Below are 57671 nucleotides of genomic sequence, written 5' to 3'. Positions count from 1 at the left end.
GAAATGATAGGAGTGGAACGAGGTAAACCCCACGAGCGAGAAACCCAAATAATGGTAGGGGAATCTTTTCCAAGGAAATGAACGATGGGAAAGGACAGGTTTTATAACCTGTAGATAGATGATTGCCACCGGAGTACGAGGCGTGGGCCGTTTGTAGTACAAAGGAACAGAACATGGCTTACAGAACGTTATGAACCAACTATGAAATAACTCAGCTCTCCTTTGTTAGAGGAGGGCTTTTTATTTGTATGAAGTTATAAAGTATGAGTTAAAATGGTTAATGAGAAAATTTTTCGTAAAATGTAATGATTAATAGGACCAATTGCTATTAATTATTGTTTGAATATACATAAGAGGTGAATGCAAATGGGAAAAGTTACTTTAATTGCAACAGCGGCAATGGGTATTGAAGCGTTAGTTGCCCGAGAAGTTCGCGATCTTGGTTATGAATGTCAAGTAGAAAACAGCAAAGTAACATTTGAAGCAGATGAAAAGGCGATTTGTCGCACGAATTTATGGTTACGTACTGCGGACCGTGTAAAAATTAAAGTTGGCGAATTTAAAGCAACAACATTTGATGAGCTATTTGAAAAAACGAAAGCATTAAACTGGGGAGATTATATTCCAGAGAATGGCGAATTCCCTGTTATCGGTAAATCTTTAAAATCTGAATTATTCAGTGTTTCGGATTGCCAACGTATCGTTAAAAAAGCTGTCGTTGAAAAATTAAAAACAACATATAAACGTACAACTTGGTTTGAAGAAGATGGTCCATTATTCCGTATCGAGATTGCAATGCTCAAGGATATTGCAACATTAACAATTGATGCGAGTGGTGTTGGACTTCATAAACGTGGATACCGTATGGATCAAGGGGAAGCTCCGTTAAAAGAAACATTAGCTGCGTCTTTAATTAAATTAACAAACTGGAAGCCAGATCGTCCATTTGTTGATCCATTCTGTGGATCAGGTACAATTCCGATTGAAGCAGCATTAATTGGACAAAACATTGCGCCAGGATTTAACCGTGGTTTCGCATCTGACGAGTGGGGCTGGGTAGGTAAACAAAACTGGCGTGAAGCTCGTCAAGAAGCTGAAGATTTAGCGAACTATGATCAACGATTACAAATCATTGGATCAGATATTGATCATCGTATGATTCGAGTTGCTCAAGATAACGCAGAAGAAGTAGGCTTAGGCGATTTAATTACATTTAAACAAATGCAAGTAAAAGATTTCACAACAAAAGAGGATTATGGCTACGTTGTAACGAATCCTCCATACGGAGAACGTTTAAGTGAAAAAGCACTTGTTGAACAATTGTACAAAGAAATGGGACAAGTATTCCGTCCGTTAGATACATGGTCAGCATATGTATTAACAAGTTACGAAGCATTTGAGAAGTGTTACGGAAAAGATGCATCGAAGAAACGTAAACTATTTAACGGATTTATCCGTACAGATTACTACCAATACTTCGGAAAACGTCCACCGCGTAATTCATAGTATAAAACTCCTCTAGCACGCATATACTGGCTATTATGTAATGCGTAAAGGAGGAACTAATATGGATAGTTTCCAATTATCAATGATTCAAAAAGCTATTCACCGTACGTATGATGAGCTCGGAAAAGAAGTGGATAGCCAAGGTGTGATTGTAGATGAAATACAAAAAGCACAAGAAGAATATTTGTCAGCTCTTTCACATGAAACAGCGATTGATAAACGGTATTTAAAGTCATTAATATAGAAGAAAATTTTCCTTTTTCGAAAGGAAAATTTTTTTTCGTGCATTTCTATGTATTGTAACAGGGGAAAGTGACTGCATACAAATGAGTAGCGGTTGCTATATCTTTTTATAGAAAAACTTTTTGGTTGGAGGCTAAGGATGTTTACTGAGAAGAGATTACCATTTGAAGTAGGAAAACAAGATAATTTTTATGATAAGTTGAATGAGTGGATTGGAGATGTGTTTTACGACATCCTTCCAGAAAAAGGATTTGAAGAGCGTGATGAACAAATTTTTATGGCGTTTCAATTAGAGCGTGCTTTCCAAGAAAAGAAAGTAATGTTCGCAGAAGCGGGTGTAGGAACAGGGAAAACAATTGTATATCTTCTATATGCAATTTGTTATGCGCGTTATACTGGGAAACCAGCTATTATTGCTTGTGCAGATGAAACGTTAATTGAGCAGCTTGTGAAAGAAGAAGGGGACATTGCTAAGTTATCTGAAGCATTAGGGCTATCTGTTGATGTAAGGCTTGCAAAATCAATGGATAATTATTTATGCTTACGTAAACTTGAAGATGTTATGAGTGGACGAGCTCCAGAAGTAATTGAAGACGTATATTACGAGTTACCACAGTTTGTATTCGATCATGGTACGATGCAAAACTTTACGCACTATGGTGACAGAAAAGAATTTCCACTTTTAAATGACGAAGAATGGTCAAAAGTAAATTGGGATTACTTCCAAGATTGCTTTACTTGTGATTCTCGTCATCGTTGTGGACAAACTCTTTCTCGTGAACATTATCGTAAAGCAGCAGATTTAATTATTTGTTCTCAAGATTTCTATATGGATCATATTTGGACGTACGATGCTCGTAAGCGTGAAGGGCAAATTCCGTTATTACCAGAAAGTAGCTGCGTTGTATTCGATGAAGGACATCTTGTAGAATATGCAGCTCAAAAAGCTTTAACATACCGTTTAAAGCAAACGATGATGGAGCAACTATTAACGAGATTATTACAAAATGATATTCGTGAAGAGTTTGCACATTTAGTAGAAGAAACAATTTGGCAAACAGAGCGATTCTTTGATGTGTTACAAGAAAATAAAAAGGAAATTGCCGGTTCGGATCGTTTAGAAATTACTGTGACAGAAAAAGTAACAGCTGAAGCAAAACGACTTTATGCGAAAATTGGTGAAGTCGGTGATGCATTAGTATTTGAAAGTGAAATGCATACAGTAAATACGTATGATTTAAATATCGTTGATGAACATTTAGATGTGTTAGAACATTCACTTCGTCTGTTCATGCACGAGAAAAATGTAATTACATGGGGCGAAGAAGGTGATGGAGCCTTCACGTTAGTCATTATGCCACGTGCAGTTGAAGAAGTGTTACAAGAGAAAGTATTCTCGAAGAAAATCCCGTATATCTTCTCGTCTGCTACATTATCTAATAACGATTCATTCGCGTTTACAGCAAATAGCTTAGGGGTAAAAGATTACTTATCATTCTCAGTTGCCTCACCGTTTGATTATGAGGAGCAAATGGCAGTAAACTTACTATCGCATACGAAAGAAAATGAATGGGAAAGAAAGTGTCAATATACACTTGAAAATATACAAAAAACAAATGGACGTACACTTGTATTATTCCGTACAACGCAAGAGCTTGCAGCGTTTAAAGAATATGTAAGTAAAGAACAAATGTCAGTTCCGTTCCTATATGAAGGGGATCAAGAAATTAGTCAGCTCGTTTCTCGCTTCCAAAATGAAGAAGAGACTGTACTTTGTGCCGTTCATTTATGGGAAGGTTTAGACATTCCTGGTTCATCATTATCACATGTTATCATTTGGTCATTACCATTCCCTCCAAACGATCCGGTGTTTGAAGCGAAGCGTAAACATGTTAATGATCCGTTCTGGGATGTAGATGTGCCATATATGATTTTACGTCTTCGTCAAGGCATCGGTCGTTTAATTCGTACGAGTGACGATAAAGGTGCTATTTCAATCTTCTTATCTGATACAGAAGATGAGAAAGTGATAGAAGCGGTGAAAAACGTACTACCGGTAGAAGGTAAAGAATTATAAGGAGAAAGCTTGGCGCTTGCCAAGCTTTTTTTCTATTATAAAAGGAATTTAGATTTTCATGTCGAATTAAGTTTGAGGTAGAAAAGGGAGGTTTTTATACGATGACAGTAGCTACATATGAAGTAGAAAAACAATTTTTAACATATGTGAAGAAGATACAAAATTACGGAGAAGCATTAAGCTTAATGTTTTGGGACTTAAGAACAGGTGCGCCTAAAAAAGGTGTGGACCAGCGTTCAGAAGTAATTGGTATGCTTTCATCAGAAGTGTTTGCTATGTCGACTTCAGATGAGATGGGAAATTATTTAACAGAGCTTGAAGCTTTAATAAGTGAAGACAAACTTTCTGAAACGACGAAGAAAATGGTTGAAGAGTGTCGTAAAGAATATGATAGAAATAAAAAAATTCCACAAGCTGAATATGAAGCGTATGTGAAATTAGAAGCGAAAGCGGAAAGTGTGTGGGAAGAAGCCCGCGAAAAATCTGATTTCGAAATGTTCCGTCCGTATTTAGAACAAATAGTTGAATTTAAAAAGAAATTTATTACATATTGGGGTTACGAAACATACAAATATAATACATTATTAGATATGTATGAGCCGGGTATTACAGTAGAAGTGTTAGATCACGTATTTGGTCAACTTCGTGAGCGTATCGTTCCGCTTGTAAAAGAAATATCGGAGTCACAAAAGAGATTAAAGACAAGTGCTTTATCAGAACATTTTTCAAAAGAAAAACAAAAGAACTTTACATTAGAGCTATTAAAGCAGTTGAATTATGACTTTGAAGCAGGTCGTCTTGATGAAACGGTGCATCCTTTCGAGATTACATTAAATAGAGGGGATGTTCGTATTACGACACGCTATGACGAAAAGGATTTCCGTATGGCTGTGTTTGGAACAATTCATGAATGTGGTCATGCTGTATATGAACAAAATATTGCAGAAAAATTTGAAGGTACACCGCTATGTAGTGGAACATCTATGGGTATTCATGAGTCACAATCGTTATTCTTTGAGAACTTTATCGGTCGTAATAAATCATTCTGGAAGAAAAATTATGATTTATTAAAAGAGTATAGCAATGGTCAATTCAATGATATATCAGTAGATGAGTTTTATGATGCGATTAACGAATCGAAGCCATCGTTCATTCGTATAGAAGCAGATGAGCTCACATATCCGCTTCACGTTATGGTTCGTTATGAGCTTGAGAAAGAATTATTTGATGGTACATTACAAGTGAAAGATTTGCCAGCGGCTTGGAATGATAAGATGGAAGCATATTTAGGAATTCGTCCGGAAAACAATGCACAAGGTGTATTGCAAGATGTTCACTGGGCTGGTGGTTCATTTGGATACTTCCCATCTTATGCGCTTGGTTATATGTACGCAGCGCAGTTTAAGCAAAGAATGTTAAAAGATATTCCGAACTTTGATGCATTATTAGAAGAAGGAAACGTAACGCCAATTCGTGAATGGCTAACTGAACATATTCACCAATATGGTAAAACGAAAAAGCCACTTGAAATTTTAGAAGATGTAACAGGCGAAGGGTTAAATGCAAATTACTTAGCAGATTATTTAGAAGCGAAGTATAAAGAAATTTATGAGTTGTAAAAAAAGAGCTGCTTACTTGCAGCTTTTTTTTATAGGGGGATAGAAGATGGTTTATACATATACAGTAATGACGCAAGAAGAGGCGGAAGAGATTGCATATAACTGGCATTATAAAGGGGAATATTCCTTTTACGATATAGAGGCAGATGAAGAAGATTTAGCTGGATTTTTACATGATGAGAGTAGAGGGAATCATACATTTTCAGTGAAGGAAAATGGCATTCTCGTTGGTTTTTTTACTATTTGTAAAATAAATAATGGAACGGTTGATATAGGTCTTGGAATGAAACCTGATATAACTGGAAATGGATTTGGTTTACAGTTCGTAAATGCTGGACTAGCTTTTATTAAAGAAAAATACGGATGCAATTATATAACGTTATCAGTAGCGACATTTAATAAAAGAGCTATTAAAGTATATAAAAGGGCAGGATTTGAAGCAGTTGGAACGTTTATACAGAAGACGAATGGTAGTTGTTTTGAGTTTTTGAAAATGAATTATATATGTGAAAAATAACAAAAAACAGAAGAGGGTTCTTCTGTTTTTTGCAACTTCATTAACTTTCAGTTGATAGCATGTGTACAGCTATTTCATGCATGTCTTTCAAACCTGACACTTGAGCGTATTCAGCAACAGTAATACTACTCGTTGTTAGAAGTTCGATAATATGTTCATCCATTCTTGACCAAGTTTTACCGCCAGCGTTATCATAAGAGTGAATTAACTTTGTTAGTCCATCCTTTCCAAAGAGTAGATAATGCGATGTGAAATCTATAGATACATCACCTATCCCTACTTCTGTCCAATCGATTAAGCCAGTTACCTTATTTTTATTATCAATCAGGATATGACCTGGATGGATATCCCCATGCTTTACTCCTACGTGAGATGGCCAAAAAGAGTCTTCAGCTAGCCATGCTTGCCAACGATCCCATAAGTTTTGATTGATGTGGTATTGTTCCTTCACTCGATTCATCCTTTGTTTCATAGAAGTTCTTAATTCATTAGCAGTAAGAATTTCAACACCTATACTATTAAATTTTTGCTGAGGTAATGAGTGTAAATTCGCTAAAACTTTTCCTAAGGAAATATAGTATTCAGTTGGTACATCCTTTTCGTTAAAGGTCCATATATAACCTTGTTGTTCTATATCGATAGTAGCGGCAGGAACGCCACTTAGTTGTTTATAAGCAATTAGTTCCTCAGAAAATATAGACCAATCAGGAACTTGGAATTCTGCATGTTTTTTCATGATTTCTAATGCTTCTTTTTCACGTAGAGCATGTCTCATAGATTCTCGTCTATGAGGAATTCGTAGTATCCATTTATCCCCGTTTTGTTCTTTGACGTGTGCTACTTGAAAGTCAACGCCAGATTCATTGATTTCTATTGAATCTTCTAATATATTTAGTCCTTCCTTATTTGCTAATTGTTTCACTTTAAGTGTATTCATTTTGATTTCCTCCAAATGTTTATTTAGATTTCAATGTTTTCATACGTTTTCTGTTACGAATTGTTTCTAACTACATCCATATGATTGAAGTAGCAAGATATAAGAAAATGTAATCATAAAAAAACCACAGACGGGCTTCTGTCTGTGGTTAAGAGTAAACGAGGATATAATGAAAAAACGTCTCTTTTTGTATCAAAAAAATATACGAAAAAAAGACAGATGTATATCTGCCTTTCTTCATATGGAAAGTGTATTCTTCCGTTGAAGATTATTAAAAATGTGCAGACTAATCCCGTTTACTCTGCTTTATGAAAACAGAGCCTTTGAACATATTAAGTTACTTATTGTTCAAAGTTTGCTGACGTAGTCTTCCTGCATGCATCATCTTTAACAATCCTCCTTTTAATAGTATAGTGTTACTATACTTTGTTTATAAGTAAACATCAACAAAAAATACTAGATGTAATATGTAAAAACGAATTAAATAAAAATTTACATTCGGAAAATAGAAGAAATGATGTTAGCTTTTATAATTGGAAGTTTTGGAAGAGGATTTGTATTAGTAGCAAATAGTAAGTTTAGCAAGGAAGGTAGAGGTAAGCATGGTTACAATTAAAACGAAAAATGAAATAGATTTGATGCACGAATCCGGGAAGTTACTTGCTTCATGTCATAGGGAAATTGCAAAAATGATGAAACCAGGTATTACGACAAAAGAAATTAATACGTTTGTTGAAGCATATTTAGAAAAGCATGGTGCAATATCTCAGCAGAAAGGATATAACGGGTATCCATATGCGATATGTGCATCTATAAACGATGAAATGTGCCATGGGTTTCCGGTGGATGTACCTTTAACTGAGGGCGATATTGTAACAATTGACACGGTAGTAAACTTAAATGGTGGTCTTTCAGATTCTGCTTGGACGTATAGAGTTGGAAATGTTTCTGATGAAGCAGAAAAGTTGTTGTTAGTAGCTGAGAATGCTTTGTATAAAGGGATTGATCAGGCGGTAATTGGTAATCATGTAGGAGACATTGGCTATGCAATTGAAAATTATGTAACAAATGAAGGTTTTTCTGTCGCAAGAGACTTTACGGGACATGGAATCGGTAAAGAGATTCATGAAGAACCAGCAATTTTTCATTTTGGGAAACAAGGACAAGGGCCTGAGCTGCAAGAAGGAATGGTAATTACAATTGAGCCAATTGTAAATGTAGGTATGCGATATTCGAAAGTAGATTTAAATGGATGGGCTGCAAGAACGATGGACGGGAAATTATCAGCGCAATATGAGCATACAATTGCGATTACAAAAGATGGGCCAATCGTTTTAACGGCGCTTTGAAATAATATGTAAGAGTTTACAAAACTCGAACGAAAATGATATTTTGATAAAATTTGTACGTGTTTTGTTAATAAATACTTTTCAAAGTATAAAAAGTGCGTTATAATCCATCTATAAAATAAATAGTTAGCTACACTCATATAATCGCGGGGATATGGCCTGCAAGTTTCTACCGAAGTACCGTAAATACTTTGACTATGAGTGAGGACGAATATATTTGCTTGTTTAGCATTCTTTTTTGCGAAACTCCAAAAGCGCGTCTCTCACTTGTAACGAGTGGTGGCGGCTTTTGGAGTTTTTTTATTGCATAAGAGGGGGAACAAACATGAAAGTATTACAAGAAAAGATTTTGAACGAAGGAAAGGTTTTATCTGGTGACGTATTAAAGGTAGATGCTTTTTTAAACCATCAAATTGACCCAGTACTTATGCAAGAAATCGGAAAAGAATTTGCTAAACGTTTTAAAGAAGAGAACATTACAAAGATCGTGACGATTGAATCTTCAGGCATTGCACCAGCTGTTATGGCTGCATTAGAGCTTGGTGTAAAAGTAATTTTTGCAAGAAAACGTAAATCGTTAACGTTACAAGATAATATGTACGTTGCAAACGTATATTCATTTACGAAACAAGAAACGAATGAAATTTCATTATCTCGAAATCATATTGATGAAAGTGATCGCGTTTTAATTATCGATGACTTTTTAGCAAACGGTCAGGCTGCTTTAGGGTTAATGAGTTTAGTAGAGCAAGCAGGAGCCAGTATTGCAGGAATTGGGATTGTTATTGAAAAAGCATTTCAAGATGGAGGAAAGAAGCTTCGTGAACAAGGAGTTCGTGTTGAATCACTAGCAGAAATTGCATCATTTGATAACGGCACAGTTACATTTGTACAGCAAGAAACTGCGGAGGTGAAATAAACGATGAAGCAGCATCCATTTAAAATTGCATCGCTTGGTATGCAGCATATGCTTGCAATGTATGCTGGAGCAATTATCGTTCCGCTTATTGTGGGCGGCGGACTTGGTTTAAATCAAAAAGAGTTAACATATTTAGTCTCAATTGATTTATTAATGTGCGGCGTTGCGACAATTTTACAAGCATTATCAAATCGCTTTTTTGGTATAGGACTTCCCGTTGTACTTGGTTGTACATTTACAGCGGTTGGACCGATGATTGCGATTGGAAAACAATACGGTGTGTCTTCAATTTATGGAGCAATTATTGCTGCTGGGTTATTTGTTGTTATTTTTGCGAAATTATTTGGAAAACTTGTAAAACTGTTTCCACCTGTTGTAACAGGATCTGTAGTTACAGTAATTGGAGTTACACTTGTTCCAGCTGCTATTAATGATATGGCTGGTGGAGTAGGAAGCAAAGATTTCGGAAGTCTTGAAAACTTAGCGTTAGCATTTGGAGTGTTATTATTCATCATCGTTATGTATCGTTTCTTTGATGGATTTATCCGTTCCATTTCTATTCTATTAGGTTTGTTGTTCGGTACTATCGTTGCAGCGTTTATGGGGAAAGTAAGTTTGCAAGCGGTTGGAGAGGCTGATTGGTTCCACGGTATTCAACCATTTTACTTTGGTACACCAACCTTTGAATTAACACCAATTATTACGATGATTCTTGTTGCTTGTGTAGGGATTGTAGAAGCAACGGGTGTATACTTTGCATTATCTGATATTTGCAATAAAAAAATCGGTGAAAAAGAATTAACAAAAGGCTATCGTGCAGAAGGATTAGCGATGGTGTTAGGTGGCATTTTCAACGCATTCCCATATACAACATACTCTCAAAACGTAGGACTTGTTCAATTAACTGGAGTAAGAAATCGCGTTATTATTTACACGTGTGGTGGTATGTTAATCGTTCTTGGTTTCATTCCTAAAATCGCAGCTATTACAACAATTATTCCGAAATCAGTACTGGGTGGTGCGATGTTAGCGATGTTCGGTATGGTTATGGCATATGGTATTAAAATGTTAAGTAGCGTTGATTTTGGTAAACAAGAAAACTTATTAATCGTTGCATGTTCTGTTGGAATTGGGCTTGGCGTAACAGTCGTTCCTACATTATTTTCACAACTTCCAGAAAGCATTCGTATTTTAACAGATAACGGAATTGTACTTGGAAGTGCGTCAGCAGTACTTTTAAATATCGTATTTAATATGGTGCCGCAGCGCAAAGTGAAAGTAGAAGAAGAGCCAGTATCTATGCAAAATGCAGTAAGAGAAGCGTAAAAAAGCAAGGTCTCGTTATGAGACCTTGCTTTTCTTTTTAAGTGGCATCATTTTCCCGTAAGTACCAAGACGCCAAATGTACTCAAGTGGCCCGTATTGGTAATATGAAAGCCACCAGCGGCTAATAAAGATTTGTAACGTGTAGAAACTAATGCAGAATATTGGTCCAACCCATAATGGAGAAGGATAATCATTTTTAAATAATAGCCCGAATACAAGCAATATAACAATTGTATGCGAGATGTAATTTGTTAATGCCATTCGTCCAACGTATTGGAATGGACGTAATACTGTTTGCCATTTTTCTTTTTGTAATAAACGCATTAACGTGACAATGTAGAAGATGAACAATGTCTTTCCGCTAAACATTGTAAAGACCTGCATATAAATTGGTTCATAAAATGGTTTTGATAAGAAGTAACGGACCATGAAGAACCACATTGGTAATGTTAAAATGAACATAATAATTTGCCATTTTTTAAGCTTTGGATCTAACTCTTTCGCGCGGCGGAAAATATCCTTTTTGCCGGCGTATAAACCAAGTAAAAACAGCCCAACTGTTTCTGGGAGCATGAATACGTTGAGTCCAATTCCATCAGCATAAAATGCATGGAAACGATTTTGGATTTGTGACACCCAGTCTTCAAGTGGCATGATAGGTAAGGAGAATCCTAATTCTGCCTTTGGAACGAATGCAATCATAATACCTACGATTAGCATGAAAAACTGAAAAATACTCAATAAAACGATAGCCCATATTAAAATAGTACGAGGTTCTCTCTTATAAAATAAAAATAAGAAAAATCCAGCAATCGCATAAGTATGTAAAATGTCTCCGTCCCATAAAAGAACGTAATGTAAGAAACCGAATAATAATAAAATAAGTAAGCGGCGAACAAATAAAATTTTCGGATGATCTGTTTTCGCTTCAGCACGACTCATAAAAATATAAAAACCTAATCCGAATAAAAACGAAAAAATTGTATAAAATTTCGTTTGAATAAACATATCGTAAAATAGGCGAATGTAGCTGTCTATCCCTTCGTAAATTCCTGAAAGATCACGTGAGTCAACCCCGGCGATAACAGGCCAATTCACAAGAAAAATACCTAGTACAGCTATTCCTCTAATAATATCAATGGAGTGTATCCTCTCGCCTTGTGTGAGATTTTGTGTCATTTTTTTCCTCCTTGTTAAGTAATTCCCTTTTATTATACAAAATGTAAGATGGAGGGGATAGGGGATATTTCCATTTTTTTAAACTGTTAAGTTATGTAGGATGAGATATAATAAGATTGCACAACAAGTTTTAACCTTCTTCAAAACAGGCGGTAAAGCTCCTTCTTATAAGGAGCTTTCTTTATGAAAAGTGTTGATAATGATTCTCTTTAATGATACACTGTATTCAAAAGTGATAATCATTATCAAAAAAGGTTGGTGCGTAAGTATGGTATATGCATTAGTAGCAGGTACAGTCGCTGTATATGCAGTTATTGCGAAGTATGTTTTAAATGGAGTAGGAACAGCAAAATGAGTGATATGACATAAAATCCCTTTCATTTGTAAAAAGAATGAAAGGGATTTTTTATTTTTAATGAGAATATGCTGAAAATTTAGTATGATAGTAAAGTGAAACTGTAATCATTGGGTAGGTGTAACTCTCACTGGTTATGAGCTCGCAAATAGCGGGGAAAAGTATATACATCTTGGATAAAGGGGAACAAGGGGATGACAAACATAGTACAGACAAACGGTATGAAAAAACTTGTTTGTTTTTATGAAGAGTGGCAAAAACACGGCGATGCAGAGAATAGTTTAAAGTTGTTTGAGGTAATTCAAAAATATAAACAAGAACAGCTTATGATAGCGTTCTGCGGTCACTTCTCTGCAGGGAAATCAACGATGATGAATCATCTATATAAAGCGCAGTTGTTACCGACAAGTCCAATTCCGACAAGCGCTAACGTTGTCAAAATTGAAAAAGGAATGGATCGTGTTGTTGTAACGGTTAAATCTGGAGAGCAGTACGAATATGACGGTGCATATTCAGCAGAAGAATTAAAACAAATTTGTAAAGACGGCGATGAAGTAATTGGTGTTCATATTTATCGAAACGACGCGCCAATTCCTGAAGGGGTTATGTTAGTTGATACACCAGGGATCGATTCAACAGATGATGCCCATCAATTAGCGACAGAATCGACACTTCATCTGGCAGATGTCATTTTTTATATGATGGATTATAATCACGTCCAATCGGAAGTGAATTTACAATTTGTTAAAGAATTGAAACAACGTAATAAAACGGTTTATCTCGTTGTAAATCAAATAGATAAACATAAAGAAAATGAATTATCGTTTGAGAATTATAAAGATAGTGTAAAACAATCATTCTCTAACTGGGATATTGAAGTAGATGGTGTTTATTATACGTCATTACGAATGATGAACCATCCACATAATGAAATTAGAAGCTTAGAAGCGTTAATTACTTCTATTATGAAGGAAAAAGAGCAGTGTGTAAGGACTGGAATGGAGCGAGAAACAGAATATTTAATGGGGGAACATTTCTCGTTTATTGTTTCTGAAAATGAAAAAGCTCTTTTGAAATATGAGGAAGAGTTAGCATCACCACTTTCTATTTCAGAGGTAGTTGAAAAGAAGGAAGAGCTAACGGAAGCGAAAAATCGTGAGGCAAGTAAAGAATCTCATGTGAGAAACGAATTTATAAAAGGTTTACAAGCTATATTAGATAATGCTTATTTAATGCCATTTGAAATGAGAGAATTGGCAAATGCATATTTAGAAACGAAATTAACAAAATTTAAGGTCGGTTTGCTATTTTCGAAAGGAAAGACGGAGCAAGAAAAACAAAGACGTGTAGAGGCGTTTTATTCTGCCCTTCAAAAAACTGTTGAAACGCAACTTGATTTTCATGTGAAGGAATTTATTGTAGCCTTCTTAAAAGAAGAAGGATTGTTCACGGAGGAAATTGGGAAAGACATATATGGGTTAGAAATTGCTTTCGGACCAGAAATGTTGGCCGAAGTAATTAAACAAGGTGCAGGTTTCACAGGTGATTACTTACTTCTTTATACAGCGGATGTAGCGAATGAACTGAAGAAACGTTATTTTATAAAAGCACAGCAAATTTTTGATAAAAGTGCGGTCGTTTTGAAGCAAAAGGTGAGGGAAGCAGTTGCTCGTATTGAAGAAGAGATTGAAACATATACGATGTTGCAAACGGCGAAAGAAACACAATTACAATACAGTAACAATTTGGAGGCATATGAAGACTATTTACGAAATGTTTGGCACGATCATGTTGCTACGCCTGAAGGGTTGCAAATAGATGAGATATTGCAAAGGGAGACACAAATTGTTAGTGAGAAATTTACACTACAAGAACAGGAAATCGTAAACGATAACGTAGCGGTTCATGAGGAAGAGCTAAAAGGAACGGCAGCTTTAAATATTCAACGTATATTAGAGAAAGTGAAAAAAGCCGAAACGATATTAGAGCCATTACCAGCGTTGAAACATGTACAGCAAGAGGTAATAGAGAAAAGAAGACGTGTGGAAACAAAACAATTTACAGTAGCGTTATTCGGGGCATTTAGTGCTGGGAAATCATCATTTGCCAATGCCTTACTCGGTGACAAAGTACTTCCTGTATCACCAAACCCGACGACGGCAACGATTAATCAAATTTTGCCGGTTACAGAGGAAAAATCACATGGAACAGTAATTGTTCAGTTTAAATCAAAGCAAGCGTTATTAGAAGATATGAAAGCTGTTTATAAGCTGTTTCATTATGAGATTGCTACGTTAGATGAAGCGTTAGCACAAATTGATAAAGTTATGAAATATCCTTCACCAACTGGGAAGCAAAAAACAACATTTAGCTTTTTACGAGCGGTACAAAAAGGGTATGATGCAGTTTCTACTTATTTAGGAGAACAAGTACAAGTTACATTAGAAGAGTTCTCTGATTATGTAGCGAATGAAGAGAAATCATGCTTCGTTGAGTATATGGAACTTTATTATGATTGTGCTTTAACAAGGCAGGGAGTAGCGCTTGTAGACACACCTGGAGCGGATTCTATTAATGCTCGCCATACGGATGTTGCATTCCAGTATATTAAAAACGCAGATGCTATTTTATTTGTTACATATTATAACCATGTATTCTCTCGTGCTGACCGTGAATTTTTAATTCAACTTGGTCGTGTAAAGGATACTTTTGCCCTTGATAAAATGTTCTTCTTAATTAATGCGGCGGATTTAGCAGAGTCTGAAGAAGAACTTGAAATGGTAAAAGGTTATATCGCAGATCAGCTACTGCAATACGGTATTAGAAATCCGCGTTTATTTGCAATTTCAAGTTTATGTGCGCTTGAAGAGAAACAAGGAAAGAATGTTGAAAAAGAGAAGTATGGTATTTTACAAAACTCTGGGATTACTAAGTTTGAGGAATCATTTACGTCCTTTATGATGAGAGATTTAATGCTTGTTTCTGTGCATGCTCTATACGGTGCTTTGCAAGGGGCAGATCAGCTTTTAGTAAACATGATAAAGGGTGCAAAGCAGGGGAATGAAGAGAAAGAGAAGCAAACGAAAAAATATGAAGCAGAGCGTGATCAACTACTTCATATCATTTCATCATATAGTGTACTTGCTGAAGAACAGGCGATGCAAAATGAAGTGAAAGAGTTGCTTTATTACGTGCAACAGCGCCTATTCCTACGCTATAACGATGTGTTTACTGAATTTATTAATCCGGCTTCACTTCGAACGGATGGAAATGTGAAAACACAATTGCAACAGTGTGTTATGGAATTAGTAGCATTTATTCAGCATGATTTATTGCAAGAAATGCGTGCGACATCATTACGCCTTGAAAAATGGATAGACGAAGCGATGAAGCGTGCAAAGGACGAAATTGTAGTGAACTGTAAAGTGGAAAATGAATCAATTTCTATGAATGGAACAGTGGAGTATGAATATAAAGATATTACACATAAAGAACCGTTCCCTTCAGTTGAAATAAAAGATTTCAAAAAAGCACTGGCACATTTTAAAAATGAGAAAAGCTTTTTTGAAAAGAATGACAAAGCTTTTATGCAAGAAGACGCTAAATCTGTATTAGAACCGCTCGTATCAAACTATGTAGCTGATGAAAAAGATTTATTTGTTCATCATTATAAGCAAGAGTGGGATATGAAGTGGAACTTATTCCAAAAAGTGATGCAGCAAGATGTGATGAACTATTATGAAAGTATATTGTTTGCATTGGCTGAAACGATCGATGTATCTCTATATGAACAAAGTAAAGAACAATTGCAAAAGCAGTTAGTAGAGATTGAAAAAGAAATTTATGTTATATAGTCGTTATGAGAAAAAGATTCGTTCAATTTTCTTTTGCAGTACAGTATCTAAAGATTTTACAAATCCAGCAAATTCATCGGTAGAAATCATATGAGTAAGAACGAGTCGTCTGCCATCTGGTGTTTCACCGCATAAGACGAATGAAGAAAATTCATATGTTTTGTTTTCAACTACTAATTTTGGATAGGAATACGTGTCGCTTTTCTTCTTCTTTCCATCAATAGAGATGACGTTGCATTTTTTCTCATTGTTGTCCATGGTGAATCCCTCCTTTCTATTACTTATGGTAGACAAGGAGGGTTTAGAACAATAGAGAAGGGGGAATTTTTTATGTCTGTTGTAATAGAACGTATTCCAAAAGAGGCTATACCGAAGTCTTTATTGCTACTTGCTGATCCAAGTGAACGGCAAATAGCTACATATGTACAAAGAGGATTAACATATGTAGCTAAGCAGGGGGGGAGCGTTATCGGTGTATATGTTCTTTTGGAAACAAGGCCAAAGACGATGGAAATCATGAATATTGCGGTTGCAGAGCATTTACAAGGAAAAGGGATTGGGAAGAAGCTATTAAGGCATGCTGTAGAAACTGCTAAAGGATATGGTATGTCAAAACTTGAAGTTGGTACAGGCAATTCTAGTGTTTCACAACTTGCTTTATATCAAAAATGTGGATTTCGTATTTTTTCTATTGATTTTGATTACTTTTCGAAGCATTATGAAGAAGAGATTATTGAAAATGGGATTGTATGTCGTGATATGATCCGGCTTGCAATGGAATTGAATAAAAACGTATAACTATTTAGGGGGAAGAGAAGATGGAAGTACATAAAGCAATTACAGCACATTCTCGTAAACAAAATGAAAGTGTAAAAGCATGTTTACAATTAGATGCACAGCGTGAAGCAGCTATTGAAGCTGCTGTATCTCTTGCGTCAAATGGGAAAGAATTTTCGGTTGATGTCATTAATGTTGTAACGAAGCAAATTAATGATCTTGCAAAAAATGGTGTTACACTAGAGCGTAAATATGTTACAGAAGAAATGGTTATGGAGTATGTAAGTCGTTTGAAAGAGAAAGAAGGTCGTTAAAGATGATAGTTACAGTCGAATGGTTACGTGAGCATATAGAAGATGAGAATGTCCGTATAATCGATTGTCGTTTTGATTTAGCGAATCCTAATTGGGGTAGAGAAGAGTATGAAGAAGGACATATTCCTCATGCTTTATATTTTGATTTGAATTTAGATTTATCAAGTCCTATAGCAGAACATGGTGGCCGCCATCCTTTACCAAATATTGAGGAGTTTGCAGACAAGCTTTCGGAGGCTGGTATTGATGAACATACGACAGTAATTGCGTATGATAGTCAAGCCGGTGCAAATGCTGCTCGTTTATGGTGGTTATGTAACTATGTAGGACATGAGAAAGTATATATATTAGATGGTGGTTTCCCGGCTTGGAAAGAGAATGGACTACCGACAACAACGGAAATTCCTGTTGTTATACGAAGAACATTCAAAACAAACATACAAGATCATATGCTTGTATCGATGGAAACAGTAAGAGAGAATATCCAGGCAGGTGCAGATGTTACATTAATTGATTCAAGAGAGCCAAAACGTTATGCTGGTGTAGAGGAACTTGTCGATCATAAAGCAGGTCATATTCCGACAGCAGCAAACTATTTTTGGAAAGATGGAATGTTGCAATCAGGACAATTTAAGAATGAAGCTGAGCAACAAGAACGATTCCAAAATCTGTCGAAAGATAAGGAAACCATTGTATATTGTGGTTCTGGTGTTACGGCATGTCCAAATATCATTGCGTTAAAATTGGCTGGATTCCAAAATGTTAAATTGTATGTAGGTAGCTGGAGTGATTGGATTTCTTATCCAGAAAATCAAATTGCAAAAGAAGAAGATTAATCACTTGCATGCAAAAATAATTTGTATTAAAATAAGGTCACAAGCAAGAGATTGCTCGAAAAAATTTGTATTTTACACATTAGAAACAATGTGATAATATAACGACAAGTAAATAATACATCCTGCGGTGTGCGTAACTTATTTATGTCTAAAACCGATGTTAGTTATACGGAAGCTCAATATTTAGCGACCATCATCAAGCCTTCCTTGTGGAGGAAGATGTACGGTAACTGTGAGGGCATCCACCTGCGAGTAGCGGGTTTTTGGACATTTACGAGGAGCGGCACGTGCGGGGGTCTTATTTCAACTAACCTTATATCTAATTCCTACGGTGTACGTAGCTTATGCATGTCTTAAACCAATAAGTTTAATATGGAAGTTCAATATTTAAATGTAGCTAACATGCCATCTTTTTAAGAAGGAAGTTACAAACATTTGTGAGAGCATCCACCTGTGAGAGCAGGTTTATGGACATCTAGAGAGAACGGCATATGTGGGGCTATATAAAAACCTTACGTTTTATACGTAAGGTTTTTTTGTTGTATAGATATATCAATATTATCTTGATTCACCTGTGAAGTTTCCGTAATAAATGTAGCACTTTCTGTCTTCATCAATCTCTCTAGAATCCAAGGAGAATTCCATAGACATGCCGTCTCGTTGAATATATATAATATCTGAATGAAGAGATGGTAAAATTTCTTCATATTTCCATACATCTTGACTATCTACTATGTTTGAACTCGTTTCACTTAGTTCTCTAATTTCAAATCCGATGTGGGAGTATGTAGGGTCTGAAGGGTCATTTGCGAAAACTTCTTTTTGAATATAAATAACTGCTGTTCCGTCTGGATCAACCGAAGTTGCAGTAACAACATAAGTATTTTTCTCTTTAATAAAATATTCACAAGTCATGCGTGCGATAATTTCAGAATTAGAAATATTGGCGTAGTTCCATAAAGCAGGATACCCTTTCGTTTCATCATTAAGTCGATATTCTAAGCGCATTTTATCCCTCTTCTTCCTTTTTCTTCTACTTTATCATGCTATCCTATATAATAGGAATAGAAATTAAAAAGGGGAGTGCGAAAGTGACAAAAACGAAATGGCTAGTAGGTGGTGTCGTAACGTCTTTAATGACTGGCACTTTATTTGGTTGCGCACAAGATCTTCCCCCAAAACCGAATGATAATAGTTGTTCTGATTGGGATTGGGATGATGAACTTGGGGTATGGCAGTGTGATGATAGTAGTTCAGGTTATCGTGGGCATTATTTCTATGGTGGGCGATACTATCAAAATAAATCCTCTTTTAAAAATTCATCGGCGTTTAAATCGTATCAATCGTCTGCTGAATTTAAAGGTGGAATTGGAAGCGGTTCAAAGGGAGGATTTGGGGGCTAAAATATGTCGCAATACATAAGGGATCGAAAAGAGTTTTATTTGAAATATCCAAATTTTTGGTCGGATTTATATGAATGTGAGTATAGTTTGTTTCATGTTTTTTCTATAACAAATCAGACTTTGGAACAATTACGATTGGCGACTGAACGAATGGGAAAAATATTTTTTAAGACTGCTAGACTTTTGCGTAATTTAAGTGACGAACAGCTTCTTGAGCTTGGTTTTCCTCCTGTGAGCTTATCTTTCATTAGAATGAAAGGGCTTTATCCTGAATCTGTAATTTCGCGATTTGATTTTGCTGTAACAGAGGATAACCAAATCAAAATGCTTGAGTTTAATAGTGATACACCAACTTTTATTGTGGAATGTTTTCAAATGAATGGGAAAGTATGTGAAAATCTAGGTTATGATGATCCAAACTCGGATCAAGAACGATTACTATCTTCTGGTGTTACGAAAGCTGTAATGGAAGCGACAAAGGGATTAGACAATCCAAATGTTGTTTTTACAGCACATCATGAACATATTGAGGATTGGAATACGACTATGTATTTGAGTCAGTTATGCCATGTTGAAAATAAAGTAGTGCCAATGTCAGAACTTAGAATTACAAAAGATGCTCTAATCGATAAAGATGGGGCGAAGATTGACGTTTTATATCGCCAAACATATCCGATAGAAGATTTAATTGAGGATCAAGATTCTGAAACAGGAGATTTGGTAGGTGTGGAACTGCTGCAACTTGTAAAAGCCGGAAAGCTTTTTATAATAAATCCTTTGTCAGCATTTTTACTTCAGCCAAAATCAATTCAGTGTCTTATTTGGGGGTTAGCAGAAGAAGAGGCCTTTTATACAAACGAGGAACAACAGTGGATTAAAGAATATATGTTACCTACATATTTAGAACCAGATTTATTTTTAGGAAAAGGTTCTTTCGTTCAAAAACCTTCATTTGGTAGAGAAGGAGATACAATTACGATTCGCGATAAGGATGAAAATATTATGCTTCAAAATGCACATCAAACATATAAAACGTCACTGCCAATATTTCAAAAGTATACAGAACTTCCAGTCGTATTCTTGGAAACAGAAAAAGGGATGGAGAAACTGTCGTATGTGTTTGGTTCTTTTTTAATTGCTGGAAAAGCGAGTAGTATCGGTATTCGCGCGGGAGAAAAGATTACAGGAAATGAATCGTACTATTTACCGGTAGGTATAAAAAGGAGGAGGAAAAATGATTAATTTTTTATTATATTTAGCAGTAACACTCGGACTTTTATGTATTGGTCTGTTCTTGATGGAAGTGACAACGAAAGTTAAGGAATTTAAGTTAATGGCTCAAGGGAATAAGGCGGTAAGCTATGTGCTTGGAGGACGATTACTTGGGTTAGCTATTGTTTTATATTCGACAGCAGCTAATTCAATTTCACTTCTTGATATGATTTCGTGGGGGGCAATTGGGATTTTGGCTCAAATTATTGTCTTTTATTTAGCTGAGTGGCTTACACCACGCTTTAATATAAACAAAAGTCTCGAAGAAGATAATCAAGCAGTCGGTCTTTTTCTTATGTTTTTATCGCTTTCAATTGGGATTGTAATTGCTGGTTGTATAACTTATTAAAAACTTTACGTTTAAACGTAAAGTTTTTTATTTTATCCCGCTATTTACAGGACAGCCCGATTGGTGAGGGCTAATAAACAGTGGGGATAAACACCCCCCCACTGATTAAAGTTTCACTTTATATATGTTAGTTTGCCATACCTTTTGAAAAAATTGTAGGCTACGGTTGACATCTATTTTAAATAAGAGTAACATTTTCAATGTAATGAAAATAAGTCTCTGTTAGGTGAGGCTCCTGTATAGAGAAATGCTACTGCCCAAAAATGTCGAGAGACGCCAATGGGTCAACAGGAATGATCGAATTAAGGTTTTTCTTAACGTAGCTGGTAATGTACCTATGCTATACAGTGCTAAAACTCGGTGAGGGAGAGGTCCGTAGATTTCTAATCATATTAGAAATCGTTTATTTGTGTATGTAATGGCCGCTACTCTCTTAAGGGTAGGGGTCTTTTTTGTTACCAAGCTATGAGTAATTTCATAGTATAAACTATAAAATTAAACGAGGAGGTGAGGAGCATGTCAAATTCTGACTCGGTTCCGTTACCCATATACTTCAAATCAAAAATATATGATGTAGGCAGGAAACGATTTGTTCCTCCCTCTATATTTATCACGATGTAGCGTTTATAAAGCGCGAGACACTTTCACAGTAAAGTGGATAAATTGAGAAACAAAGCGTTTCTTCCTATGTTGTAAAGGAGGAGACGATAATATGTTATATGCAAACAAAACTGTGGGTAACACGTCATATAAACTAAGTAAAAAATCAATAAAAGAACAAACAATGCTCCAAAAAAATAAAGATTTATTAATTGAAATTGCAACAAGAGATGTCAAATCTGTATTTGCATATTTTAAAACAACAAGAGACGGACTATCAATGAAAGAGGCACAAAAACGTATTCAAGTATATGGCCGAAATGAACTAACTTCCAAAAGAGCACTTCTTACAGAAGTCATGATGAAGCTTGGTGGCATGATTCCAGGTTTTTCAAAACAACGTGTGTGTGATGAATTACAACGTGAAACGATTACTGTATCTAGAGTAGAATGTTCTAGTAGTACAGGGCTAAATAGTGAACTGAAAATGATGGAGATACCAGTGCGAGAACTTGTACCTGGAGATATGATTTTTCTTTCGGCTGGAGATGCTGTGCCAGCTGATGTACGTATTATTTATGCAGATGACTTATTAGTGAATGAGTCTGTGTTAACGGGAAACGAAGCGAATATAGAGAAGTTTGAGAGCTGCTATCACCTTGAACGTAAACGATTTATTCCATTAAAACGGATGAAAGATTATAATCCACTTGAGCTTGAAAATGTATGTTTTAAAGGTTCGTATATCGTTAGTGGAAATGCAAAAGCTGTCGTTGTTTCTACTGGGAAAAATACGTATTCAGGCATATTGCATACTTGTTGTAGTAGAACGTCTTAATGTGTTAATGATGCTAAATATACAAAAACAATGTATAATAGACAAAGTTGAGCAAAAACGTAGAATGGTAATCTATTTATATAACCTTACGTGATAACGTAAGGTTATTATTTTTTTAATAGGAGAGGAATTATGAAAAAAGTATTATTAGTTGATGGTATGGCACTATTATTTCGTGCTTTTTACGCAACAAGTGTCTACGGACAATTTATGAAACGACAAGATGGAACCCCTACCAACGGAATTCATGGTTATATGAAACACTTATTAACAGCTACGCAAGCGATCGAACCAACACATATCGTTACATGCTGGGATATGGGAAGTACGACATTTAGAACAGAATCGTTCTCGAATTATAAAGCAAATCGTGCAGCGCCACCAGAAGAATTAATTCCTCAATTCGATTTAGTGCAAGAAATGACTGCGAAATTATCCATTCCAGTTATCGGTATGAAAGGCTACGAAGCGGATGATTGTATCGGTACGCTTGCAAAACAATACTGCAATGAAGCTGAAGTTTATATTTTAACAGGTGATACAGATTTACTTCAACTTGTTGATAAGAACGTTACAGTTATGCTTCTGCGTAAAGGAATTGGAAATTACGAATATTACACACCGGAGAAAATCATGGAAGAAAAAGGTGTAGAGCCGTGGCAAATCGTCCATGCAAAAGCTTTCATGGGAGATACAAGTGATAATTATCCAGGTGTAAAAGGTATCGGTGAAAAAACAGCGTATAAGCTTATTCAAGAGCACGGAACAGTATCCGCTGTACTAGAAAATGTAGAATCATTAACAAAAGCGCAGCGTACGAAGATTGAAAGTGATTTAGAGAACTTAAATATTTCGTTACAATTAGCCCAAATTCACTGTGAAGTTCCAATTTCATGTTCACTAGAAGAAGGATTACACACAATGGATGCAGAAAAAATTAGATTTGTTTGTGAAGAAATGAATTGGGGAAGACCTGAAATATTAATAAATATGCTATAAATAGCTTGGAAAGAGGGATGTTGCATAAGTCGAACTTTGACTTGGTAACACCTTCTTTTTGTTTTTGTAAACAGTATTATAGTAAATAAAATTATGTCGAACTCAATTTTAAATATATAAATGTTTCGACAAAATATAATGAAGTAAATTAATTTCAATATAGTTTTAGATAGTCTCTTTTTGCGTGTTCACAAAGTTGTCAGAAAATAAATAGAATTTTCATATGAAGTTCAAATAGAATTCACAACAATCAATTATTATAAGAACACACAGATAATTCTTTATCTTTTATATAAACCATCCCCCAAGGAGGACAATGAAAATGAGAAAAAAAGTGAGAAAATCTTTTAAACAATTATTAATTGAAAATAAACAATCACTATTAAATAATAAAGAAAATATGAAAGAAATTGAAGAGAGAATTGAGAAACGACATGTAGCATATAGTGGTGCCAGTAATTAAATAAAATAAAAAAGATAGCCTATGTAGGCTATCTTTTTTATTTTATATTGAAAAAACGCTATTCGGCTCTTTAATTTTGTAAATATGCAAGATATTTTTATAGTGTTTTTCTATCAATATTACTCATTTTTCGAGGTTGAAATTGGTATATACCAATTTTTAGGATTCGCTATTCATAATATTACAAAAAATGTTACAATACACTCAAATTTATACTATAAAATCATTTTAATATGAAAAATTGGAATGAAAAGAAAGGAGAGGAATATGAATAAAGATGTCGCTTTGAAATGATTATTATCATTTCATTAGGAGTTGATGTAAAAAGATGAAGAGATACGAGGAATTGGATTCTATAAGAGGGATTTCTTCATTAATAGTAATGATCGGTCATCATTTAATGATTTTTTTAGCATTTCAAAATTACAGTTATGGAGATAATAAACCATTTGTTGTGTACCTATTAAAAGAAACGCCTGCTCGTCTTATTTTTAGTAGTGGTAACGAATCTGTTATTATCTTTTTTGTTTTGAGCGGATTTGTTTTGTACGAATCTATTCAAAAAAACTATAGTAGTTATGGGGCATACCTTTTAAAACGTATATGCAGAATATATATTCCCTATATTGTAGCACTAATTATAGCTATTATATGCCAGGCTACAATTAGTGAATATGGTATTTCTTATTTAAGTGAATGGTTTAATCGCTCATGGACGATTGAAAGCTCTTCAAGCTTAATAGCGCAACATATTTTATTGGTTGGGAAATACAATACAGATGCATATAACGGTGTGATTTGGTCACTTGTCCATGAAATGCGAATATCAATAATTTTTCCGTTAATTTTGATGATTTGTTTACGAAAAACGTTGAGGTGTTCATTACTATTATTGTTTAGTTTAAGTATATGTTCTGTTGTAATATTATTTTTGTTTCGTTCGGGCTTAACATTGACAAGCTATGCATTAACAGTGCATTACACGGTGCTGTTTTTACTAGGAGCACTAGTTGCGAAGTATAAAAACAATTTAATAGTTTTTTATAGTAATTGTACTAAAAACACGAAAATTGCATGGTTTTTATTTGCGATTTTACTTTTTATGTATGAAGGACTTATTGGAGAAATTAAAGTGCTCAATAATTTTATATTTCGAGACTACGTAGTGGCGATAAGTGCAAGTCTATTTGTCATATTAAGTTTGTCAATATCAACTTTGTCGTCCTTGCTACGTAATAAATACTTGTTATATTTGGGGAAGATTTCTTACAGTCTTTATTTATACCATATTATATCGTTGTTCTCCCTTATATACATGCTCCATGAAATATTACCATTGCCTATTATTTTAATTTTTTCACTTGTTTTTTCGTTTATACTTGCAATACTTTCGTATGTATATGTAGAAAAGTTTGCATTCAGAGTCGGAAACTATGTAACAAAACAAGTGGACAGAAAGAAGAGAGAGTTATCTGTAAAGAGTGACTTGCAGGATGTTATTCAGAAAAGGGCGGTGAAATAATTGAAGCAAGAAATGAGTATAAAAGATTTTCAACAATTATTGAAAAGAAGATTCGTAACGATTATTTTAACGATGTGTTGTTTAACCGCTTCTTTAGTTCTTATCTCAATGTATGTTCTAAAGCCGTCATATCAATATTCAACGCAAATTCTTGTTGGGAATTTAGATGAGTTTAATAAGGAAAATTCAACAAATAAAACACAAGAAAATAAGCAACTAGTAACATCGTATGTTGATATTTTAAAAAGCCCATTAATTATTTCAACAGTCAAAAAAACTTTGAAATTAGAGCAATCAAGTCATGAATTAGCACAAAAAATCTCGGTTGTGAATACGGATAACTCACAAATTGTAACTGTTACAGTAAAAGATTCCAATCCGAAAGTCGTGAAAGACATTGTAAAGACATTGGCAGAGCAATCACAACAAAGTTTTCAACAGTACACAAATGTACAAGGTGTGAAAGTGTTGACGGATCCTGAGTTACAGGAACAGGCTGAAAAATTGTTTCCAAAATTTCAACTAATCATTCCTATTTCTTTAATTGTTAGTTTTTTTGTTGGGGTAGGTTTAGCTGTATTTCGAGATTATTTTGATGAACGTATATACACGGAACAAGATTTAGAGAAAATAACAACAGTCTCTGTTATTGGTCACATAAATATGAAACCGAATAGAAAAAAGAAACCTACAGAGGTTGATAAACAATCATCTATATATCGAGGTGAACATGTTGATGTTTAGGACAAAGAAACAGCTGCCATTCGATCTGCATGATGATCTGATGAAAGAACAGTTTTATACGGTGTATCACGAGCTAAAAAAATCTGGAAAACAACTGTTCACAGTTAGTTCAACGAAGGACAGAGGGGTTGTTGCCTCGCTTATAGTAAATATGGGTCTAGTGTTTGCGGAAATGAAGAAAAAGGTGTTACTTATTGATGTGAATTTTTCTGATCCTAAATTACATGTATTATTACAAAGTGATCACATGATAACAGTAAACGATATAATAAGCTCTTCCCCCTGCAATTATGAATCTTTTTCTAGTAATTTGTCTAAATACTTATATTGTATTCCTGCAAAAAAAACAGTACACACAGGGACCCCCTTAGTTGCTATGGATGAATTTGATAATGCGATTGCTAAGTGGAAAGAAGATTTTGATTACATTTTCTTTTATTCTTCTGAAGTATTTGATCTTCCTGCTACGCACATTATTGCAGGGAAATGCGATGGAGTGGTCTTAGCAGTTAAAAAGCGAAAAGATTCACTACGTACAGTGCAAAAAGTAATAGCGGATATAAAGAGGAAAGAATGTGAATTAATAGGTATAATTTTATATTCTTGAATGTGGGGGTAACGATCCATGATTCGTGAAACAAATCAAGCCAAGTTGTATACGATTCCGGCTCAAGAAAAGCCTAGTATATTGAATCGAAGTGTAAAACGCTTGTTTGATATTATATTTTCAATCATATTGTTACTATTAACAATACCAATTATGTTGTTCTTTTGTATTATGATTACTTTAGAAACATCAGGTGCTCCATTTTACTTTCAAGAACGTTTAGGTATAAACGGGAAGAAGTTTAATGTATTTAAATTAAGGTCGATGGTAAAGGATGCTGAAATGAACGGACCACAATGGGCAAAAGAACATGATCAAAGAATTACAAAAGTTGGATTGTTTATAAGAAAAACGAGAATTGATGAATTACCGCAACTTTTAAATATTTTAAGAGGAGATATGTCTTTTGTAGGCCCTAGACCAGAGAGAGAGTTTTTTTATAATGAGTTTGATGCGTATATTCCAGAGTTTAAGGAACGTTTAATAGTAAAACCAGGATTAACAGGATGGGCACAAATAAATGGAGGGTATAATCTTGATCCAAAGGAAAAGTTGAGGCTGGATATGGAGTATATTGAAATGAAAACATTTCGGATGGACATCCGTATTTTATGTAAAACCGTTTTAATTGTATTGAATGGTAATGGTGCAAGATAAATATATATGTAAACAAACAACATATGTAAGTAGGTTACTTGCAAAGGAGAACTGGTATGGGTAGATCTATTCTAAACAATATTATCCATCTATTTTATAGTACGATTTTAGCTAACCTTCTTCAGGCCGTCAGTTTAATTGTTTTAGCAAACTTTTTTAACACACAACATTATGGGATGTTTAGTGTTGCCATAGCAGTGACGTTTGTTATGTTATTTTTTACAGACTTAGGACTTAGTAATACGTTTCTTCGAGAAGGGGCAAAGGATGGAGCAGATTTAGAGCAGATTTTATCATCGTATATAAAAATAAGGATGATTCTACTTATTTTTATTTCTATCATCGGTTATATTGCTATTCATTATATGTATGCGGATAAAAATTTAATTTATATGATGATAAACGTAATGTTTTTCATGTTAATAGGATTAACTTGGCAAAACATAGGGGTTGCCTATTTTCAACTGACGGAACGAATGAAGTATATAGCGCTCATAAAAGTTGTATCAGCATCAGTTGTCATTATAATTACATGTTTTTGTATTTTCGGAGAGTTACCGGTGTATGTAACAGCTCGCTTATATGCTTTTGGGTATATGATCGGTGGTGTATTCAGTATATATATCATGAGAAGAAAGACAAAAATGAATATGAAAGTCGTAATTCATAAAGCGTTATTTTGGCAATTAACTCCCTTTATTATTAGCGGTTTTTTAATAATGAGTACGCCACAATTAGCGCCTATCTTGCTTAACTATACATTGCCATTAAGTATGGTAGGTGTTTTTGCAGTGGCGTACCGGATGCCGGCAGCTTTATATCAAGTACCAGGGGTAATTGCAGGTGCATTTTTTCCAGTGCTCTTTAAGCATTATAACCAGAATAATTTAGAAGCGCATACGAAATTAAATTTGCTTCAAATTAAATCAATGGCGATTGTAGGAATATGTATGACGATTGGTTTATATCATTTAGCACCATACTTTATTTCTATATTTTTTCATGAAGAATGGAGCAATGCAGTAGAACCACTCCAAATATTATCATTTCTTATTGTGCTACAAAGTTTAAATATTGCCATTGCTGACGGTTTAACGACGAGTGGATGCCAAAATAAGAGAACTGTTGTGCAGTGTGTAGCATTGGTGATAGGTGGGGTTATGCTTTATAGCTTTAGTAGTCTTGGTGGAGTGATAGGAGCGGCATACGCTATGGTTTTATTTGAAATTGTCGCTTTAGTGGGATATATAGCGGTAAGTGTAGTGAAGAAAAAAATTGTATTCCAAATTGTAATGCCGTATACAATTTATTTTGGTGTAACCTTTATTGGAGTGCAATATATATTGCATACATATCATTTAATTGCGCTTGTTCTTAATATACTAATTGTAGTAGCTGCCATATTCCTATATGATTATGAGCTAAAAAAACTTCTTCTTTCTTTTATAAGAAAAATACGCAAAAAGGATTATATTACGAAACAGGGGATATAGCCTATGGAAAATAGTATGAAAGTATCGATGGGATGGATTATTCTTCTAATATTATTTGTTATGTTAAGTAAATACAATTTATATATTGGATTTTCATTGAAAATATATATGATTTTTTTAGTCATATATTTTTGTTTAACAATTAAAAACTTTCATATTCAAAAGTTATATTTTCATGAAGTTATATTTTTACTGTTTTATTTCATTTATTGTTTAAGTGGAATTCTTTCTATGTATTTAAATGCTAGTATTCGTATGATTTTTGGCGTGCTACTCGTTTTAGGATGCTATTTTATAATGAGGAATTTATTGGGGAATACTGAAATAGTGGTACTTGAATCATCTATTGCTTATGTAGGAGTAGTATTTAATATTGTAAGTCTAATACTCTATATAATCGGTTTACAATACTTTAGTTTATACGGTGGAGAAGAGAGAGAAATTTTTGCTGGTTTATTAGTTGATAGAGGATATCCACGGTTAATTGGATTGCTAGATGATCCTAACATTTTTATTTTCTATAATACAATATTTTTTATGTACTATATGACTAATTTACAAAATATCACTAACATCCTAGGGTTAATTTTATGTGTTACGACGAGTCTATTAACCTTTTCAAGGGGTGGTATATTAGCGCTTGTGCTTGTCGTTTTTGTATATATATGTATGTCTAGTTTCGCTAAAAAAATAAAAATAATTATGAGTTTAGTATTGTTTAGTGTAGTTATTTTTAGTTTATCGAATAGTGTAATGGGGGGGCAATTAGATGACATATTAAATAAACGAATCTCTGATTTTTTCCATGATAATGGAAGTGGTAGATTTACATTATGGGAAGCTGCTTTTAAATATTATTTATCCAATCCATATATCGGAATCGGTGCTTTTAACTTTTCGAATTATTATGAGTATCAATTTAATGAAAAATTGTATGTACACAATACATTTTTAGAAATTTTGTCTGAATCGGGTACAATTGGTTTTCTTCTATATAGCGCGTTTTTATTCATATTAATATTCAAGCTAGCGCAGCATACTTTGTTTCGTGAAAAACCATACCTTCTATTGACTATGATTGCATTTTTATTTCAGATGATGTCATTGTCACTCATTATTAACGAAGCGTTCTTTTTATTTTTAGCAGTTGTTGTGAAGTATATTTCAATATATGAAGGAAGGGGAAAGATAGATGGTAAAATGTCTATCAGCACATAACGAGCCGCCTTACGTTTCTGTAATAACACCTTCTTATAATAGTATACGATTTATAGGTGAGACAATTTTATCTGTACAGAATCAATCGTATGAAAACTGGGAAATGATTATCGTTGATGACGGTTCAACCGACCAATCTGCGGAAAAAATTAAAGAGATAATAGAAGGAGACTCACGAATTAGATTATTATCATTAAAAGAAAATGTTGGTGCTGCTAAAGCTCGGAATTTAGCGATCCAAGAGGCAAGAGGAAGGTATATTGCCTTTTTAGATAGTGATGATATATGGTTGCCGCATAAATTGAAGACACAATTGTTATTTATGGAAGAAATGAATATTGCTTTTTCATATGCGTCGTATAGTTTAATTGATGAAAATGGTAATGAACTAAATTGCGAAGTGAGTGTACCAAAATCTGTTGACTATCATTATTTAGTAGGAAATACAATTATCGGGTGTTTAACAGTGATGATTGATCGTGAAAAAATTCCGTATGTAGAAATGCCTAGTATACAGCCGGAAGATACAGCGTTATGGCTGAACTTATTACATAAAGGGTATGAAGCAAAAGGGATACAGCAAGTGTTAGCAAAATATAGAATTGTTACAAATTCTGTTTCTAGAAATAAAATTAGAGCAGCTTTCCGGTATTGGAAATTGTTAAGGGAACAAGAAAGACTGAATTCGGTACAAATTTTTTACTATTTCAGCAAGTATGCTTATCATGCTTATAAAAAAAATAAAATCAATGTAGTTGGGAAGACGCAATTATGAATATACTGTTGATGACAGATAAATTGATAACTGGCGGAGCCGAGAGCTATTTCTGTAAATTGGAAAGTAATTTGCGTTATGAGGATTTTAAGATTTATACAGCTGCAGGTGATGGAGAACTATATGAATCTCTTACTAGAAAAGAAAATTTCATCTTACTTAGTCGATGGAATCATTTGAGGAATATTTATTATTTACGAAACGAAATTTGTAAACGAAAGATAGAACTTATTCATGCAAATAGTTTGCGAATGGTATTATATGCTTTGCTACTTCAAAAGTTTATTAAAAAAAAGATGAAAATTGTTTATACGAAACATAATGTAACGATATTAGAAAAGAAAATGCCAACGCTTTTTCGTTATTTCATGAATAAATATGTAAACAATATTATTACAGTAAGTGAGTTTGAAAAGAATAATTTAATTTCAATTCATGTAGCAGAAGAAAAAATAAATACAATTTATAACGGTGTCGATATTGAAAAGTTTTTATTCCAGCAGAAAAAGAAAGAATCTACATATAAAATAGGGATATTAGCTAGATTATCCAAAGAGAAAAACCATCTACTATTTGTCAAAATTGCAAATGTGTTGAAAAAGAGAAATGATTTTATGTTTTATATTGCTGGTGATGGACCAGAGAAAGAACCGATTATGAAAGAAATAGAAAAATATGGATTGCAACAGAGTGTAAAGATGCTAGGAAATATTTCTGAGCCGCATGAGTTTATAGGGAATATGGATGCCTTACTTTTATTATCTTTTCGTGAAGTGTTTCCAATGGTAGTAATTGAAGCAATGGCTACAGGGACACCAATAGTTTCAATAGATGTTGGTGGAATACATGAAGCAGTAATAGATGGAGAATCAGGTGTTTTGATATCTGAATATTGCGAATATGAATTCGCAAGTGCGCTTGAGGAACTACAAGGGAATGAAGAAAAGGTAATTGCTATTAGACTAAAAGCACGAGAGAAAGCAATGATGTATTTCTCGTTAACTAAAATGATAGAGGAAACGAAAAATATATATGAATTAAACAAATGACCGGGTAGGTCGTTTGTTTTTTTTATTATAGAAACTTTTAAGAGACAACTCACATATTATATGAAAAAGGTAATATGAGGAGTGAATTTATTTTGTCACAATATATTTCTTCCCAAGAAGATTGTGTGCCAGAAAGTAGCGTTCACATTAATTGTTTTGGCGCAGTTCCAAACTCGGGAAATGATAGCTCATTAGCAATTCAGCAAGCTATTGATTATTGTGTAGCGAATCGAATTTCGACGGTTAGAATTACCGGGGTAAATACGTACAAAATTGTAAAGCCGATTGTTATTAAATCAAACGTAAGATTAGAGTTAGATCCTACCGTAACGCTGCAAATTGATGGAGATTTTAATGCATTTGAGCTACAAAGTAACGCTTCGATAGTTGGTGGTACTCTTCAAGTTATAAATCCATTGTTTCAATCTGTTGTTATTTATGTTTCTGGTTCACAACAAATCGAAGTACCTAATCAATCTGTTATATCAAATATAAATATAGTAAATGCAACCCCATCGTATAAAGGAAAAGCTATACATTTTTATTGTCAAAAGGCATGGGATTTTATTAGTTTCTTTCAAGTTAAATTTATTCAAATTAAAAACTTTCAAACTGCAATACATTTGAAGACAGAATATATAAATGATATCAATACACCTTGTTGGATTAACGCCAATGTATTTCAATCTATATTTATTGATGGATGTGTGTATGGGATTGAAGTAGATGGAAATAGTGATTTACCAAATGAAAGTTCAGGAAATACGTTTCATGATATTCAAGTACAATGTAGACAACAAACGAAAAAAGTAATTCGTTGCTCAGGTGCGTATAATACATTTGATTGTATGATCTGGGATACGTACCGGATGAGTAGTGAACAAATTGTCATTGAATTTTCTTCTAATTCTCATCGTAACTACCTTTTTTCAAATCTGCTTTCGACAACTATTGTAGATAAAGGGCAATATAATGTTTGTAAGTCTACCTATGAAGAATCTCTTCGAATTCAGTTACCGATTACGTTAAATAAACCTCACTTAATAGGCAATCAAGATGATATATTAGTAAATGCTCAGCAAAAGTATATTGTTAAGCAAGTAAGTGGGAAAGTACCGTACGGTGGAAATCTAGCAAATTGCTTTAATTTAATAGATGAACAAAGTGTAAACTATATTGACGTTCCAGATAGTAATCCAGTTGTTATTGAACTGGATTTTACGAAAAAACCAATACAAATGTTAAATTGTTTCGGAATGTATTTTGGATGGGGAGAGAGTCCAAAAAAAATTAAAATTGAATATGCATTAAGCGCAACTGGAAATTGGGTTATCGCATCGGATGTTCCATTAAATGTAGGCGATACAATTATATCGAATATGAAGGCGAATCAACTATATAAAGTAAGAATTACATTAAGTGGTTATTCTCAAGATCATAAGCGTTTTCGAATTAATCGTATCTTTGCAAGATCTTCTCTGGAAAACGGGAATGCTTGGTTAGCGACAACTGGTGGCAGAATGTTTGGAGATATTGAAATAGAGGCAAGTAAAGGTATAATCATGAAGACTGCTAGTGGAGCGAAATGGAAAGTTACTATTAATGAAGCTGGTCAACTTATTACGACTAAAATAACTTGAGAGGGTGTTTAAGTGTATATTCTTAGACAAGTTACAACGTAGTGGGATATAGGTAATGAAAAAGAGATTGTAATTTGGTTTCAACCAAACTACAATCTCTTTTTTGTTTAAATTACTTCCACCAAATCCAAGTCCAAAGGTAATTTCGTACATTTCGAGGAGTAATGCGAATGAAGTGTTCACCGTCAAAGAAGCAATTTAAATTTGGAAGTGTTTCATCTGGATTTTCTGGAACAAAGGTGACGATGTTTTCGTTACTTGTAACGGTTACTGTAATTGGTGGGTCGGTAGGCGATACTTGAAGTTGTAACGAAATATTGGCCGTATTTTTAAATTCTTTATTAACAGGTGGGCTTATTACTTGTACTGTGAATGACACGATAATTGTTTCGTTTGGTTCCAAATTAGTAGCGACTAGGAAACCGATATTCGGATTCGCTAGTGGAGAGCGTTCACCGTTAATAAAGACAGTGCCGTTTATAAATTGTAAACCTGCTGGAATGGTATCTTGTAAAGAAATATTTGAGAGTGAAATTTCGGAAGTATTTGTAACACGTACCATATAATCAAAATATTGATTTAAATAAACTGAGCTGACGGAAGCGTTTTTCGTGACTGTTGCAGTTACAAATTGAACTGGTATACGAACGATATTTGAATTAACAATGAAAGTAACAATTGGATCCTGTGGTGTCAATTGAAAAGCAGCGGTAACTGTTGCAGAATTTATAATTGTACTGTTTGAAGGAATAGAAGTTACGAGAACTTGAAATGTTATAGTTGCTACTGAATCTGCGGGTAAAGAGCCGATATTAATACCAGTATCTGGTCGAATGTTTGGAACGGGAATACCGTTAATTGTTACACTGTTTTCTATTAATGTTGTACCAGCTGGAATCATATCTAAAACGGAAGTACTTAATGTAGGAATTGGAGAATCATTAAATGCCTCTAATGTGAATGTAATAACATCTCCTATAATGACGATAGATTTGTCTGCTGTTTTCTCAATGCGAACTATTGGATTAATGATTATCGTTGTAACAATATTTGTTTGTTTTGTAACAGTATTTATTTGCCTTCTAATCGTAATAGGTGGTTCGGTTGGACCGACAATAGACGTATAGGAAATAGTCGCATCGTTATTGATTCTAGATTGAAGAGTAGAAGAAGAAATTTTCACTTGGAACGTAATAATAACAGATTCATTAGGAGCAAGATTTCCTAACGTAATACCATTTTCAGGGTTCTCATTAGGCTGATTGATTCCGTTAATCGTAACACTACCAATAACGAATGTCGTATCTACTGGTGCCGTGTCTACTAGAAGAAGATCTTCAATAGTGATATTACCATTATTCGTAATAGTAATGGTGTACGTTAAAGTTTGACCAGGCAAGGCGCTCGTGAAATCAACAACCTTTATCGCAACGACATTATCATTTTGGACAGTTGTAGTGACAGTATTTGTTGTAGTTGTATTCGTAACAGGTGCGTTATTTGGGTTGACTATATAGTTAAAGGTAGTAATTGCATTGTTGTTGAGTTCATTTGGTGTTGGGATAGAAGTTACAGTTACTTGGAATGAAACTATTGCGTCTCCACCAATAGGTATAGTACCAATTGGTATGCCGCTTACTGGATTCACTCCTGGAAGGATTTCTCCGTTTACAATGACGCTATTTTCTATAAACGTAGTACCTTGAGGAATAATATCTTGAATAATTACATCATTTACTGCAACATTACCGGTTTGATTTAGTGTAATCGTATACGTTAACGTATCACCAACCGTTGCAAATGCAAGATCAACAGTTTTATTACTATTCAAATTCGCATGATTAATTTCTGTTGCTGCAGCTGATGAAATAATGGTTTCCGTAATAGGTGGTCGATCTGGTAACGTGTATTCATATTCAATTGTACTCGTGTTAGAGATAGGATTGGTTTGTGGAATCGAGGTGACCCGTACTTGGAATAGAACAGTTGCTCTCGTATTAGGCGGAATGTTATCAATTTGTATACCGTTAAGTGGATTGTCATTTGGACGAGCGTTTCCGTTCACAATAACACTATTCTCTATAAAGTTCGTATTTCCTGGGATGCTATCTGTAACAATAAGGTTTTCTATTTGTATATTTCCTTTATTTATAATGGAAATTGTATAAGGGATGATTGTTTGTAGGTCAGCATATTGGATAGGTGTTGTTTTTGTCGCAATTACATTAGCAGAAATAACTTCAGTGAAAGTAATATTACTAGTCGATAGTTGTTCCTCGCCAGTAATTGTATAACGAGAAGTTGATTGATTTTGAACATAGCCGCTGGCTGGAAGAGCTGCGACAGTAACAGAAAATGTGACTGGGATAGAAGTGTTAGGAGCAATCGTTCCTACAAGTATACCAGCACTTGGATTGGCATTAAGCTGAGGAATGTTATTTACTAAAACGCTACTGTCAATAAAGGTTGTTCCATCAGGTATATTGTCTGTAAATACAACAGCAGTTGCATCCGTATTCCCCGTATTCGTTAAAGTTGTTGTATAAGTTAAAATGTCACCAATCGTTACAGAGGTCAAATCAACAGTTTTAAGTGAAACGATATCAGCATCATTAATTTGAACGAAAGTAGTATTGGAAGTAGTCGATTTTTGAATTGGTGCAAAGTCAGGATTGAAAATAAAGTCGTAGACGATGTTTGCAGTATTAGGTGTTGGATTTACAGCAGGTAAATTCGTAACTGAAACTTGGAATGTTATTGTAGCTATTTGACCTGATGCGATATTAGGAATGGAAAAGCCGATATTCGGATCTGCTGCAGGAAGTACAGTGTTGTTAACTGTTACACTTCCCGGAATAAATACCGTTCCATCTTCTATAATATCAGTAAAAAAGATGGAGTTAGTTGTAGTGGATCCGTTATTTTGAATGGATACTGTATATTCAATGGTTTCATCAATGTTAGCTAATACAGTATTAGCAGATTTTGTAGCAATAAGAATAGCATCAATAAATTGTATATTTGTACTATTGGAAGAGGTCGTTTCTGAAATTGGTGGGGCGCTTGGGTCTGGTCGATACTCATAGTGAATGACAGCGATATTATTAATGTTATTTTGTGGCGGTATAGAGACTACGCTTACTTGAAAAGTAACAATAATCGTGTTATTTGGAAGAATTATATCAAGATTGATACCGGTAATTGGATTTTCATTAGGCCTTGGTATGCCATCTACAAGTATGCTATTTGGAACGAATGTGGTGCCAGCGGCAATTGCGTCAATGAGGAGAGTATTTGTAATAGGTACTGTACCAGCGTTTGTAACTGCGATTGTATATGTGATGATTTGACCTATGCGTGTAATAGATCTGTTAGCGGATTTAATTGCACTAACATTTGCCGTCCGCACTTCAGTATTTACTGCATTTGATAACGATATGCGCTGAATAATAGGAGAACTAGGATCAATTTGGTATTCGTACGAAGTGTCTGAAATATTAATGACTGCATTGCCCTCTGGTATATTTGTAAGTTGTACTTGGAATGAAATAGTGATTGTTTCATTTGGTTGTATCGTGCCGAGAGTTACTCCGTTTTCAGGATTCACGCCAGGCTGAATTACATTATTTATTGTTAAGCTATCTTCAATGAATATAGTACCTTCTGGAATATTATCAACGAACACGGTATTGTTAGCTGGAACGGTTCCTATATTTTGTAGTGTATTTGTGTAGGTAATCATTTGCCCGATTGATACGAAAGTTACATCCGCGCTTTTAACAGAAATAATATTTGCATTTTGAAGTGATGTTGTAACAATGTTAGAATTTGCAGAGCGATTTACTGGTGGGGCTGTAGGAATGCTTACATATTGGTAAATTGCTGAAGATTGATTTGCAATTTCGGTTTCAGTAGGTGGATTATTTGTTTGCACTTGAAATAGTATCGTTTTGGAACTGTTAGCAGGAATGGTTCCAATCGGTATTCCATTTTCAGGATTTACACCTGGCTGCAGGACGCCGTTAATTGTGACACTATCGGGAACAAATGTAGTCCCAGCTGGAATAGAGTCTGTGAAAATAATATTTATTGCGTCAACATTACCGATATTTTTCACTTCAGAAATATAAAGTATAGTTCCGCCAATATCTACAGTTGTTGGATTGGATGTTTTTGTAATTACCAATTGTGCTTGCACGAAATTTGTAATGACGATATTACTAGTAGATGTTTCAGTAATAGGCGGTTGCCCTGGGTCTGGCTGAATTGTATAAGTTGTGTTGGATTGATTTGTAATTGATTCTTGCGAGAATGGATCGTTAATAAGAATTTGGAAAGAAATAAGGTGAGTAGCGTTTGCTGATAAGGTAGGTAAAGTAACACCAGCATTTGGATTGGCACCAAGCATAGCTGTTCCATTAAGTGTAAAACTATTTTCTACGAATGTAGTACCTTCCGGAAGAGTATCTGAAAATATGAGATTTGTAGCTGGAATATTTCCGGTATTTTCTAGTGTTATCGTATAAGTCAAAATATCTCCTGTTGTTGCTTGTTGTGCATTGACTGCTTTTAAAGAAAGAATAGTCGCGTCCGAAATTTGTGTGAAAACTGGATTGGACGTAATTGTTCGAGAGATGATAGGAGCAGTTGGATCAGCGATAAAAGTATAGTCAATACGGGCTGTATTAGAAATAGGATTCACGTTTGGAATGAATTGAACGATAACTTGAAATGTGACGGTGACGATTTCTGAAGGTGAAACGGAGTTTAATGGTATTCCTATGTTAGGATCGGTACCTGGAACAGAAACGCCATTAATGGTAACACTATTCGGAATAAATGCGGTTCCTTCTGGGACCAAGTCTATTAAAGTAACTGTATTTGCAGTAGTATTTCCGTTATTTTGAACGACTACTGTGTAAGTGATTGTACCGTCAGTAGATTGTACGAGAGAATCTGTACTTTTAATTACGGATAACGATGCATCAACAACAGCTGTATTAACTGTATTAGACGAGGATGTTGCTGTAACTGGAGGTTGATTTGGATCGACGATATACGTGTAACTTGTAATGGCTTGATTGATAATTGCTCCTTGCGGTGGAATAGAACTAGCGACAAATTGGAACGTAATAGTAGCAGAATCACCTGGCGCGATAATACCAACTGGAATACCGAGAGTTGGACTTGCATCAGGAAGTGAAATTCCATTTAGCGTAACACTATTTGGAACAAATAATGCGCCCTCAGGAATGCCATTAATGAGTAATACAGAGTTTGCAGGGAAGTTTCCAGTATTCGTTAATGTTGCTGTATACGTAATTACTTCCTCGATAGATACAATTGAACGATTTGCTTGTAAGACAGTTGTAACAGTTGCGTTATTAATTTGTGTTGAAGCGCTATTAGAATTTATCGTGCCTGTAACAGGAGGAGAGGCCGGATCAACGATGAAAGCGTATTGAATAGATGCTACGTTTGTAATCGGATTTGAAGGTGGGGTTGATGTAACTATGACTTGGAAAGTAACAGTTAAGGAGCTACTCACGCTAACTGTTCCGATATTAACTCCGTTATTTGGATCTGCCCCTGGAATGGTACTTCCATTTACAGTAAAACTATTTTCTACAAAAGTTGTTCCTGCTGGAATCGTATCTGAGAAATTTACATTCGTAGCGTTTGTATTACCGCTATTTTGAATTAAAACTGTATAAGTGATCGTATCGCCAATATTCGCAAAGGCAGTATTAGCAGTTTTTACAGCTGAAAGGATTGCTGAATTAATAGAAGTAACGAAGACGTTCGTTTCCACATTTCCAGGTTGAGCCTGTAATGCATTTCCTACGTTATATTGGAAGTTTACAAATCCTAAGTTTTGGAGCTCTGGTGTGAATGTTGTTGGGTTACTTACAATTTGAACTTGGAATACAATTGTTACAGTTTGATTTGGAATGATCGTATTTATGCCAATACCGTCAATGATAGAAGCGGATGGTAACGGAGTGCCATCAACAATAACTGATCCTGCAACAAATTGTGTCCACAATGGTATCGGGTCTGAGAAAATAACGTTATTGGCAGGAATATTTCCAGTATTCGTGATCGTAGTTGTATACGTAATCGTATCACCAATCGTTGCAAAAGCTTTATCTCCAATTTTAGTGGTAGTTAAAATAGCACTTTCAATTGTTGTTGTAACACTATTTGAAGTAATGTTTTTTGAAACTGGAGGGTTAGCTGGATTGACGATATGTTGGAAATTAACGCTAGCTTGATTAGTAATTGGATTTATAGGCGGAATTTCATCGGCACTAATATGAAAAGCTACGATGGCAGACTGGTTTGGCGCGATATCACCAATTGGAACGCCTGTAATTAGGTCTGCATTTGGGATAGTAGTTCCATTGAGTGTAAAACTATTCGGTTCAAAGGAAGTTCCGTCTGGAATCATATCGGTAAAAATAACATTCGTCGCACTAACATTTCCGCTATTTGTAATCGTAACGGAGTAGATAATATCTTGCCCAATATCTACCGTTGATACATTTGAATTTTTTTGTGCAGTAAGGATAGCGCTATTAATTTGTGTTGTCGTTGTATTAGATTGATTAGAAGTTGAAATGAACGGCTGGTCGGGATTAACAATATAACGATAAGTGGTAAGAGCTGAATTAGAAATAGGGTTGTTGATTGGTAGGGTTGTAACGGTAGCTTGGAATGTGATAATGGCTGCAGTACCACCGTTAATTGAACCGATATTTACACCAGTAGATAAATCAGCATTTGGAATGGTTTGCCCATTAACCGTGAAACTGTTTGGAACAAAAGTTAAATTGCTATCAAGTATATCGATAACGGTAACATCAGTTGCAGTCACATTTCCTGTATTCGGGAGGTTAAGTGTAAATGTTATTGTATTACCAACATCCGCAAAAGTATGATCTGTTGTTTTTGTACTTATAATATTTGCGTTGTTTATTTGAAGAAGCGTAGTGTTGGAAGTAGCCGCACTTAATACTGGAGGATTAACAGGATCAACAGTAAACTCATATGTCGTTGATGCAGTATTTGGTGCTGGATTAATAGGTGGAATGCTGTTCACTGTAACTTGAAAGGTGATACTATATATTTCATTTGGTGGAAGTGCTGCAAGTAATACACCGTTATTCGGATTCGCGTCAGGTTGCAAAACACCATCGACAGTTAATGTGTTAGGAACAAATGTGATTCCACTTGGTAATACATCTTTGAATACAATGTTGGCTGCATCTGTATTCCCTATATTTGAAATAGAAGTAGTGTAAAAAGCAGTTTGCCCGATACCTGCAAACGATACACTTTCATTTTTCGTCATGGATAATAGTGCTTCTTTAATTTGCGTTGAAACAGGATTGCTAATTGAAGTTTCTACATCAGGCGGTGAGACTAATTGGTACGATGTTGATGAGAAATTTACAATGGGGTTTTCCGTTGGTAATGACGTTACAGTAACTTGGAACGAAATTGTTACTGTAGTCCCAGCTGTTATAGTTCCGATATTTACACCGTTCACTGGATTTGCGCCACTTTGAGGAATTCCATTAATAGAAAATGTGTCTGCAATAAATGCTGTTCCGTTCGGTACGGTATCTGTGAATATAACATTTTGTGCGGATGAGTTTCCATTGTTTGTTAAAGCGACAGTATAAGTGAGTGTGTCTCCAATACGACTAAAGGATTTATCGACTTGTTTTAATGAAAGAATGGTAGCTGTATTAATCGTAGTGAACACTGTGTTTGAAGTAACCGTCCTTGAAACAATAGGGGCATTAGGATCAGCGATAAATGTGTAAGAAGCAGTAGCGGAATTGGCAATAGGATTTTGGGCTGGTGTAGAAGTAGCAGTAACTTGAAATGCTATAGATATTGAGCTGTTAGGAGCAATTGATCCAATCGTTATACCGGTATTAGGATTGAGTCCAATTTGCTTGATATCATCTATTGTAACGCTATCAGTAATAAACGTTGTTCCATCTGGTATAAGGTCAATGAAAGCAATATCTGTAGCGTTTGTATTACCACTATTCGTTAAAATGGTCGTATAGGTAATGGTATCACCTAGTGTTACAAGTGTTTGATCGACGGATTTAATCATCGTTATGATAGCATCTAATACAGGGTTTGTAACGATATTCGTTGAAGTAGAAGTTGTAACAGGAGTTCCGTTTGGATCGACAGTATAAGAATATAAAATGGTATCATTCCCCATAATTGAACTTGAAGGGGGAACAGAAAGAACATTTACTTGGAAAGTAATGGTTACTGTTTCACCAGGAGCAATATTTGGTATGTTTACTCCAAGTGCTGGTTGCACACCAGACTGCTGAATTCCATTTATTGTAACTGAATTTGGTATAAATGTAGTACTAGCTGGAATGGTACTTGTAAAAGTTACATTTGTAGCTGGTGTATTTCCTGTATTCGTAATAGTCGTTGTATACGTAAGTGTATCCCCGACGGAAATAACCGATTTATCAACAGTTTTTGTTGTAGTTAATATTGCGCTATTAATGGTCGTTGAAACCGTATTTGATATAGTTGTTTGTAATACAGAAGGTTGGCTAGGATCAACTACATGTTCAAATTGTACGGAACTAAAATTAGAAATTGGATTTATACTTGGAATATTTGTAACAAGAACATTGAGAGTAATAACAGTCGTTCCACTTGGATTTATATTTCCAATCTGTATTCCGTTCCCAGGATTTCCAATTTGCTGTGTACCAGAATCATTTGTTAAAGTTCCGGAAATAAATGTTGTTCCTTCAGGTAAAATATCCGTAAAAATTATATTTTGTGAAGTGACATTTCCAGGATTACTTAATGTAATTGTATAAGAAATTGTATCGCCAATCGTAGCGAAAGTTTTATCTACAGATTTGATTGCCACAACTTCCCCAGAATTTATTTGTGTCGAAACAGAATTAGATGTCGTACTTCGTGAAACAAGTGGTAAATTAGGTCCTGTCATAAATTGATAATCAATGAAAGCACCGTTTACAACTGGTGAATTTGGCCCTCCAGGTCCGATTGTAAAAATAGGATTTGGAATACTAACTACTTGCACGCGGAAGGTAACGTTTATAAAATCTCCTGCAATAATATCCCCAATTGGTATCCCGTTTGCTGGATTTACTCCAGGTAATAAAACCCCGCCTACTCGAACGCTATCTTCTATGAATACTGTATTATTTGGAATCGAATCTGTAAACATGATATTCGTAGCAGTCGTGTTTCCTATGTTTTCTAATAAAACTGTATACGTTAAAAATGAATTTCCAGGTGCGATGTCAGAAAATAGTCGATCCACACTTTTCGTTGCTTGGATAATTGCTTCATTAATTTGCACTAAAGTTGGATTACTAGTAGCTGTTTCTGTCACTGGTGGCTGGTTAGGATCAACAATGATAGAGTATGTCGTACTAGATTGATTTAAAGTTGGATTTGTAGCTGGTATTGAGCCGACGATCGCTTGAAAACTAACTATTGTCGTTCCTCCAACCGGAATTGCGTCTAAAGAAATCCCGCTATCTGGTCTAAATCCAAGTTGTGGGATAGTGTTAATTTGTACGCTATCAGGAACGAATGAAAGTTCAGGTGGTAATATATCGATAAAAACAGGTGTGTTTGCGGTAGTATTTCCGCTATTAATGAGCGTAGTTGTATACGTAATTGTATCTCCAACAGCAGCAAAAGCACTGCTTGCAGTTTTTGTTGCGATAACGGACGCAGTATTTACTTGTGTAAAAGTTGTATTGGATTGAACTGTTCGTGAAACAGGCGACTCATTTATATCAACAATAAAGCTATATTGAAGCGATGATTGATTCGGAATGGGATTAGGATTTGGAAGAGTTGTAATATTCACTTGAAAACTAAGTGTAACCGATGCATTTGAATTCAAGTTACCAATAGTAATACCGTTTTGTGGATTTGCATTCGGGATTGTTACACCATTTATCTTAAAGCTATTTGGGACAAAGGCGGTACCATTTGGAATGGAATCTGTAAAAACAATGTTATTAGCGGTAGTATTTCCTGTATTTGTAACAACTGAGGTGAATGTAATCGTATCTCCAATTGTTGCGAAAGTTGTACTAGCATTTTTATTTATTACTAAAGTAGCGTCAATAATCGGTGTAACTGTCGTGTTTGTAACGGTACTACCAACAGCTGGTGTTTCAGTTGGATTCACTGCATATTCGTAGTTTACAAGAGCATTATTCGTTAAAGTTCCACTAGGTGGAATAGCGAGAATTTTCACTTGGAATGTAATGAAAGTAGTGCCTCCTGGTGAAATATCGTCTAAATGAATACCTAATGAAGGGTCTAATCCAGGTTGGGAAATGTTATTGATCGTAACGGAATTGGGGATGAAGGATGCACCTGGTCCAAGTCCATCCGTTAAAACTGTAGCACTAGCAGGGATATTTCCTGTGTTCGTAACTGCAATCGTATAAGTAACGATATCTCCAATTGCAGCATTCGGTATGTTTACTGATTTCGTAGCGATAATCGTAGCGTTGTTAATTTGAGTTGTTATTACATTACTTGATGCATTGGCGGATGCTGGAGGTAAGTTCGGGTCTACGATATATTGGTACGTTGTGTTACTTTGGTTCGGGATTGGATTCGGATTCGGGATGGAGTTTACTTGCACCTGGAACGAAATTATCGTATTTGCATTCGGATTTATAGGATCAATTGCTATTCCATTCGTTGGATTTACATTAGGCAGTATATTCCCGTTTACTGTTACACTATTTGGAATAAAAGATGTCCCGCTTGGAATTGCATCGGTAAAGACTATATTTGATGCAAGTGTGTTCCCGTTATTCGTTAAAGTAGTCGTGTACGTAATAATATCATTTACGTTCGCAAACTGTTTATCTGCAGATTTTGCAGCGGTAATCGTTGCATTATTAATAATTGTCTGTACAGTGTTAGAGGCCACGATCTGCATTACAACTGGTTTGGATGGATCGTACATGTATTGGAATGTAGTGCTCGATTGATTCGTAAGCGGATTTGGACTAGGAATAGTTGGTACAAAAACCTGGAATGCAACAGTACGTGATGAATTTGCTCCAATTGTACCAATTAAAATGCCGTTAGCAGGATTTGCATTAGCTATAGGGACACCGTTAATCGTTACAGTATTAGGAAGAAAGGTGGTACCAGCTGGAATGATATCTGTAAACGTTACATTAGAGGCGGGGATATTGCCGCTATTCGTTAAAATTGTTGCATAAGTTATGACATCGCCAACATCAGCGAAATTTGTACTTGTTAGTTTCGTAGCGACAATATTAGCAGTATTAATTTGTGTAGCTACGATATTGCTAATAGCGTTCCTGACAACAGCAGGTAAATTTGGATCTGCGATAAAGCTATATTGAAGTGCAGCACTGTTTTGAACTGGATTTGGTGAAGGTAAACTATTTGCACTAATTTGGAAAACAATTGTTGTAATGCCGCCTGCTGGAATCGTACCAACTTGAAGGCCGGCACTTGGATCCGCACCTAGCTGTAAAGCACCCCCTATAAAAATACTATTTGGTACGAGAGTCGTACCAGGTGGAAGTATATCGGTAACGACTACATTATCTGCTGGAGTATTTCCTGGGTTAGCTAAGGCAATTGTATATGTGATTGGTTGCCCAACATCAGCGATAGTTAAATCTACATCCTTGAAAATAATTACATTTGCTAAATTAATTTGTGTACTTACAGTATTACTTAAAGATGTTTCTATCGTTGGTGGATCTCCTGGGTTCAAAATAAAGCTATACTGTGTACTAGATGAATTTATTGTTGGATTTTGTGTTGGTAAAGAGGTGACAGTTACTTGATAAGAGACGGTAAGTGAGCCGTTAGCAGGAATAGAAGGTAACGGAACACCGACATTTGGATCGACGTTATTTTGGAGTACACCATTAATAAGGAAAGTATTTGGGATAAAGGTAGTACCGTCTGGATTCGTATCAACAAAAGTAGGACCATCAGCGGAAACACTTCCTGCATTTGCCAAAGTAACGGTATAAGTTAATACATCCCCAACAGTAGCAAACGCTCGATCCACTGCTTTGGTTGAAACGACATTTGCGTCATTTACTTGAGTGAATGTAGTGTTTGAAGTTGTGTTCTTACTTACAGGGGAAGCATTAGGATCCACGATAAAGTTATAGGAAATAGAAGCGCTATTTGAAATAGGGTTTGGATTTGGGATGCTAGTTATTAATACTTGGAATGAAGCTGTAATTGTAGTATTAGCATTGATACTATCGATATTGATGCTAGCTGGTGTAACGCCTGGTTGAGTAACATTGTTAATCGTAACACTGTTTGGTATAAAGACAGTACCATTCGCGATTGAATCGGATAGTACTACATTGTTCGCCGCAACATTTCCATCGTTTGTAAGAGAAAAGGTATAAGTTAAAACATCTCCAACTTCCGCAAATGTTTTATCTACAGACTTAGTAGCCTGAAGGTTTGCTATTCTAATTGTTGATGTAACAGAATTAGAATTTGTTGTTTTTGAAGTTGGTGGCACACTTGGATTTACAGTATATAGGTAAGAAGCGAATGCATTATTAATGATAGGATTTTGGGCAGTAATATTGATGACTGTTACTTGGAAAGAAAGAGTAAAAGTAGCTCCGCCAGGAATTGTTCCTATAGGTAAAGCAATGAGAGAATCTACATTTTGTAAAACACCGTTTAGTGTTACAGTACCAGGAGTTAATATCGTTCCATTTGGTAGTGGATCTGTTAGTTGCACGTTAGTTGCAGCTGTATTTCCACTGTTTGTAATAAGAATTGTATAACTGATTGTTTCGCCAATTGTAGCAAATTGTTTATTTGTTGATTTTGTTACTGTTAAATTCGCATTGTTAATTTGAGTAGAAACAAGATTAGAAGAAATGTTTTTTGTAACGGGTGATTGGCTAGGATTGACGGTATATTGATAAGAAGCGCTTGAAGCATTAGATATGACATTCGACGCTGGAATTGTATTTACTACTACTTGAAATGAAACATTTTTTGTTGTGCCAGTTGGAATAGATCCTATATTCACACCAGTAGCGGGATTTGCTCCAACTTGTGTCGTACCATCTATTGTTAAACTGTTGAGAACAAAAGTTGTTCCAGTAGGAATGACATCTGTAAAAATAACGTTATTCACATTCGTATTACCTGTACCTGTAAAGGAAACAGTGTACGTTAGTGTATCACCAATATCTGCAAAATTTTTGTCTACTGCTTTCGTCATTGTTACAGTAGCATTATTCACTTGAGTGGAGACAATATTCGTCGTATCAGTCCCGCTTACTGCCGGTTGATTTGGCACAGGAATGTATTGATAAGTTGTTGTACCACTATTTAATATTGGATTTGTTTGCGGGATAGAAGGAACGAATACTTGAAATGAAACCGTAGTCGTAGAATTAGCAGCAATAGATCCAATTGATATACCAGTAGCGGGATTTGCGCCAGCTTGAGTAACCCCGTTAACAGTTACACTCCCTGGAATGAAAGTAGTCTTGCTAGGAATCGGATCCGTATATATAACGTTCGTTGCCGCGATATTTCCTATATTAGCTAAGGCAATACTGTAAGTTAACGTTTCACCAATATCTGTAAAAAGTTTGTTGACTGATTTTGTGCCATTAATATCTGCGAGGTTAACTTGTGTTCCAGCAGAGTTGCTTGTTGCAAGACCGTTAAAGGTTGTTCCTCCGGCGATTGGTGTATATTGAAATGTAATATTAGCAGTGTTAGAGATAGGATTTTGACTTGGAAGAGAAACGACAGTAGCTTGGAAAGTTACTGTACGAGAAGCACCATTATTAATGGTTCCGAGAGATATACCAGCGGCCGGATTTGCGTTCGTTTGTGGGACATTATCTATTGTTACAGTGCCAGGTATAAAGGAAGTACCGTTAGGGAGGATGTCTGTAAAAATAACGTTATTGGCAGGAAGAAGTCCGGTGTTAGGGATAGTAACTGTATAAGTGAGAACGTCTCCAATTGCCGCAACACTTTTATTTACGCTTTTCGTTGCTTGAATATTAGGTGAATTTATGTTGATTTGTAAACCGACTGTATTCAACATATAAGCGTCTCCGTTAGTCGTTAAACGGATTGCGGCGGACACTTGAGAATTTGTTAAATAAGGAGAAATATCAATAGAAGTAATGTCCCAACCTTGCCGGCCTGCGGAGATATTTGTGCTTGTAGCGGCACTTTGATTGCGCGTTCCAAATGTCCCAGTTGTATCTAAGTTTCCTGCAGCATTATTCACTTGAGAACCGAAGAAGTTATTTACAGCATTATTTGGCCCAGATAAAGCATTTAATGAACTGAAATTTGGTCCAAATAGCGCTTGATCCCCTGTTATATCTGCATCTCCTTCAATAGAACTTAAAAATAATCTCCCGCTTACAGGTCCTCCTGAAGGTGTTAAGAATCCAGAAACAGCTACATCTGCACTACCAGTATCAGCAGAAACACGGTTTCCAGCTACGTAAATTGTTAAGTTTCTTGCTGGTAATGTCCCGTTTTGATAAGCGACGATAAGCGTCCATCCAGCTGAATTAATTGTTCCATTAGAAGCATCTATAGGATCTACAAGTCCAGGGACAGCTCCCGTAGTATAAGAACCAGAGCCTCCAGCTTGAATAAGGGTTGTTACGTCTGCTGAACGAGTGTAAAAGCCAAATGTAATAGAATTTGAAACGAAAGTTTGATTTGAAGCTGTAACAGCTGAAGGAGTAATCAAGTATGTTGAAACAGGTGTTGTAAAAGAAACCGGGTTTCCTAATACACTCGTAATGTTTTGATCACGAGATAAATAGTTTCCACCCCAAACGAGTTCTGCGTAAAGAATCGTACTACCAGCAGGTATATTTAAAAGAGCGGTAGAACTATTTTGTGTATAGTTTAACGTTGTACCAGCAGGAAAAGTAGGTACTTGTAAAGCAGTATTTGTAGTTGCGAATGCACCAATTGCTCCGATTGTACCAGCACGGTTTTGATTACTAATTTTACTTAATCCTAAAGTATTTCCTGTAATAGCGAGTGCGCCGTTAGTGGTGGTAGAAAATCGATTCGTAATGGGCATGTTGTCACCTCATTTCCAATATAGTCTTGGTCAAAATAGGATATGTGTGTGACAAATAAAGGGAAACATGTACAAGTTGATTTGATAATAATGATTTAAATGTCTAGATAAGGGGATGGATTATGATTGAATTAGAAATGAGGGTAGAACGTCTTAGGAAAGAAAAAATAGAGGACATTGTAGCGTTATCTTCTTATATTGGGTGGGATTATAACAGGGAAGAAATTGAGACTATTTTTAGCTCAGGTATTGTATACGGTGTGTGGAATGAGAGGGAGGAACTCATTGCTAGTGCGGCAATAATATTATATGAAGAGAAATTAGCATCTATCGGAATGGTCATTGTACATCCGAATTATAAGGGACGCGGGATTGGAAAGACGATAACGAATGCATGCATGAAGAGCGTATTGGCTCAAACTGCCATTATGCTTATTGCTACAGATGAGGGGGAATTTTTATATGAAAAATTAGGATTTAGAGCAGTAAGCTATGTTTCTAAATACATATGTAACTCGTACAATGTGAATGATTATTGTATAGAAAATGAAGATTATATAATGAATTATCAAGAGTGTGATTTAGAAGAACTAATAAAATTAGATGAATATGCGTTTGGAACAAATAGAAAAGAGTTTTTAACGAAAAGAATTATGCAAAGTGAACAGTGTATCGTTGTAAAGGATAAGGAACAACATGTACTAGCATATGGTTTAAGCGTACAAACACCAGAAAATAAAATAATAGGACCAGTCGTTGCTAAAAATGATGAAATGGCGATGCGAATTGTACATTATTTAGCAAGTGAACATCATGGTAAATTAAGAATTGATGTACCAGAGGGGAAAAACGATTTTATGAATGAATTAGAGGCTGTTGGCTTTCAAAAGGTTAATACACCACCAATTATGATGAAAAATAGCGATCAATTATTAAAAAGGAATAATGAGTTATATAGCATTGCAGCGCAAATTTTTGGATAAAAAAGAATCCTTCTGAATGAAGGATTCTTTTTCGTTAATCACGATATTGATCATGAATAGGTACAAAAAGGTCTTCCTCGACATCCCTAACAACTGAAAAATGATCCACATTATAATGTCCATGTAGAATTTTATTATGATGAGCAATAATTTGCTCTGCAGATAATACGTTAGAATCAGTTGTGGAATGACCATTTTTAATTAATGTAACGTCACATCCTTGTACAGTCGCAGTTCTAACTGCGGTGTCGATACAATGCTCTGTTTTACATCCACCGATAACGATATGACCAATCTTCTCTTCTTTTAAAAGTTCAAGTAAAGAAGTGCCATAGAATGCGTTCGTTGCTGCTTTATTAATAAGGATTGCAGACTGAGGTACTTGAATTTCATTATGTACTTCAAATCCCTCACCGCTACCAGAAGCAACATCGATATCTCTTACGAAAACAATAAGGGCATTTGCATCGATTGCTTTCTGCACAGCTGTATTTAGTGTGGATAGTAACTCGGTTTTACGAAAAACTGCATTTTCTTTTTCATTTCCATCCATTAACTCTTGTTGCGCATCAATAATTAATAGTGCTTGTTTCATTTTATATCCCTATCCCCTTTAATATAAAATAAGTTACCAGTTACATATTCTTTTATATTGTAAGGAAATCCTCTATCGTCTACTTCGGATAGATTTACAAAGTTGTCATATAAATTTCATTCTCATAGCTTGTAAAAACATGTATGATAGGAGATGGAGAATTTTTGAGTAGGTGGGAATAGCATGCAAACAGTAGAAGATTATCTTTCATTCTTACATACGAAAGGATTTAAACTATCAGAGGAAGCACAAGGGTTTATTATGTTCGGACAAGGATATACGGGTGCATCTGATGGAATTGTGAACGCGGCAATAGAAGCGACAATTAAACATCAGTTACAGTTTGATGGGAGTTATTTTGTTGCGTTATTAGAACGATTGAAAGAAGAAGAGATTACAGATAAAAAAAGCGCTAAGGCTTTTATGCGGAAGTTACAAGCGTAACTTCACGCAGCCTGCGCTTCTTTTTTTGTTTTGGAAGGTAATTCAACAAACACCATGCCTAGGAAAATACAGAGGCATCCGATAATAGCGGAAATAGAAAGTTGTTCGTTTGCAACGAGAACGCCTGTTAAGGCAGCGAAAACGGGCTCCATTGCGAAAATAATGGCTACTCTCGTTGGAGACGTATGTTTTTGCGCTGATGTTTGAATGAAAAAAGCAATGGATGTTGCGAATAGAGAAGTTAGAAATAGGGCGAATAAAAAGGAAGAATTCGTCCATAGTGCTGCTGAAAGTAATTTTTCCCAATCTTCAAACAAAAAGGCGCAAATAGAAGAAAACATACCGACAGCTAACACTTGCGACGTACTTAACAATAAAGGTGATATTTTCTTAGAGAAGAAGCCATTAACAAGAATATGAGCAGCGAAAGCAACCGCGCAACCGAGAACGAGTATATCTCCAATGTTTAATTGAAATGAATCACCAGCTGTTAATAAGTATAAACCTGCTGTTGCTACAGCAATGCCCATTACGATAAAAATAGTAGCTTTTTGTTTTAAAAAGATAAAAGACAAAATAGGTACCATAACGATACTAAGCCCTGTTAAGAATCCTGCTTTTGAAGAAGTTGTATAAAGTAAGCCGAATGTTTGTAACACATAGCCAACACATAAAAAGAATCCAACGATTAATCCAGCAAAGCTACTCTGTTTTATATCTTGTTTTGAAGTTTTTTTTGCGAAAATCATTTGAACGAATAATAAAATAATTCCGGCGAATAAAAAGCGAATACCATTAAAAGTAAATGGACCAACGAAAGACATAGCATTTTGAACGACAACAAACGTAGCTCCCCAAATAAAAGAGACAAATAATAAAGCAAGAGGAGCAATCCAATCTTTTTTCACACTCATACCTCCGTTAATTTTGTAAGATAGCCTTTCTAGCTAACTCATCAGCAACTTTATTTTGACTACTTGGAATCCACTTAATAAAAAAGAGGTCGAAATTTTTTATGTACTGCAGTGCTTCTTCTAATAAAGGTGCAAACATTTTATTTTTTGCGTATTCTTTTTCGACAGCTCGCTCGACAAGTTGCGAATCTGTACGAAAAGAGACAATGTTATAATTATGCTCCGTGCAATATTTTAATGCCGCAAGTAAAGCGTGGTATTCTGCTTCATGATTGGACATTGTCCCGAGGGGTAATGATAATTGTACAGCTGGTTGAACCCCTTTAATAAATACTCCCGCACCAGAAGGACCAGGATTTCCTTTTGATGCACCATCAATATATACTTCAATCAAAATGAGAAACCTCCAAATGATAAGGTGATCCCCTACTTATATGTTTCTTTGAAGTAGGGGATAGAGTAATTAGCCGATTGTAATGCTATAACGACATGTAAATGTTTCATTCGCTTGTAAAGATTGAATTCCTTTTTTTTCCTTGAAATCTTTTGCTGGAGTTACTTCATCGGCAATTCCGTACCAAGGTTCAATACATAAGAAAGGTGCATTCTCGCCTGGTGTCCATACGCCGACAAATGGGAATCCGTCAAATTCTACTTTTACAAATTTATTATGTTTATGAGAACGAATAGAGATTTCATCCGTGTTCATATTTTCAAAAATAAGTGCATCATTTTTAAATAAATCGTATGTAAGTGGTAATTCATTCGTATTTTCAGCGATTAATTGTTTTTTGCTTGAAAGGTAAGGTCCTTCTAATACGCTTGTTTCTATGCGTTCAGAACCATTAAAGGATAAATGATAATCTGTAAATGATTCGCCATCTAATAACGGGAAGTTGAAACCAGGATGTGCTCCGATTGAGAAGAACATCTCTTTTGAAGAAGGATTATTTACTTCATATGTTACATGAACACTTTGTCCGTCTAGCTCATAAGAAACGAGTAATTCGAATTCGTATGGGTATTTTTTTAATGTTTCTTCATTACTAGTAACAATATAAGTGATTTTCGTTTCACTTTGTTCTTTTACAGAGAATGTAAGATCACGAGCGAAACCGTGTTGTGTTAATGAATATGGTTTACCGTCTACGTAGTATGTATTATCTACTAATCGGCCGACAATTGGAAATAAAATTGGTGCGCGGCGCCCCCAATAAGTAGAATCGCCTTGCCATAAGTATTCAGTGTTATCTTCTTTTAAGCGAACGCTTTGTAATTCTGCACCTTTGTCAGAAATGGAAACGATCACTTTTTCATTTTGAATTGTTGCTGTCATGAAGTGAAACCTCCTAAAACTTTCATATGTTTTATTATACGTTGTCTAAAAGAAAAAAGGTAGTTCACGATAGGAATCTATTGACGAAAGAGGGGCTACCACGTAAAATATAATCTTGTTGCTAAAAAAACGAATAACGTGGTTCGAAACCATCCCACGTAAAAAAACTAAGGAGATTTTGTCATGAATATTAGAACTTTAGTCGGTAATGGTATTTTAGCGGCATTATATATTGCTGTTTCTATGCTTATTCAGCCATTTGGCTTTACGAATGTACAGTTTCGTATTTCAGAGATGTTTAATCATCTTGTTGTATTTAATAAGAAAGCAATTTACGGAATTATATTAGGTGTATTTTTAACGAATCTCTTTTTCTCACCTATGATCGCTTACGATTTAGTATTTGGAGTAGGGCAATCTATTCTTGCATTAGTTGCAACGATTATTTCTATGCGATTTATTAAAGGTGTTTGGGCTCGTATGATTTTTAATACAGTTATCTTTACAATTACAATGTTTATGATTGCAATTGAACTTCATCTTGCATTGGGTTTACCATTTATGTTGTCTTGGTTGACATGTGCAGTTGGTGAATTTGTTGTCATGGCGATTGGTATGCCTGTAATGTACTGGATTAACAAGCGAGTACAATTTGAAAGATTTATGCAATAGATGAAAGAGTTATTCCTATAGGGATAGCTCTTTTTGTATGTAATCACATTGAATATAATGCTGTGACTATTGATACAATATAATAAAATAAAGTGAGGCTTTCATTAGCTGGCTACATATAAGAAGTCTTATATAAGGGGAATCTAGTATGAAATATAAAATTCATTGGTTGTATAAAACAAAGCGCGGTTTGCAGACGGAATTAACGACAGATTATATGAACATAGAAGAAGTACTTCAATTTGCAGAGGATTTTGAGAAAACGGGTAGGGTGAAAGAACTACTATTTTACGATGAAATGGATGCCGAATGGTCATTAAAGGAAATGAAAAAGCTGAGTAAACAAGTGGAGGAAGAGCCTCAAGAAATACACGTTTATTTTGATGGGGGGTATGATGTACAAACGAAAGAGGCTGGCGTTGGTATATGTGTGTATTATAAAAAAGGAAATACAAACTACCGCATTCGCCGCAATGCATATATAGAAGGTATATATGATAATAATGAAGCGGAATATGCATCATTATTATACGGTATGAATATACTCGAGGAACTAGGGATTAAGTATGAAGCAGTTACACTTCGCGGAGACTCACAAGTGGTACTGCAGCAATTAGCCGGAGAATGGCCTTGTTATGATGAACATTTAAATCATTATTTAGATCAAATTGAACAAAAGGCGAAGCAAATGAAATTAAAACTTGTATGTGAGCCGATATCTAGAAAACAAAATAAAGAAGCACATCAATTAGCTACGCAAGCATTAGAAGGAACAGTTATTGATAGTCATAAAGAAATAACCGAATAGAGAGGTGCAAAGGTGGATAAAAAGCAACTCATTACAGAGGTAAATGACTTATTAGAAACGTATTGTGAAGGGTGTTTTTTGCGAGAACATAATCGAAAGACGAATAGTAAGTATTACGCTCATTCATTTTGTATCAGGCAATGTACAGTTGGAGAAACGTTGAAAAAGTATGGAGAACAGCTGTCATGAAAAAACATCCAGAGAAAATTCTCTGGATGTTTTTTAGTGCTTCGCTTCATTTAATTGATGCTCGCATTGACTTAATTTTTTTTCCTCATTCATCAGAAACGGCTCATCTAAATCTGTTGCAACAGACTTCATAATTTCAAGCTGAGAGCGAGCGGCTTCTACAGCAGTAGTAGCATGCTCTAATGTATCTGGATCCATTGAAATTGTTGCTGATCCTACCATTTTTTGTGCTGTTTCTACACGGAATTTCACTTCTTCAAAATCATTTACTTCTGATCCCATTAATAATTCCTCCTTTGTATAGTGCGCATTTCACATAGTTTTTGCTCTGTAAAACGGAAATATACAAAGGAATAACAAAGGAGGTTACCAAGTAAGGTAACCTCCTGTTATATGTTGGATTAAAGTTTTACTACGTTAGCAGCTTGAGGTCCGCGGTTACCTTCAGTAATATCGAAAGATACTTCTTGACCTTCTTCTAAAGCTTTGTAGCCGTCTCCTTGAATAGCAGAGAAATGTACGAATACATCGTCAGCGCCTTCCATTTCGATAAATCCAAAACCTTTTTCGTTGTTAAACCATTTTACTTTTCCTTGCATGTTACAATTCCTCCTAAAAGCGTTTACTATTTTCATTTAGTGAAATTCATTTAAAAAAATAATATAAACTAAAAATGCTATATTCTTGAATATTCTGCTAAATGATTAATTTAAATATACACGAATTGGGAGAATTTAGTCAAGTAAGCGATTTTATTTTTTTGTATTTTTAAATAATTTTTCAGTCAAATTTTTAAATAGGTATAGGACAGACCGAGTATGTAATATTCTTAATTGAATGCTATACATAATGAGGTGAAAGAATGAATAAGTCTTACTTATTAGACAATGAAGGAATGAGAACGAGAACCGATATACCGGATTGGGTTGCAAAAGAATTTGAGATTTTTTCAAGTGTCGTGTTAGAACCAACTTTTCCATGTTATTTCGGTTTAACAGCTTTGAAAAAGAATGAACTTCGTTATTCATTTCTTTCTCATAATGATTGGAGTCATTTGCCACATACAATGTTATCTTTTTTAGAGTTAATGAAAGAGAGGCCGATTGTAAGAAGGGGCTTTTTCCTTTTTGTAGAACCGGAATGTGAAGAACAATCACTCGAATATTACCGTGATTCCTTTTGGAAAGTGTTACAGTATTTACATGAAAACGATAATCAAGCATGGCCAAAGCAAATTCCTGAAGATCCAGACCATTATTTATGGGAATTTTCATTTGGTGGTGAGCCAATATTCGCATTTGGAAATGCGCCAGCTTATAAAAAACGAAAAACTAGATATTTAGGGAATTCACTCGTTATTGGGTTTCAGCCACGCACTATTTTTGATGGATTAGAGGGAGATCATCCTAAAGGAGCATATTCAAGACAAATGGTCCGTGAGCGAGTTGAAAAGTGGGATCAATTGCCGAAACATCCTAACATTAGTCATTATGGTGACCCAGAGCATCGCGAATGGAAACAATATTTCATAGGAGACGATGTAGAGCTAATAAAAGGGAAATGTCCTTTTCTTCATAGGATAGAAAAGTAAGAGCCATCACCTAGATGGTTCTTTTGTATATTTTGGATAAAAAAGGGTATTTTATTATGAAAGCTAGTCTATTTTTTTAATTACATCATTAACTAGTAGTAAAGAGAGTAGAAAGGATAGAGCGATGTTTGGAGCAATTATACAGCAAATCGTATTAGGTATATCATTGGCTGCGCCAGTAGGGCCAATTAATATTGAAATGTTAAAACGAGGAATCGAACGTGGGTTTTGGCACGCTTGGGTTGTTGGAATTGGCGGAATGACTGCAGATGTTTTATTTATGCTTCTCATTTATTTCGGTTTATCTTCTGTGTTTATGTATACATATGTACAAGCCTTCATGTATTGCACGGGTTTTTTCTTGTTATTTTATTTAGGATTTCAAAGTGTAAAACAAGGAATTTTCCACTCGAATATGGAATATAAAAAAGAAGAGGTAGGTGGCCTTAAGCAATCGTTTATGGCAGGATTTTTAATTGCGATATCCAATCCATTAAATCTTGTTTTTTGGTTTGGTATATACGGAAGTACACTTAGCTCATTACTTACGAAGGTAACGAAACAAGAAGCTTTTTTATACAGTCTTTGCATTATTGCTGGTATTATTTTATGGAATTTAAATATTGCTTTTTCTGTACATTTTGGAAGAACTTTATTAAAACCAAAAGCGCTTGGCTACATAACAGCCGGAGCAGGTATTATTTTAGTATGTTACTCTATACATTTTGCATACAAAGCTTTACAGTTGTTCACATAAGATTGAAGGGGAGATTTTTATGTATCGAACCACTATTGAAGGAAAAGAAATTATAATTACGTTAGCGCCAAAAATCCGAAAAGAAATTACTGATAGAGATCCACTATATGAAACGGTATTTCATAATGCAGCAAGATTGTTACAAACAAAGCAACCGACGTTTGCAGTAAATCATGAAATATTGGGGCTTATTATTGGAGAAGTGCAAAGAGGAGAAGTAACAGTGTTTGCAGTGGAACATATTATTCCGAAGCAAAATATATTTGGACCAAACAATTTTTTCTCGACAATAGAACAGCAGGCAAATTTGTAAAGTGAATAGAATAAGAATAGAAAAGAAATAGTCGTAACGATATGTTGCGGCTGTTTTTTTGGAAAAGGGGGAAACAAGATGAAGAAAGTGGGGAAAGAGTTCTTTTTACAACATGATATCGTTATTATGTATAGCATTCTATTTATTTTCATTATTATTTTAAAAATGCAATTTTTTACGTGGTTTGGTATGTTAGCATGTATGGTTGGGATTGCTTTCTATACACTTAATGAATATATGACACATCGTTTTTTATTCCATATAAAGCCACCTAAAAACACATTTCTATTAAAAATGTTAAGAAGATTGCATTATGATCACCACGTATATCCAGATGATTTAAAACTTTTGTTTTTACCTGTTTGGTTTAGTATACCTAGTTTTACTATATATTTGCTTATAGCATATGGTATTACAAAAAGTGTTACTATTACACTTTCATTTGGAATCGGAATGATTATTATGC

Annotated in this window: 48 protein-coding genes, 3 other RNA genes and 3 riboswitches (2 of these 54 only partly in view); of the genes, 40 read left to right on the top strand and 11 right to left on the bottom strand. The window is 35.0% G+C overall.

Annotation, left to right across the window (positions count from 1 at the left end; all coding sequences use genetic code 11):
• The 6 genes from rnpB to F3I02_RS06335 form a co-directional block, all read left to right on the top strand.
• Positions 1 to 186: RNase P RNA component class B (gene rnpB / locus F3I02_RS06360), an RNA gene on the top strand (it extends 205 nt beyond the left edge of the window).
• Positions 187 to 366: 180 nt separating this feature from the next.
• Positions 367 to 1506 carry a THUMP domain-containing class I SAM-dependent RNA methyltransferase gene (locus F3I02_RS06355; RefSeq protein ID WP_000521224.1) on the top strand — a complete coding sequence of 380 codons (1140 nt, stop codon included), beginning with the start codon at positions 367 to 369 and terminating at the stop codon, positions 1504 to 1506.
• A 61-nt stretch (positions 1507 to 1567) separates the two neighbouring features.
• Positions 1568 to 1750 (top strand): DUF3921 domain-containing protein, encoded by a 183-nt coding sequence (locus F3I02_RS06350; RefSeq protein WP_000376898.1) that lies wholly within the window; start codon positions 1568 to 1570, stop codon positions 1748 to 1750.
• A 138-nt stretch (positions 1751 to 1888) separates the two neighbouring features.
• Positions 1889 to 3826 carry an ATP-dependent DNA helicase gene (locus F3I02_RS06345; protein WP_000493698.1) on the top strand — a complete coding sequence of 646 codons (1938 nt, stop codon included), beginning with the start codon at positions 1889 to 1891 and terminating at the stop codon, positions 3824 to 3826.
• A gap of 101 nt (positions 3827 to 3927) precedes the next feature.
• Complete coding sequence (gene ypwA, locus F3I02_RS06340) at positions 3928 to 5445, top strand: carboxypeptidase (protein ID WP_046945510.1); 1518 nt, start codon at positions 3928 to 3930, stop codon at positions 5443 to 5445.
• Between the two features lie 46 nt (positions 5446 to 5491).
• A complete protein-coding gene (locus tag F3I02_RS06335; protein ID WP_000263213.1) occupies positions 5492 to 5962 on the top strand; it encodes a GNAT family N-acetyltransferase in 471 nt (156 codons plus the stop codon).
• A 40-nt stretch (positions 5963 to 6002) separates the two neighbouring features.
• Here the strand turns inward: F3I02_RS06335 and mphL are convergent, their stop codons facing one another.
• On the bottom strand, positions 6003 to 6899 hold the full coding sequence (gene mphL, locus F3I02_RS06330; RefSeq protein WP_196477757.1) for a macrolide 2'-phosphotransferase MphL: 897 nt from the start codon (positions 6897 to 6899) through the stop codon (positions 6003 to 6005).
• A gap of 602 nt (positions 6900 to 7501) precedes the next feature.
• Here mphL and F3I02_RS06325 point away from each other — a divergent pair.
• The 3 genes from F3I02_RS06325 to pbuX all read left to right on the top strand — a co-directional run bounded on the left by F3I02_RS06325 (position 7502) and on the right by pbuX (position 10493).
• A complete protein-coding gene (locus tag F3I02_RS06325; RefSeq protein ID WP_000256351.1) occupies positions 7502 to 8248 on the top strand; it encodes a type I methionyl aminopeptidase in 747 nt (248 codons plus the stop codon).
• A gap of 116 nt (positions 8249 to 8364) precedes the next feature.
• Positions 8365 to 8466: riboswitch (purine riboswitch) on the top strand.
• A 107-nt stretch (positions 8467 to 8573) separates the two neighbouring features.
• Positions 8574 to 9167, top strand: a complete 594-nt coding sequence (locus F3I02_RS06320) for a xanthine phosphoribosyltransferase (RefSeq protein ID WP_000866486.1) — start codon at positions 8574 to 8576, stop codon at positions 9165 to 9167.
• Positions 9168 to 9170: 3 nt separating this feature from the next.
• Positions 9171 to 10493 carry a xanthine permease PbuX gene (gene pbuX, locus F3I02_RS06315; protein ID WP_000809234.1) on the top strand — a complete coding sequence of 441 codons (1323 nt, stop codon included), beginning with the start codon at positions 9171 to 9173 and terminating at the stop codon, positions 10491 to 10493.
• A 15-nt stretch (positions 10494 to 10508) separates the two neighbouring features.
• On the opposite strand, the gene F3I02_RS06310 is transcribed toward pbuX, so the two are convergent.
• Positions 10509 to 11672, bottom strand: a complete 1164-nt coding sequence (locus tag F3I02_RS06310) for a DUF418 domain-containing protein (protein WP_131249674.1) — start codon at positions 11670 to 11672, stop codon at positions 10509 to 10511.
• A gap of 199 nt (positions 11673 to 11871) precedes the next feature.
• Here F3I02_RS06310 and F3I02_RS06305 point away from each other — a divergent pair, with 199 nt between their 5' ends.
• Together F3I02_RS06305 and F3I02_RS06300 are read left to right on the top strand one after the other, a co-directional pair.
• On the top strand, positions 11872 to 12027 hold the full coding sequence (locus F3I02_RS06305; RefSeq protein ID WP_176399948.1) for a hypothetical protein: 156 nt from the start codon (positions 11872 to 11874) through the stop codon (positions 12025 to 12027).
• Positions 12028 to 12221: 194 nt separating this feature from the next.
• Positions 12222 to 15881: a dynamin family protein gene (locus tag F3I02_RS06300; protein ID WP_196477756.1), complete on the top strand. Its 3660-nt coding sequence runs from the start codon at positions 12222 to 12224 to the stop codon at positions 15879 to 15881.
• A 3-nt stretch (positions 15882 to 15884) separates the two neighbouring features.
• Here the strand turns inward: F3I02_RS06300 and F3I02_RS06295 are convergent, their stop codons facing one another.
• Positions 15885 to 16139 carry a DUF3931 domain-containing protein gene (locus tag F3I02_RS06295; RefSeq protein ID WP_000369740.1) on the bottom strand — a complete coding sequence of 85 codons (255 nt, stop codon included), beginning with the start codon at positions 16137 to 16139 and terminating at the stop codon, positions 15885 to 15887.
• Between the two features lie 72 nt (positions 16140 to 16211).
• Here F3I02_RS06295 and F3I02_RS06290 point away from each other — a divergent pair, with 72 nt between their 5' ends.
• The 5 genes from F3I02_RS06290 (at position 16212) to ssrS (F3I02_RS06270) (ending at position 18312) form a co-directional block, all read left to right on the top strand.
• On the top strand, positions 16212 to 16679 hold the full coding sequence (locus tag F3I02_RS06290) for a GNAT family N-acetyltransferase (RefSeq protein ID WP_000117689.1): 468 nt from the start codon (positions 16212 to 16214) through the stop codon (positions 16677 to 16679).
• A gap of 20 nt (positions 16680 to 16699) precedes the next feature.
• Entirely contained in the window at positions 16700 to 16972 is a 273-nt protein-coding gene (locus F3I02_RS06285; protein ID WP_000451815.1) for a YpbS family protein, read from the top strand.
• A gap of 2 nt (positions 16973 to 16974) precedes the next feature.
• Positions 16975 to 17808 carry a sulfurtransferase gene (locus F3I02_RS06280; protein WP_000637536.1) on the top strand — a complete coding sequence of 278 codons (834 nt, stop codon included), beginning with the start codon at positions 16975 to 16977 and terminating at the stop codon, positions 17806 to 17808.
• A 116-nt stretch (positions 17809 to 17924) separates the two neighbouring features.
• Positions 17925 to 18107: non-coding RNA, 6S RNA (gene ssrS, locus F3I02_RS06275), on the top strand.
• Positions 18108 to 18128: 21 nt separating this feature from the next.
• A non-coding RNA gene (gene ssrS / locus F3I02_RS06270) (6S RNA) lies at positions 18129 to 18312 on the top strand.
• Positions 18313 to 18366: 54 nt separating this feature from the next.
• On the opposite strand, the gene F3I02_RS06265 is transcribed toward ssrS (F3I02_RS06270), so the two are convergent.
• On the bottom strand, positions 18367 to 18816 hold the full coding sequence (locus F3I02_RS06265; protein WP_001235518.1) for a hypothetical protein: 450 nt from the start codon (positions 18814 to 18816) through the stop codon (positions 18367 to 18369).
• 83 nt (positions 18817 to 18899) lie between these two features.
• Between F3I02_RS06265 and F3I02_RS06260 the strand changes: the two genes are divergently transcribed.
• From F3I02_RS06260 to F3I02_RS06190, 15 genes are all read left to right on the top strand, one after another.
• A complete protein-coding gene (locus F3I02_RS06260) occupies positions 18900 to 19211 on the top strand; it encodes a hypothetical protein (RefSeq protein ID WP_000169028.1) in 312 nt (103 codons plus the stop codon).
• A gap of 3 nt (positions 19212 to 19214) precedes the next feature.
• The gene (locus tag F3I02_RS06255) at positions 19215 to 20453 is read left to right on the top strand and encodes a glutathionylspermidine synthase family protein (RefSeq protein ID WP_000084946.1); all 1239 of its coding nucleotides are present in this window, start codon (positions 19215 to 19217) and stop codon (positions 20451 to 20453) included.
• Positions 20446 to 20832 carry a DUF350 domain-containing protein gene (locus tag F3I02_RS06250; RefSeq protein WP_000606856.1) on the top strand — a complete coding sequence of 129 codons (387 nt, stop codon included), beginning with the start codon at positions 20446 to 20448 and terminating at the stop codon, positions 20830 to 20832. Before F3I02_RS06255 ends, F3I02_RS06250 begins: the two co-directional genes overlap by 8 nt.
• A 211-nt stretch (positions 20833 to 21043) precedes the next feature.
• Positions 21044 to 21209: riboswitch (M-box (ykoK) riboswitch) on the top strand.
• A gap of 335 nt (positions 21210 to 21544) precedes the next feature.
• Positions 21545 to 22270 carry a P-type ATPase actuator domain-containing protein gene (locus F3I02_RS06245; protein ID WP_000964954.1) on the top strand — a complete coding sequence of 242 codons (726 nt, stop codon included), beginning with the start codon at positions 21545 to 21547 and terminating at the stop codon, positions 22268 to 22270.
• 132 nt (positions 22271 to 22402) lie between these two features.
• On the top strand, positions 22403 to 23269 hold the full coding sequence (locus tag F3I02_RS06240) for a 5'-3' exonuclease (protein ID WP_000757070.1): 867 nt from the start codon (positions 22403 to 22405) through the stop codon (positions 23267 to 23269).
• A 322-nt stretch (positions 23270 to 23591) separates the two neighbouring features.
• Entirely contained in the window at positions 23592 to 23732 is a 141-nt protein-coding gene (locus tag F3I02_RS06235) for an FbpB family small basic protein (protein ID WP_001228048.1), read from the top strand.
• 328 nt (positions 23733 to 24060) lie between these two features.
• Positions 24061 to 25254 (top strand): acyltransferase family protein, encoded by a 1194-nt coding sequence (locus tag F3I02_RS06230; protein ID WP_000833038.1) that lies wholly within the window; start codon positions 24061 to 24063, stop codon positions 25252 to 25254.
• The gene (locus F3I02_RS06225; RefSeq protein ID WP_000807051.1) at positions 25255 to 25998 is read left to right on the top strand and encodes a YveK family protein; all 744 of its coding nucleotides are present in this window, start codon (positions 25255 to 25257) and stop codon (positions 25996 to 25998) included.
• On the top strand, positions 25985 to 26605 hold the full coding sequence (locus F3I02_RS06220) for a CpsD/CapB family tyrosine-protein kinase (RefSeq protein ID WP_002163913.1): 621 nt from the start codon (positions 25985 to 25987) through the stop codon (positions 26603 to 26605). The genes F3I02_RS06225 and F3I02_RS06220 overlap by 14 nt, the downstream gene beginning before the upstream one ends.
• 18 nt (positions 26606 to 26623) lie before the next feature.
• Positions 26624 to 27262 (top strand): sugar transferase, encoded by a 639-nt coding sequence (locus tag F3I02_RS06215; RefSeq protein ID WP_000617641.1) that lies wholly within the window; start codon positions 26624 to 26626, stop codon positions 27260 to 27262.
• Positions 27263 to 27318: 56 nt separating this feature from the next.
• Entirely contained in the window at positions 27319 to 28755 is a 1437-nt protein-coding gene (locus F3I02_RS06210) for an oligosaccharide flippase family protein (RefSeq protein WP_000533737.1), read from the top strand.
• A 3-nt stretch (positions 28756 to 28758) separates the two neighbouring features.
• Complete coding sequence (locus F3I02_RS06205; protein WP_061883948.1) at positions 28759 to 29973, top strand: O-antigen ligase family protein; 1215 nt, start codon at positions 28759 to 28761, stop codon at positions 29971 to 29973.
• Positions 29948 to 30748, top strand: a complete 801-nt coding sequence (locus F3I02_RS06200; RefSeq protein ID WP_000237678.1) for a glycosyltransferase family 2 protein — start codon at positions 29948 to 29950, stop codon at positions 30746 to 30748. The genes F3I02_RS06205 and F3I02_RS06200 overlap by 26 nt, the downstream gene beginning before the upstream one ends.
• Complete coding sequence (locus F3I02_RS06195; RefSeq protein WP_001023712.1) at positions 30745 to 31797, top strand: glycosyltransferase family 4 protein; 1053 nt, start codon at positions 30745 to 30747, stop codon at positions 31795 to 31797. Before F3I02_RS06200 ends, F3I02_RS06195 begins: the two co-directional genes overlap by 4 nt.
• A gap of 92 nt (positions 31798 to 31889) precedes the next feature.
• Positions 31890 to 33437, top strand: coding sequence for a glycoside hydrolase family protein (locus F3I02_RS06190; protein WP_000084977.1), 1548 nt, complete (start codon positions 31890 to 31892; stop codon positions 33435 to 33437).
• A gap of 112 nt (positions 33438 to 33549) precedes the next feature.
• Here the strand turns inward: F3I02_RS06190 and F3I02_RS06185 are convergent, their stop codons facing one another.
• The gene (locus F3I02_RS06185; protein WP_196477755.1) at positions 33550 to 48603 is read right to left on the bottom strand and encodes a DUF7507 domain-containing protein; all 15054 of its coding nucleotides are present in this window, start codon (positions 48601 to 48603) and stop codon (positions 33550 to 33552) included.
• A gap of 122 nt (positions 48604 to 48725) precedes the next feature.
• Here F3I02_RS06185 and F3I02_RS06180 point away from each other — a divergent pair, with 122 nt between their 5' ends.
• A complete protein-coding gene (locus F3I02_RS06180) occupies positions 48726 to 49586 on the top strand; it encodes a GNAT family N-acetyltransferase (protein ID WP_061883949.1) in 861 nt (286 codons plus the stop codon).
• A gap of 34 nt (positions 49587 to 49620) precedes the next feature.
• Here F3I02_RS06180 and F3I02_RS06175 read toward each other — a convergent pair whose 3' ends face one another.
• On the bottom strand, positions 49621 to 50181 hold the full coding sequence (locus F3I02_RS06175; RefSeq protein WP_000806331.1) for a cysteine hydrolase family protein: 561 nt from the start codon (positions 50179 to 50181) through the stop codon (positions 49621 to 49623).
• Positions 50182 to 50364: 183 nt separating this feature from the next.
• On the opposite strand from F3I02_RS06175, the gene F3I02_RS06170 reads away from it, so the two are divergent.
• Positions 50365 to 50625 (top strand): DUF6123 family protein, encoded by a 261-nt coding sequence (locus F3I02_RS06170; RefSeq protein WP_001195212.1) that lies wholly within the window; start codon positions 50365 to 50367, stop codon positions 50623 to 50625.
• A 2-nt stretch (positions 50626 to 50627) separates the two neighbouring features.
• On the opposite strand, the gene F3I02_RS06165 is transcribed toward F3I02_RS06170, so the two are convergent.
• From F3I02_RS06165 to F3I02_RS06155, 3 genes are all read right to left on the bottom strand, one after another.
• Complete coding sequence (locus F3I02_RS06165) at positions 50628 to 51533, bottom strand: DMT family transporter (protein ID WP_000711148.1); 906 nt, start codon at positions 51531 to 51533, stop codon at positions 50628 to 50630.
• A gap of 13 nt (positions 51534 to 51546) precedes the next feature.
• On the bottom strand, positions 51547 to 51933 hold the full coding sequence (locus tag F3I02_RS06160) for a reverse transcriptase-like protein (protein ID WP_000573872.1): 387 nt from the start codon (positions 51931 to 51933) through the stop codon (positions 51547 to 51549).
• Between the two features lie 69 nt (positions 51934 to 52002).
• Positions 52003 to 52875 (bottom strand): aldose 1-epimerase family protein, encoded by an 873-nt coding sequence (locus F3I02_RS06155; RefSeq protein ID WP_000127414.1) that lies wholly within the window; start codon positions 52873 to 52875, stop codon positions 52003 to 52005.
• Between the two features lie 132 nt (positions 52876 to 53007).
• Positions 53008 to 53052, top strand: a riboswitch (PreQ1 riboswitch).
• 6 nt (positions 53053 to 53058) lie between these two features.
• Here F3I02_RS06155 and F3I02_RS06150 point away from each other — a divergent pair.
• The 3 genes from F3I02_RS06150 (at position 53059) to F3I02_RS06140 (ending at position 54544) form a co-directional block, all read left to right on the top strand.
• Positions 53059 to 53547 (top strand): QueT transporter family protein, encoded by a 489-nt coding sequence (locus F3I02_RS06150; RefSeq protein WP_131249690.1) that lies wholly within the window; start codon positions 53059 to 53061, stop codon positions 53545 to 53547.
• Between the two features lie 148 nt (positions 53548 to 53695).
• On the top strand, positions 53696 to 54355 hold the full coding sequence (locus F3I02_RS06145) for a ribonuclease H family protein (protein ID WP_000875543.1): 660 nt from the start codon (positions 53696 to 53698) through the stop codon (positions 54353 to 54355).
• Positions 54356 to 54367: 12 nt separating this feature from the next.
• Positions 54368 to 54544 (top strand): zinc-finger domain-containing protein, encoded by a 177-nt coding sequence (locus F3I02_RS06140; RefSeq protein ID WP_000358801.1) that lies wholly within the window; start codon positions 54368 to 54370, stop codon positions 54542 to 54544.
• A gap of 33 nt (positions 54545 to 54577) precedes the next feature.
• On the opposite strand, the gene F3I02_RS06135 is transcribed toward F3I02_RS06140, so the two are convergent.
• Positions 54578 to 54826 carry a DUF2564 family protein gene (locus tag F3I02_RS06135; RefSeq protein ID WP_000534396.1) on the bottom strand — a complete coding sequence of 83 codons (249 nt, stop codon included), beginning with the start codon at positions 54824 to 54826 and terminating at the stop codon, positions 54578 to 54580.
• Between the two features lie 119 nt (positions 54827 to 54945).
• The gene (gene cspB, locus F3I02_RS06130; RefSeq protein WP_001161731.1) at positions 54946 to 55143 is read right to left on the bottom strand and encodes a cold shock-like protein CspB; all 198 of its coding nucleotides are present in this window, start codon (positions 55141 to 55143) and stop codon (positions 54946 to 54948) included.
• A gap of 263 nt (positions 55144 to 55406) precedes the next feature.
• Between cspB and F3I02_RS06125 the strand changes: the two genes are divergently transcribed.
• The 4 genes from F3I02_RS06125 to F3I02_RS06110 all read left to right on the top strand — a co-directional run.
• Positions 55407 to 56135, top strand: coding sequence for a YqcI/YcgG family protein (locus F3I02_RS06125; protein ID WP_001043773.1), 729 nt, complete (start codon positions 55407 to 55409; stop codon positions 56133 to 56135).
• 124 nt (positions 56136 to 56259) lie between these two features.
• Complete coding sequence (locus F3I02_RS06120; protein ID WP_000466565.1) at positions 56260 to 56892, top strand: LysE family transporter; 633 nt, start codon at positions 56260 to 56262, stop codon at positions 56890 to 56892.
• 19 nt (positions 56893 to 56911) lie between these two features.
• The gene (locus tag F3I02_RS06115) at positions 56912 to 57205 is read left to right on the top strand and encodes a hypothetical protein (protein WP_000286382.1); all 294 of its coding nucleotides are present in this window, start codon (positions 56912 to 56914) and stop codon (positions 57203 to 57205) included.
• 78 nt (positions 57206 to 57283) lie between these two features.
• A protein-coding gene (locus F3I02_RS06110; RefSeq protein ID WP_000755399.1) for a sterol desaturase family protein crosses the window boundary here: on the top strand, positions 57284 to 57671 show its 5' portion. It continues 242 nt past the right edge of the window; the window shows 388 of its 630 coding nt (coding positions 1-388); it begins with the start codon at positions 57284 to 57286; its stop codon lies beyond the right edge, outside the window.

The sequence above is a fragment of the Bacillus sp. SRB3LM genome, from assembly GCF_015712745.1.
GTDB classification, from domain to species: Bacteria; Bacillota; Bacilli; order Bacillales; family Bacillaceae_G; genus Bacillus_A; species Bacillus_A thuringiensis_K.
Note: the sequence above shows the minus strand (reverse complement) of the source record. Positions and strands in the feature narration are given on the sequence as shown.

Excerpts from the sequence above, each read along its gene's own strand:
- F3I02_RS06220 (WP_002163913.1), top strand. The coding sequence starts at position 25,985 with ATGTTGATGTTTAGGACAAAGAAACAGCTGCCATTCGATCTGCATGAT.
- F3I02_RS06150 (WP_131249690.1), top strand. The coding sequence starts at position 53,059 with ATGAATATTAGAACTTTAGTCGGTAATGGTATTTTAGCGGCATTATAT.
- F3I02_RS06240 (WP_000757070.1), top strand. The coding sequence starts at position 22,403 with ATGAAAAAAGTATTATTAGTTGATGGTATGGCACTATTATTTCGTGCT.
- F3I02_RS06285 (WP_000451815.1), top strand. The coding sequence starts at position 16,700 with ATGGAAGTACATAAAGCAATTACAGCACATTCTCGTAAACAAAATGAA.
- F3I02_RS06180 (WP_061883949.1), top strand. The coding sequence starts at position 48,726 with ATGATTGAATTAGAAATGAGGGTAGAACGTCTTAGGAAAGAAAAAATA.
- F3I02_RS06205 (WP_061883948.1), top strand. The coding sequence starts at position 28,759 with ATGGAAAATAGTATGAAAGTATCGATGGGATGGATTATTCTTCTAATA.
- F3I02_RS06345 (WP_000493698.1), top strand. The coding sequence starts at position 1,889 with ATGTTTACTGAGAAGAGATTACCATTTGAAGTAGGAAAACAAGATAAT.
- F3I02_RS06155 (WP_000127414.1), bottom strand. The coding sequence starts at position 52,875 with ATGACAGCAACAATTCAAAATGAAAAAGTGATCGTTTCCATTTCTGAC.
- F3I02_RS06120 (WP_000466565.1), top strand. The coding sequence starts at position 56,260 with ATGTTTGGAGCAATTATACAGCAAATCGTATTAGGTATATCATTGGCT.
- F3I02_RS06200 (WP_000237678.1), top strand. The coding sequence starts at position 29,948 with ATGGTAAAATGTCTATCAGCACATAACGAGCCGCCTTACGTTTCTGTA.
- cspB (WP_001161731.1), bottom strand. The coding sequence starts at position 55,143 with ATGCAAGGAAAAGTAAAATGGTTTAACAACGAAAAAGGTTTTGGATTT.
- F3I02_RS06295 (WP_000369740.1), bottom strand. The coding sequence starts at position 16,139 with ATGGACAACAATGAGAAAAAATGCAACGTCATCTCTATTGATGGAAAG.
- F3I02_RS06115 (WP_000286382.1), top strand. The coding sequence starts at position 56,912 with ATGTATCGAACCACTATTGAAGGAAAAGAAATTATAATTACGTTAGCG.
- F3I02_RS06300 (WP_196477756.1), top strand. The coding sequence starts at position 12,222 with ATGACAAACATAGTACAGACAAACGGTATGAAAAAACTTGTTTGTTTT.
- pbuX (WP_000809234.1), top strand. The coding sequence starts at position 9,171 with ATGAAGCAGCATCCATTTAAAATTGCATCGCTTGGTATGCAGCATATG.
- F3I02_RS06175 (WP_000806331.1), bottom strand. The coding sequence starts at position 50,181 with ATGAAACAAGCACTATTAATTATTGATGCGCAACAAGAGTTAATGGAT.
- F3I02_RS06235 (WP_001228048.1), top strand. The coding sequence starts at position 23,592 with ATGAGAAAAAAAGTGAGAAAATCTTTTAAACAATTATTAATTGAAAAT.
- F3I02_RS06125 (WP_001043773.1), top strand. The coding sequence starts at position 55,407 with ATGAATAAGTCTTACTTATTAGACAATGAAGGAATGAGAACGAGAACC.
- F3I02_RS06145 (WP_000875543.1), top strand. The coding sequence starts at position 53,696 with ATGAAATATAAAATTCATTGGTTGTATAAAACAAAGCGCGGTTTGCAG.
- F3I02_RS06325 (WP_000256351.1), top strand. The coding sequence starts at position 7,502 with ATGGTTACAATTAAAACGAAAAATGAAATAGATTTGATGCACGAATCC.
- F3I02_RS06215 (WP_000617641.1), top strand. The coding sequence starts at position 26,624 with ATGATTCGTGAAACAAATCAAGCCAAGTTGTATACGATTCCGGCTCAA.
- F3I02_RS06135 (WP_000534396.1), bottom strand. The coding sequence starts at position 54,826 with ATGGGATCAGAAGTAAATGATTTTGAAGAAGTGAAATTCCGTGTAGAA.
- F3I02_RS06280 (WP_000637536.1), top strand. The coding sequence starts at position 16,975 with ATGATAGTTACAGTCGAATGGTTACGTGAGCATATAGAAGATGAGAAT.
- F3I02_RS06310 (WP_131249674.1), bottom strand. The coding sequence starts at position 11,672 with ATGACACAAAATCTCACACAAGGCGAGAGGATACACTCCATTGATATT.
- F3I02_RS06250 (WP_000606856.1), top strand. The coding sequence starts at position 20,446 with ATGATTAATTTTTTATTATATTTAGCAGTAACACTCGGACTTTTATGT.
- mphL (WP_196477757.1), bottom strand. The coding sequence starts at position 6,899 with ATGAATACACTTAAAGTGAAACAATTAGCAAATAAGGAAGGACTAAAT.
- F3I02_RS06185 (WP_196477755.1), bottom strand. The coding sequence starts at position 48,603 with ATGCCCATTACGAATCGATTTTCTACCACCACTAACGGCGCACTCGCT.
- F3I02_RS06195 (WP_001023712.1), top strand. The coding sequence starts at position 30,745 with ATGAATATACTGTTGATGACAGATAAATTGATAACTGGCGGAGCCGAG.
- F3I02_RS06355 (WP_000521224.1), top strand. The coding sequence starts at position 367 with ATGGGAAAAGTTACTTTAATTGCAACAGCGGCAATGGGTATTGAAGCG.
- F3I02_RS06210 (WP_000533737.1), top strand. The coding sequence starts at position 27,319 with ATGGGTAGATCTATTCTAAACAATATTATCCATCTATTTTATAGTACG.
- F3I02_RS06170 (WP_001195212.1), top strand. The coding sequence starts at position 50,365 with ATGCAAACAGTAGAAGATTATCTTTCATTCTTACATACGAAAGGATTT.
- ypwA (WP_046945510.1), top strand. The coding sequence starts at position 3,928 with ATGACAGTAGCTACATATGAAGTAGAAAAACAATTTTTAACATATGTG.
- F3I02_RS06290 (WP_000117689.1), top strand. The coding sequence starts at position 16,212 with ATGTCTGTTGTAATAGAACGTATTCCAAAAGAGGCTATACCGAAGTCT.
- F3I02_RS06335 (WP_000263213.1), top strand. The coding sequence starts at position 5,492 with ATGGTTTATACATATACAGTAATGACGCAAGAAGAGGCGGAAGAGATT.
- F3I02_RS06230 (WP_000833038.1), top strand. The coding sequence starts at position 24,061 with ATGAAGAGATACGAGGAATTGGATTCTATAAGAGGGATTTCTTCATTA.
- F3I02_RS06305 (WP_176399948.1), top strand. The coding sequence starts at position 11,872 with ATGATTCTCTTTAATGATACACTGTATTCAAAAGTGATAATCATTATC.
- F3I02_RS06265 (WP_001235518.1), bottom strand. The coding sequence starts at position 18,816 with ATGCGCTTAGAATATCGACTTAATGATGAAACGAAAGGGTATCCTGCT.
- F3I02_RS06350 (WP_000376898.1), top strand. The coding sequence starts at position 1,568 with ATGGATAGTTTCCAATTATCAATGATTCAAAAAGCTATTCACCGTACG.
- F3I02_RS06245 (WP_000964954.1), top strand. The coding sequence starts at position 21,545 with ATGTTATATGCAAACAAAACTGTGGGTAACACGTCATATAAACTAAGT.
- F3I02_RS06255 (WP_000084946.1), top strand. The coding sequence starts at position 19,215 with ATGTCGCAATACATAAGGGATCGAAAAGAGTTTTATTTGAAATATCCA.
- F3I02_RS06320 (WP_000866486.1), top strand. The coding sequence starts at position 8,574 with ATGAAAGTATTACAAGAAAAGATTTTGAACGAAGGAAAGGTTTTATCT.